The following is a 45,976-nucleotide window of genomic DNA, read 5'->3' on the forward strand; positions in this document are numbered from 1 at the left end:
AAATGTCCGCCACCGCCCAGTCGTTCCATGACAACCTGAACATTCATGCGCCCCAGCGATCTCGCGCTGATGCCAATGAGTCCATCCGGACGCTCGCTTATAACAAATGAAGCGACCACGTCAGTCATGTTCAGCAATGTGTCCGCCACCTGGGCGATCATCATCTGTGAAATCTTGCTGCCAGGGTCTGTGACCGCCAGCGCAATGTTTCCATATACCATTTTAGCATGCTTTATGATTTCTGCCTTAGCAATATATTCTGACAGATCCTCTTTCATCAACCGCTGGATCATAATGGTGTCCGCACCGCTACGGCGCAGGAAGCCTGCCGCTTCGAACGTTCTGGACCCCGTGTGCAGTGCAAAATGCTTCGTATCCACCGTAATCCCGGCAAGTAAAGCCGTAGCTTCCAGCGGAGTGAATTGTACCTTATCATGAATGTATTGCAAGAGTTCGGTTACTAATTCGGCAGCAGAAGACGCATAAGGTTCCAGATAGATCAACACTGCGTCATTGATGAACTCTTCGCCGCGGCGATGGTGATCCACAACGACGACACGGGTAGCAGACTGTACCAGTTTCGGCTCCATGGTCATGGATGCCTTATGGGTATCTACTACCACCAGCAACGTGTGCTCGGTCATCATCTGGGTTGCTTGTTCCGGTGATACAAATGCTTTGGACAACTTCTCGTCCTTATTCACTTGCTCCATCATGCGTTCAATCGATGGATTAATTCCATCCAGAACAATCCGTGCTTCCACATTATACAGACTGGCCGCTTTCCACACTCCGATGGATGCGCCGATCGCGTCCATATCCGGTATTTTGTGCCCCATGATGAGCACCCGATCGCTCTCCTGCATAAGATCACGCAGCGCGTGTGCAATAACGCGGGCTCTTACCCGTGTCCGTTTCTCCACTGCGTTAGACTTACCGCCATAGAAAGACAGGCGTTGTCCGGACTTCACGGCAGCCTGATCACCACCACGTCCAAGCGCCATGTCCAGACTGGACTGTGCCAGTTCTCCCATCTCGCTGATGCTATCCGATCCAAACGCCAGTCCAACACTGAGTGTCATTGGCACTTTGAGATCAGCAGTCATCTCCCGAACTTCATCCAAAATGACAAATCGGCTCTGCTCCAGTTCCTGCAAAGACTTATGATTCAGCATCAACAGATAACGATCAGAAGACAGACGGCGCAGGTACACTTCGTACCGCTTGGCCCAAGACGTAATTTCGCTGGTCACTCGGGCAATCAGTGCTGTACGCTGTTGATCGTCCATGCCTTGGGCAGCCTCGTCCAGATTATCCAGAACGAGAATTCCCAACGCAAGGCGTTCATTTTCATATTTATCACGAAGAATGGCTAGCTCCGTAATCTCGTATACATATACATACCGCTCCTGCGGGTTATGAATAACTCCATAATGTCGATCATCCAACTGGAATTCGTCATGCAACTCCTTGGATGAATGTTCCTTCGTCCCATCCTTCTTCTCTTTAGGCTGAGGAAGTTTAGGAAACATATTAAGTAGCGGATTACCCACCATTGTCTTCTCCTGGAACATCTCCGCGACAAAGCGGTTATGCCACTCTACCGTACGATCTTCGCTGTACAACACAATTCCGAATGGAAGCATGCTGACCGCTTCCCCCTCCATCCGTTTGATCCGAATAGATAGGCCATTAATGTAGTCGTTAAGCTCACGGCGGAACGCGAGCTCCGCCTTAATCATGACGATTCCCAGCGCCGAAGCCAGTATCAGACTAATCAAACCAAGCGTCCAGTTATAAATGGTAACGAACATAACGAGCAACAGCAGCAGTATGAACGCCCATACGGTATAGTAGCCGTGCCAGCGTTTCTTCAGAAATTTAGGCATGACTCATCACCCTATCGTTTTGATTTCGATATTGCCTCACGAAGCGGGAACGCCAGATCGATAATTCCGATAATCCGAAGCGGACCAATGAAGAAAACCGCAGCCGCCAGGAAATATGGTATAACCGGATTCCATTTCTTTGTATGTGAGAGAAAGAAGAAGAAACCGATCGCTTGAATCATGAAGCCCAGATTAATTAACGGGGACAGATTCATGGCAATCATGGTCCAGTATGTTCCATCACTTTGTCTGGAGATCACTTCAATCAACAGAGCAAGGAAATAATACCAGATCAACGCACGCGGCATACGCCATTCTCTCGCTGGTGGAAGCTTCGATACCACCACACCCATCACGTTCAGAATCGGACGAGCAATGGCGTGTGTAATAAAGGCCATTACCATCGATGTAACAACGAGAGCAAACGGAATCATAAGCTGTGTCTGTTTGGCAACATCCTCGGTCATCTCAGGTGTCCATGCAAACCCGTTGATCATCTGATTCGATGTATTGGTTAACGGTTCAATGGTCAATTTGACGACATCTTCAATATAACTGGACAGGTCGAATTGGAAAATGACACTGCCGACTAAGAGCAACAACAAGTATTCTGCCAACATCATGCCACTTCCCGCCATCAGAGCGAACAGGGCCGATTTGCGTGTTTTATACGCGTGACCCATCACGATCGCAGGCAGGGTGAAGATGAGCAATAGTAACAGATAGATGGGGTGGAATACGACCAAAATAACGGCTACGGGCACGAGATGCCATATAAATGATTTTAAAGATAATGAAGCATACAAAATAACTCCCGGAATCATCATAAAAAATATGGCAAGTACCGATAAAGGAGTTAACAGCGAAAGTAGCAAGAGCAGATAGACTGCGCTCCAAACAGCTGATTTAAAGCTAAATTTCAACAAATTCACCTCTTACGCATATGATCTTCTAGCGCGGAAATATCCTGGTACCAGTCTTCAAGCTGGTGACCTTCCTGTTTATGCTTTTTCAACTTCTCAACTAGCAGTGCATCCAGATCCTTGAAAGGAATACCGAGCCTGCGGCCCAATATGTAACTACTCATAATCAAACTGGCAAGACTGTCCCCGATTCGAGTTGTACTGCCTTCCCATAACGCCTTGAATAATCGGGATACCTGATCAAGTACTTCGGTTTTCAGCCATTCAATCACTTTAGCGCGTTTGGCTACATCCAGTTCTTTAGGCATTTGGCGAAAGTCACTCTCCCCCGAAAAAGCTTTATTCTCGATTATAGCATAAAAAGAGGGCCCGCAAAATTACCCCAAAAAGCGGAGAAGTTCTCCGAAACTGATGTCAGGTACTTATGCGGAGTCCTCCGTACATCCTAGCGACCTATATATTTGTAAAAAACTTCGAATGCGTCCCTAGTTCAGGACTTCTTAAGTTTAACATGATACCGGACGGCTGTGATTATCCCTAATGACACAATAATGTTTAAATTCGTAACCACCTTACTTAGCCTTGATCGATTCTTTGGCTACAATGCCCTCACAGTACTCAATAATCTGACTCCGTCTGACAATACCAATGAACCGATCCATATCATCGACCACAGGAACAAAGTTCTGAACTTTAGCCAGATTAATCAGGTCCTCCATGTTGGCGTCAATGGATACGGGTTTAATATCCAAGCGAAGTGGAACGTCCTTGAGCAAGAACTTTGAAGCGTTTTCAAATGAAATCTTTCCCTCGGCATTCTTCATATACCACAGTAAGTCGCCTTCGGTAACGGTACCAATATATTTGCCTTCTTTATTCAAAATGGGTACCGCCGTAAAACGATGATATTCCATCCGTTCCAACGTTTGCCGCAGCGTAGAATCCGACGTCACGCACGTAACCTCTTGTTTGGGTAGCAAAAAAAATGCGATGTTCATACCCTTGTATATCCTCCTTGTGAATTTCTTCGTTCAACTTATCTCGCTCAACTTATATTATACGGATCAGAACGCAGGATGTTCCAAAAGGATAATAGTTCTCACTATAAAGAAAAAAACAGCAGCCCGCGAATAAACGTACTGCTGATTGTGGTCTACAACACATCATTGGTATGGAATTGGTTATTCAATCTTTTGCCGGTCAGGGATCATTACTTCACCGGCTGGGGTCGATTGATCCATCCAGTTGTTAATCAGCTCTTTGGCATATTGGACATCTTTCTCGTCAGCCTGACCATAATAGATACCGTCTTTTTTCATCCCCTCACCCAGAATGGTGAAGCTCGAAATCTGCGGTTTCTCCTGAGTAAGCACTTGTTTAGCCAGATCAATAATGAAAGAAGCTCGCATATCCGTCTGGAAGCTGTCTCCCATGATCTGAATCAATTCCGGGATTTTGGCGATTTGATTCAAATTCAGCATTTCATTCGCCATCGCGTTGAGGAATATCTGCTGCCGCTTGGTACGATTAAAATCGCTATCCTCACGGTATCTTACATAGTACAGTGCTTCCTGCCCGTCATAGATCGGCTTACCGCCTTCAATCGTGAATTGCACATGATCCGGGTTTTTGTTCACAATGTCCTCATCAATTGGCAGTTTTACACCACCAAGCGCATCAACCACTTTTTTGATTCCGTCGAAGTTGATCGTTGCATAATAACCCACATCAGCATCAAGAAATTTCTCCACGGTATTGATGGACATATTCTCCCCACCAAAAGCATAGGCATGCGCCAGCTTATCATAATCATCTTCGCCGTCCTTGTTCGCGTCCCGTCCTACAATCTGCACATACGTATCACGTGGAATGGATACCAGAAGCACACGGGATTCCTTGGGACGTACTACAGCATAGATAACGGTATCCGAACGTCCACGCGTTTTTTCATAGGCGCGTTTGTCCGAACCGAGCAGTAATACGGAAAATGGTTCCTTACGGTATACCGTTGGATCAGGCGTGTTGTTGCCTTCTTGCGGCACATACGAGCGGGATAGCTGATCTTCTACCGAATCGGCGAGAAACAGATCAAATGCCGCTACAGCCAGCTGCTGACGGAACAAATAACCTCCGATTAACAAAACAACAAGTGAAACGAGCGTTATATATAGGCCTTTTCTTCTTTTCTTCTTCTTATCTTTAGTTCTGCTTTTCATCCATCGATTCCTTCTTCACTATCGAAATGATAATCCATAATACCAATTAAACGTCTGGGTTGCCTTGTGACTCGGTGTTCTCTGAAGTTTTCTCTCTCTGGAATCAAGACACCGCTTACGCTCGTTCTATTGTAATCATTGCAGGAGCAAGAAAAGTTACAATCCGGTTAAATTGAAAAGAACAGCGACTCCTTTTTAGCTACAAAAGGTACACTGTTCTCTTCATTTCTAACGTTATCAAATCAGCTTGTAGATACATCTTCCACATGATGACTCTTCTCTTTTTGACGCAGACGTCCCGTTATAAGCGCAGCTACCAGCGTAAGCACACTGAATACCACCGCAGACCAGAAAAGGCCATTATAACCCTGCCCTGTCGTTTGATGCACTGCCTGGAGCAACACATCACGGATACCTTCATCAGGAATCTGGGACAGGCCCTCTGTCAGACTGGAGATATCACTCCCTGATGACCCTCCCGAGGCATATTGCTCCAGCATCTCCGGAGGCACCCGAATTCCTTTGTCAGCGAATCCTGCCTGAATGTTGGACCCCAGATTAATGAAAGAACGTGCCAGGAATCCGGCGAAAATCGTAGGTGCAATAGCCATTGCCATCTGGCGGAATAACGAGCTGGTCGCTACTGCGATGCCTTTATTGTTCTCACCGGCCTGTTCCGTGACAAGTACATTAACTGGCGCACCAAGCATCATACCGAAGCCAATACCTACGAGTGTACTCGCAATGACAAATTGCCAGATATGCTCCACCCATAGCGGGAACAGCAGGAATCCAATCGCAGATAGCAGCCCCGCAACCGATAACGTCCAGATTGGCCCTTTGCGGTCTACGAGGTATCCACCTCCACCTGCCCCGATGCCGGATGCCAGCGCGAGCGGAGTAAACCAGTACCCGGAAGCTGTATTGGATACGCCGAGATATTGCTCAACAAATCCGGGAATAAAGATCACCGAGGCCAGAATGGCTCCGGAGAAAAAGGCAATCAACAGCGTCCAGCGAAATGACGCAATGCCCAGAAGATGTGTCGATACAACAGGTTCACGTTCAGATCCTTCCAGCCTTTTTTCCATGAAGTAAAAGAGCACCAGAATGATCACACCTGCCAAGAAGAAACCGTAGAACATGGGTGATCCCAGGCTTTGAAGCATGTTCACACCGTCCAGATTGCTGAAGCTATACATTAAACTGAGTACACCCAACGTTAGGACAGCAATACCACTCCAGTCCACTGCTGCACGATTCAGTTCCTGCTCTTCCTGAATAAATCGAATACCTGCAATGAATAGCAGAATGGCGATAGGTACATTGATCAGGAATAACCAATGCCAGTTGCCCGTAAGATCCAGTATAAAAGCACCGACATTAGGTCCCAAAATAGCGGCAACACCATTCATACCTCCGAGCAGACCCAAAGCTGTACCCTGACGCTCCGCCGGGAACTTGCTTAATACGTATGAGCTGGCGATGATAAATATCCCTCCACCGCCCAGAGCTTGAATGACACGAGCGATCAGGAAAAAGGTAAACGATGTGCTCAACGCAACGAGCAGGGACCCGATCCCAAACAACGCCACTTCAATCAAAAATAGTTTCTTGCGACCATAACGGTCCGACAGTTTGCCTGCAATAGGTACACTCACCGCAAGCCCAAGCGTGTAAAGCGTAATCGTCCATGCTCCCCATGTTGGCGACACACCAAATGATGCATTTAAGGTGGTCAGTGAAGAGGTGATGATCCCGTTATCCAGCGCAGCCATAAATACCCCTATGGCAAACAGGATTAGCGGCCATTTCATTTGTTTTTGCATCACATGTTACCTCCCGATCAGATCGTAAATTCAGTATCGTACAGTTGGTTTTGTAAATATATATTAAACTGAATTGAATAATAATGACTCACTGGTCATTTTAAAACAAAAGAAAACCATATGTCAATTTAATAATATGGTTATATGGATCAATTTACCTCCGATTCGATAAAATAGAGCTACCACATGTTCAGTCGAACCTGCGGACAGCCCTCATATCTTAACTAACGTACTAACGCTTGCGTAATGCTTCAATAATCTGGTCTGACTCGGTTTCCCGAAAATCCATAGTTGAATAACTTCCGAGTCTCCACAAAACGCCCTTCACGAGTATCTGTTCCAAATACAACTGATATCAGCCTTTTGCCATCACGTTCAGCTGTCCCCACAAAATGATACCCGGAATCTTCATCATACCCGGTCTTCAATCCGTCATTCCCATCATAAGCATACGGCCCACCGATAGAGGACAACATCCAGTTCGTGTTACTCATGTACATCCCTTTTTGGTGCATTGATACTTGCATTTGACTGGAGATTCTTAAAATCTCGGGATGGTTATTCAGCAGATATCGCGCAAGCTTGCATGCATCTATAGCCGTCATTAAGGTCTGCCCTTGTATTTCCATCGGACGGTTAGGACCAAGCAACTTTTCACTGAGGCCCGTTGAATTCGTGAATTGTGTTTCCTTAGAAAGTCCAATCTGAGTTGCCTTCTGATTCATCCGTTGCACGAACTTCTGCTCTGTACCACTGATATGTTCAGCCAGAGCAACCGCTGCATCATTGGCTGAATAGACAGCTACGATCTCGAACAACTCCTGAACGGTGAATTGTTCTCCCTGTTTCAGGGTCAGTTGACTGCCCCCCACGGAGCTGGCATACAGGCTTACATTAACAAGATCATTCCAGCCTATATCACCATTGATCACGGCCTCCATTACTAACAGTTCTGTCATCAACTTACTGACGCCTGCCGGAGCAATCTCTTCGGAGCCGTTAAAATCCATTAAGATCTGTTCAGAGTTCATATCCATTAATACCGCAGATTCAGCTTTAATTCCCGGTTTGCCTACCAGCAAGTCCGGTTTCACACCCAAATATATAATAAGCAAGAGAGCCAGCAGCATACCAGCCCGTTTCCACCATTTTCTCATAAGATGATCACCTCTTACCTATATAGACGAAGTAAAGAGGCATTTTGTCTGCACTTTTTTGAAAAAAAGTTAAATTTTTTTTATTTTTTGGTTACAAAAAAAACATGAACCCCATACACCCATGCCAGAGTGTACAGAATCCATGTTTTTAAAGACACTTTTTATTCATTTTACCAGGAGAATTCTTCTTTGATAATTTAGCAACCGACTTCTTAAAGGACCCCAATCCTAACAGCTGCTAATTTAAGAATGTGTTACTCAGCTACAACTGCTTTGTCTGCATTAACTTGCAGGTCGCTTAGGTAAACGCCTGTTCCATCACCAATCGCATAGTTCATTACACGTTTGTTAACGGGTGCTACAACTGCACGATACAGTGTAGGGAATACAGGAACTTCATCTACCATGTATTGCTGCCATTGATTGTAGATCTCTTTACGCTTGTCTACATCAAATGCTTCAGCAGAGATACCTTGTGCCAGCAATTTGTCATTCTCTTCGCTGGAGAATCTGGAGAAGTTGTAGAGTGCATCGCGGCCATATAGACCAGATGGATCTACGTCAATACCAACGCCCCATGCGGCTTGATACACATCAATGTTCGGATCATCTTTACCTGTGTTACCTACACGGTCATAGAAGCTGTTGAACTCAACCATTTCCAGGTTTACTTTCAAACCAATAGCTGCCCATGATTGAACATAATAACGAGCCAATGGTTCAGCTGTGTCGCCACCAGTCATGGATACAAAGTTGATTTCGAGTGGTGTTCCATCCGGATTCGTACGGAATTCACCATCCAGTTTGTAACCAGCTTCGTCGAGCAATGCTTTCGCTGCTTCTGGATCATATGCTACACCCGGATTGTTGGAATCATGGAATTCTGGGTGAGACGGTGGAATCAAGGTTGTTGCATTCCAACGCAGGCCATTATAGAAACGTTTACCTACTTGATCGTTATCTACAGCCATCCACATTGCTTTACGCAAGTTTTTGTCGCCCATTTTTGCTTCGGCATTGCTTACAACTTTTCCGTTCTCTTCATCCCACGTACCCAGTTTGAAACCGATGTACGTATAAGCACGATCGATTGCGCCCAGGAATTCTACGTTGGACAGGTTTGCATTGTCTTTATATTGATCTGTCGGGAATGCATCCACGAGGTCTACCCCGCCAGATTTCAGTTCTTGAACAACCGTTGTCGGGTTGATAACTTTCAGAGTCACTTTGTCCAGTTTTGGAGCTCCACGCCAGTAGTCTTCGTTCTTAACATAAGTTACAGACTCACCCGGAGTGATGACATCCACTTTAAATGGACCAAAACCAATTGGTTTTTCACGTACTTCTTTGGAAGAAGACATTTTGGCTACATCCATATCTCCGAAGATATGTTTAGCCAGTGGATACGTCCATACGCCACCTGTCAGCAGGGACGGAGTAGATTCTTTATACGTAATGCTGATTTGTTTGTCGCTCAGCACTTTAATACCAGAGATTGTTTTTGCTTTTCCAGCATGATACTCGTCCATACCTACGACACTAGTGAAGTTGGAGTCGTAGCGTGGACCATCATACGCTTTGTTACCGATCACTTCATAAGCAAGCTGCAGATCTTCAGCCGTTACCGGCTTGCCATCATGCCAGTTCACATTGTCACGAATGGTCAGTGTGAACGTTTTGCCATCTTCAGATGTCTCATATGTTGCTGCACCATCGTTGGTGTACACATAGTCTTTGTCCCATGTAAGCAATGCCTCATCAAACCATTGCAGTACCTGAACATCTGGGTTACCGGAATAGAAGTTGTAGTTCAGTGTACCTTCAAAAGCAGTATCCGATACAAGTCCGAATGTAATCGATCCACCCTCGATCGCAGTACCCTCATTCGTTTTGACATTGTTGAAGTCTTCAATGGAGTAAACGCCCTCTTCATTAGCAGGTTCTTCCTCCGTTTTTCCCTCTTCTGTGTTGGAAGCTGGAGCTGGAGTAGCTGCTTCTTTCTCAGAGCACGCTGCGAGCACCAATACAAAGACCAACATCATCGTGAAAAATAGTCCCCGTGAAAATAATCCCTTTTTCATGAACCTTTCCTCCCTTTTTTTAACCTCTTCTTTGTCTTGCATCAGTCGCACGCTTTAGGGCTTGACCGACATTATTTATACTCAACATCAATACCAGAATCAGTACCGATGCGGGTAGCCATATCCACCATCTGGATTCCAGGGTTTGCGGATTACGTGCATAACTTACGAGTGTTCCAAGACTAGGCGTACTTTCGGGAAAACCAAACCCTAGGAAAGACAGCCCGGATTCGAGGCCAATGTTGGCAGCGAGATTCAATGTCATCGTTACGATGATAATGGAGCTCAGATTCGGAAGAACCTGTGAGAGCATAATCTTCAGATGAGAAGAGCCCAATGTTTTTGAAGCTTTTACATAATCCAGTTCCCGTTCCTGTAATGCTTTGGAGCGAATCAATCTGGCGATACCCATCCAGAGAAATGCCGTCATGATAAGAGAGAACGAGATGATATTGTATTTCGGTACTGCCGTAACAAACGCGATAACAATCATCAACATCGGAAGGATCATGAAGAAATCAACAACACGCATAAACAGGTTGTCTATCATTCCACCGAAATAACCGGATAAAAGGCCAATTAAGATACCTATGAAGCCAGTCATTAACGTTACGATAATTCCAATGGTCAGGGAGTTACGTGTACCGATGACCAGTTGGCCAAATACATCACGACCTCCATAGTCCGTTCCAAGCCAATACTTAGCGGATGGTGGTTCATATAAGGCAAACAGATCCACGCGTACGATATCATCCTGATTCAGAATGAGAGACGTACCATATACCAGCAACATGACCAAGCCCAAGAAAATGAGCGAGATTAGTGCCACCTTATCTCTGACAAGCTCCCGCCATACAATACTCAAGCTGGAGGGGCTTTTATCAACCTTTTGTGAAGTTACAACTACCTCGTTGGCCTTGCTCATCTTGTTTTCACCCCGAAATCTTCAAGTTCTTACTTGATCCGTATACGTGGATCTACAATTCCCAGAATTATGTCAGACAGCAATGCCCCGAGAATGGAAGCTACGCCATACAACAATACGAGTGCAGTCACAACGCTGAAGTCACGCAATGAGATGGAACTCAGGAACAACTGCCCCATACCTGGATAACTGAATATACTTTCGATAAATACCGTACCTCCGATAAGCCCTGTAATCTCATATCCGAAGAACGCGGCGATAGGTAATAGTGAGTTCCTCAAGATATGCCTGTTGTAGATCCGGGATTCCGAGGCGCCTTTGGCTCTGGCAGTAATAACGAATTCCTTATGCTTGATATCAATGATTTCACTACGTAAATATTGAACCGTAGATACCGTTGTAATTAGTGCCATGGATAATGCCGGCAATAATAGATGATAGAACTTACTCATTATGTAGCTGAATGTGCCTGGTGTAAGTCCCGGCGCAACGCTACCTCCTGTCGGGAACCAGCCGAAGTGGAATCCGAAGATCCATACCATCACCAGTGCGAAGATGAACAATGGTGCGGCAAACCCCAGATAGGTGTATCCCGTGATCAACCGATCAGACCAGGTATCGTTGTAACGACCACTGATGATACCCAGTGGAATAGCGATCAGGTATGTCAGTACAAGTGTCGCCAGTGCGAGCCAGAATGTGTTTGCTACACGCTGACCGATCAAGTCGGTAACCGGCATTTTGAAACGGAAGGATTGCCCAAAATCACCTTGGACGGCGTTTTTGATCCAGTCCCAATATTGCACGTACCAGGGATTATTCAATCCCAGTCTCTCTCGCTGGGCTTCCAATGCTTTGGGATCAACGCTTGGATCAAGCAATCCCGTTAGTGCATCGCCAGGCATGGCCTTGGCCATCAGAAAGACCAAAAGACTAAGTAAAAAGATCTGAGGGATCATTATGATAATTCTGCGTACTATCGTTTTCCACATATGGCCTTCAACCTTTCTGAGGTAGAGCTACTCGGTGAGTATCGGAAATGGATTTGAGCGAGTATGCAAGCCCTTCCTCATCAAAGAAATTTCGGTATGAATGTTCATACTCGGATTTGACCTGTTGACGGAAGGCTACCATTTCCTCTCGTTTGGTTGGGTCCATATCCGGAATGGCTGCAATAAGACGTTTGGTATAGATGTGTTGCGGATTCTCAAAAATATCATTTGTTGTGCCCTGTTCCACATATCGACCTTTATACATAATTCCAATCTGATCACACATATGACGAATGATGCCCAGATCGTGACTGATGAACAGATAGGTCAGATTCAGTTCTTTTTGAATTTCCTGCATGAAGTTGAGTACCTGAGCCTGTACCGATACATCGAGTGCAGATACAGGTTCATCCGCGATAATTAGCTTCGGCTTCAGTGCAATAGCCCGTGCAATGCCGATCCGTTGGCGCTGCCCCCCTGAGAATTCATGCGGATATTTGTAGATTGATTCCGGACTTAGACCAACCCTTTCAAGTAATTCTCTTACTTGTCTTTTTTCCTCGGTAGCGGTCAGACGCTCATAGTTACGGAAAGGCTCAGCAATAATATCGATAACCCGCTTTTTTGGATTCAATGATGAATATGGGTCTTGAAAAATCATTTGTACATCCCGCTGGAGCTGCCTGTTCTTACGTCGCTCCGTAGCCAAATTTTTTCCATTAAACAGAATCTTTCCGTCAGTGACATGGTTTAGCCCAATAATGGCTCTGCCTGTTGTTGTCTTACCTGAACCTGATTCGCCAACCAGACCATAGGTCTGTCCTTCTTCAATGGAGAAGCTAACATCATCAACAGCCTTTACACTGCCAATTTCCCGTTTAAGCAATCCACCGCGAATCGGAAAGTGTATCTTGAGCCCTTCTACTTCGAGTAATGCCATTATGTTATTCCTCCTCAGCTTTGGTCAGGGAAATGAAAGTGCTGGTAACAGGTACACCGTACAAAGTGACCTGGTGCAATTTCATGCATCTGTGGGTTCTCTTCATGAGCCGAATCACTAATCCATGGAATTCGGGCTTTGAATCTGCACCCTTTGCGAGGAAGGTTTTTGAGTGATGGTACGATGCCTTGGATGACATGTAATTTGGATCTTTCTTCAGACAGGGTGGGAATAGAGTTCAACAGTGAGCGGGTATATGGATGCTTCGCATCGTTCATCAATGTGAAGATATCTGCGATTTCAACAATTTCGCCTGCATACATTACTGCAACGCGATCAGCCATCTCAGCTACGACACCCAGATCATGTGTAATCAGAATAATGCCTGCGTTAATTTCATTCTTCAGATCACGGATCAGCTCCAGGATCTGTAGTTGAATCGTAACGTCAAGCGCCGTCGTTGGTTCATCGGCTATGAGTAGTTCCGGTTTGTTGGCAATCGCAATGGCGATAACAATTCTCTGTCTCATACCACCAGATAGTTCGTGGGGATACTGCTTGTATATTTGTTCGGGACGTGGAATCCCTACCTGATTCAATAAGTGAATGACCTTTTCTCTCTTCTCTCTGGAAGACAGCTTGGACTGATGAAGTGTGAGAATCTCTTCAATCTGTTCACCAATAATCATTAGAGGATTTAGTGCGGACAATGGGTCCTGAAAAATCATGCCCATTTCTTTGCCTCGTAGCTTGTTTAACTTGCTTGGGGAGATATTGGCAATATCTTGTCCTTTATAGAGAATCTGGCCTTCAATTTTTGCTTTGTTATGCAAACCCATAAGAGAGAATGCAAAAGCACTTTTACCTGACCCGGATTCACCTACTATCGCCAACACTTCATTTTTCTTCACCGTAAGGTTAACGTGATCCACTGCTGCATAATAGTCATCTTCAATTCTGAATGATGTTGTTAGATTTCTGACTTCCAATAGCTCTGTATTCAAATCAATCACCCTAACCCCATAATTTCCGTAGATTGTATTCGTGTGTAGAGAAATGCATCCACTGTATATTTCCAAGTTCTTGAAGATAACGAACAATAGCTTATACAAAATACCAAATTGTTAGGAGAAACAAGTTTAAGAGACTCATATTTAGACCATTGGTCAATTAATGTTGATAATTCCTAGCGGAATTATATATCAAAATAATTAATGTAATCATACGTGTAATTTTAGCTAACGTCAATGCTTATTTTGAGATTTTTGGTATAAATGTTTTTTATAATACAGATTTGGATATTAGTAATACTATAAAGGTATATATCAGAGAATTTGAGTGGTATTATTTTGTTTTTTGGCTGTGAGGTGCACATAGGCAATTAGTCAAAATAACATATACATAACATAGTAGTTACATCTAGTGTATGTGTATGCTTTGACTTTAGTAGACATTCTTAATTTGGCGTGAGGTAAATGTTACATATATAAGTGATGATTATAACTCGATCTATAGCTGAATTTTATTTAATCGGAGCCGATATACTACAATCGAAATAATATATGCGATCAAAGTAAGAAATCTAGTTAATCTAGTATAGTTTTATTTATTTGCTAATGTAAAGACCAAATTGTCATCTTTTATCATTTATTTTACAAAAGAAAGAAAAAAGCCCTGCAAAATGCAGAGCTTATCTAATATTTATTCATTTAATTGTATATAAAACAACCTTTTACGGAGAATCAGGAGGTCTTTTACCACGTTTTAACTCATTAATACTCAAGCCAAAATCCATCTGCAAGTGAGGATAGTCCGGAAAGTTTGCCCAATCTCCACCCCAAGTGAAACCTAACTCTTTGGCAAGCTCCACAACTTCCATCCAGTCTGACTTGCCATTGCCGTTATCATCACGTTCCATATCCCACACCACATCACCGTCAGGCGTACTCAGTGCAAAATCAATTGCTAATCCGTAGTTATGATATGACTCACCACCACGCGCATTAGTAACGATATTACCTGCACTTGAGCGTCCTTGGTTGAATAGTGCATCTTGCTCCTCGGAACTTCGGTAGCCGTGGGTGATAACAATCACTATTCCACGTCTCGCTGCCTTACGTACCAATAATTCCTCATTCTCTGCTACCACAGGATGTAGGCCGGTGATTGGCATAGCTTCTTGAATTGTTGTCCCGGGCCACCTGTTATCTATATCACCTTTTTGCTGTAACCATACATATATAATGGAAAGTAAAAGAGTAGCTATAATCCAGGTTTTTAGACTGCTCTTTTTTCTCTGTTTGCCTTTACGTTTTGATGTATTCATATCCACTCCTGGTGTTTATTCTGAAATAAACAGCTATTCCTGCTGCCTGAACCTTTTCAGTAGATTAGACTCTATTATAATTCATTTGAGCCTTGAATGCTTCTATCACCACAGTTGAATTCTTCCATTTGTTAGAGTGGATCTGTTATTTCTATTACTTCTATTCATATATACAAAAAAGCAGCCGGCTATAAGCCGACTGCTTCGTATGCAAGCTGAGTAAAGACTACTCAGTTGTGTATGGCAATAATGCGATTTGACGGGAGCGTTTGATTGCAATCGTCAGCATGCGTTGATATTTAGCGCTAGTACCTGTTACACGGCGTGGCAAAATTTTTCCACGTTCGCTGATAAATTTACGAAGCAAGTCCGTATCTTTATAATCGATGTGAGTAATTTTGTTAGCTGTGAAGAAGCACACTTTACGACGTTTATTACGGCCGCCACGACGTGCCGGTCTTTTATCGTTGTCTCCGCCTTCTCTTTGCTTGAAGCCCATGCTTTTCAGTCCTTTCCTATCATGTAACCCATATCTCCTAAGAGTATCAGTTCATGTTAAAATGGCAAATCATCATCCGATATATCAATCGGTTTTCCGTCATCGGAAAAAGGATCCTGATTGTTGCTACGCGAATTATTGTTATTGTTCGCGCGTCCGCCGCCTCCATAAGAAGGCTCTTCACGCATTGGTTGCCCACCGCCGCCACCGCTATTATCACGGTTAGCTGACTCCAAGAAACGGACATTATCGGCAATGACTTCGGTCACGTATACACGTTTTCCTTCGTTATTCTCGTAGTTCCGTACTTGAATGCGTCCTTCGACTGCAGCCAGGCGTCCTTTGCGCAAGTAGTTCGCACAGGTCTCGGCAAGCTGTCTCCAGGTTACGACCGGAATGAAATCGGCTTCCTTTTCTCCCCCTTGGCTTGTAAACGGTCTGTCCACTGCCAAAGTAAATTGCGTAACTGCTACTCCTGCTGGAGTGTAACGCAACTCAGGATCCCGGGTTAACCGTCCGATCAGAATGACACGGTTCAACAATGTAATCCCCTCCTTCAGAGCGTATTGGTGCGTTAATCACGAGTAGTCTTAAGCAGACTTAACGTCGTTGGTAATGAGATAACGAATTACTTCGTCAGAAATCTTCATGAGACGCTCAAGTTCAGTTACAACTGCTGGTTCAGCAGTGAAATGTACCAGAACATAAAAACCATCACGGAATTTCTTGATCTCATACGCAAGACGGCGTTTACCCATAACGTCGTGAGCTGTAACTTCACCACCGCCGTTGGAGATGATGCCTTGGAATTTATCGACTGTAGCTTGAACAACTTCTTGCTCAATGTCAGGACGAATAATGTACATCACTTCATATTTGCGCATAATTTTCACCTCCTTATGGACTCTGGCCCTCAATCTAGGTTGAGAGCAAGGAACGAGCACAAACTCGAACTATATTAATATAACAAATACCGGGCCAAAGTGCAAGCAAACGTTCCCTGTACATATTGGCACATGATCAGCCTGGCTATGGAGCACACTACAGAAGCAACAAAGTAACATAATCTGCAGAGGAGGTTTTATCATGGGTGAAAAAACCGAGTTTGAACCAGGAGACAAAGCACCAAACGATGGAGAGTACACGGAAGTTGGGGAGAAAAGCTTTGTCACGGAAATTCAGAATCCAAAGCGGGTAACACTGAAAAAAGGTGAAGATTTTCCCGAAACAAGCAATCATAATCGCAAGTGGAAGAAGCTGACCAAGGCCCGCGTCCATTAATCGCAATACTTTTTTGACGATCCATGTATATAAAACGGAATAAAGCACATAATACAATCAGGCGGTGCACGAGAGAGGTGTGGTTCCGTTGGACAACGAAGCCGATCATTCGCTGTTGGAGATTCATCACGTAATTTAAGAAGCAAGTGGTTATGTGTAGTAAGGCCCTTCGTCTGAAGCACGCGTATTGCTACGTGCAGTACACCAAGTTTCTGATTGTTACGACCGATTGTTTCCTAACAAACAAATGCACCGCCGGATAAAGAGCCCTTCGGGGCTCTTTGTTTTTCGTTCGAGTCATTAATGATGCATCTGATATGGATACACGTTTCAATACATATTCAATAAAACGTTATACAAAAAAAGACTTTCCTAATGGAAAGTCTTCTTATCGATCTTTTTATTAAACTCAATGTGTATTGAGTAAGTTACAATTGAAGTGGCGGAAAGGGTGGGATTCGAACCCACGCACGCTGTGACACGCCTAACTGATTTCGAGTCAGCCCCCTTGGGCCTCTTGGGTACCTTTCCGCAGCAATATTGATTATAGCATGATCATTTACAGAACGCAACACTCATACGGAGCCTGCATGTAAACGTTATTACGCACACTGCATACCGAATTATTGCAAGATCAGGATTCATTGGAATCTTCGGCTGAACGCAGTACCTTCTTCATGTTTTTCTCGAATTTCGCTCTTGGAATCAACACGCTGTGTTTACATCCGACACACTTGATCCGAATATCCATACCCATACGAATGATCTCCATCTCATTGCTGCCACAGGGATGCTGCTTCTTCATCTGCACGATATCCCCAAGCTGGAAACTTTTACGCTCCACCTGTGCCATCCCCCTCATCTTTCTCCAAAGCTACTGCCTGTTCCAATATGGCTTGATTGCTCATCTCATGATACTCCAGTGTTTTCTTCACATCGCCCTGAATCTGACGTTCCACCGAAGCACGAGAGTTAGGCATACATTCAGCCACAATTCGCACCACATACTCAGATGTAGACATCGACTGTATACCGAGCACATCCGGCACCTTCACAATATTTAGGTCACGCTCTTCAATCCCAACCAAAGACTTTTTCACCAGATGTACTGACTCATCGAGACTTAAGTCCGCCTTCATCGGAATATCCACTACAGCCAGCGAATTCGACATGGAGTAGTTCGTTACACTTGCAATCGCCCCGTTTGGGATAATGTGCACCTCACCTTGCCAGCTGACCAGTTTGGTAGTTCTAAGTCCGATCACTTCAACCGTTCCCTTGTAGGTTCCCGTCTGAATAACATCCCCCACTGCGAACTGGTCCTCCAATATAATGAAGAAACCCGTAATAACATCCTTGACCAGACCCTGTGCACCAAAACCAATGGCAAGCCCGAGCACACCAGCACTCGCGAGTAGCGGTCCAACTTGGATATTGATCTCAGATAACAGTAGCAGAATCATAATAAAATTACATGTTATGGAGGTCGCATTTTTCAACAGTTCCCCTACGGTTACAAACCTGCGCGGATTCACGCGAATCTTGCCTTCCTGCTTGCGTTCCATGGAACGATCTATAATTCGATATACCACCTTAATGACAATACGGGTGATGATAAAAATAATGATGATCCGGATTGAGCTGAACATAATGTTAAGCCACATATCGGGATCTGCAATTTTGTTCCAGACTTTATCCGTCCAACGAAGGGCTTCATCCACGGCGGCTACCGAACCGCTAGCTGTAGTCCCTTGAGCAAACTGAAATGACAACATTCATCATGCCTCCTCTACATCGGTATGTTATCATAGCTTTCTTCTGTTTTGAAATAGAGGCCTCGGATCTCTACAAATTCGTTACGAATGATCTTTTGCACTCGCTCCAGATCCTCTTTTGGGAACTGAATACATAGCGCACACCCTGCTGTAATTTCTTTTGGTGTTGGGAACAAATCAATCTCTATCTCAGCAAACTCCAGCAGCATTTCAGCACGCAGTGCCTGCTGGGTTGAATCAAAAGCAATCAGCATCCAATCGTTAATCCATTCGTCCATGTCCGGCTCCTTTCGCCATACGTCCAGCCCTATAGAAAAAGCTTGTCCTCGTGAAGTATAAAACGCTCTACCTTTCCATATACTGTTACTACTATTCCAAGGGAAAGGATAGATCCTATGAATCCTACTTCGCGTTCCTTTTCATCACAAGACATGACCAGTTTGAAAATCCCCCATACCGATCCAGGTATTCACTCGGCCATTACCCATCGTTTAATGTTCCATCTCTATAAAGCCCATTCTCTGCAAAATGTAGTGATTGTCTGCATCGGCACAGATCGCTCAACAGGCGACTGCCTTGGTCCTCTGGTCGGATCAGCCCTTTCCAAGTGGGACAGCCCTTTATTCCATCTATATGGTACTTTGGATGAACCAGTCCATGCGATGAACCTGCAAGATACACTCCACAACATACAGAAAACACACCATAACCCTTATGTGATTGGCATTGACGCATGTCTCGGACAATCATCCAGTGTAGGATGCATTCAAGTTGTGAATGGTCCACTCAAGCCGGGGGCGGGGGTAAATAAAGAATTACCGCCGGTCGGCGATATCCATCTGACAGGTATCGTTAACGTCGGCGGCTTTATGGAATACTTTGTTCTACAGAACACAAGGCTCAGTCTTGTTATGCGCATGTCCGAGATTATCTCCAGCAGTCTATACTCGGCCATCCGGGAATGGCATACACGTTCTACTCTGCTTGCTGTGCCAGAGTAATAGCTTCCTTTTCCTCTGGGGACAGAGTATACGTGGACTCTCCCCCTTTAAGAGGTTTGGCATATACGTAAGAACCGTCACGGTTATATATCCCCGTAAGGATCATGCCATCCTGGCTATCGTTAATCATGGCCATTGAGAAACTCAGATCACTGCCACGCTCTCCATATGCATTGTACCTTTTCACGCCAACTTTACCTTGAATGCGGGTCAGCTTTTGCATGACAACTTGCAGCTGATTCGTTTGCAGTTTGTGTTCATCCTCAATGCTGTCCATCTGAAGTTTCAGATTAATCAGCAATGATTCCAGGTCCTCTACTCCACTGCCAGCCATCATGGCTTCATATTTACGTTTAAACTTTCGTAACTTTGCCCCTTGAACAATACTCACAATCAGCAAGATCACCGTAAGTAATGCCATTCCGCCAATAATCCATAACAGCTGTTCCAGAATCAGCTCGTTTAATTCAGCCATGTAATTGCAACTACCCCTCTATATTTTTGATCAGATTAACGTCTGTCCTGTAATACTATCATTTATTATAAATCAACCCGATATCCATAAGCTTAATCAAGCAACCCTGTATCAAATGAGTTCATCATTTCAACTCTAATCTAGTCTGCTCCAGTCAATTCCAACACTGCCTTAACGAGTGCTTCCACATGTTCTCTAGTTGAATTGTATCCCACACTGGCCCTTACTGCTCCGGTAGCGGTTGTACCAGCAGATTCGTGTGCAAGGGGTGTGCAATGAAAACCGGAGCGAACCGCAATCCCATAATTCCGATCTAAACGGAAGGCGAGTTGTGCTGAATCATACCCATCTACAGTAAAAGATACTAATCCAGTGCGCGGCTGTCCAATCTCTGGACCAAGCATTCGTATACCCTTAACGGATGACAGCCCATCCATTATATGTTGGGTCAGTTCCCACTCATGTTGGTAGATGAACGCGGGTGTCATCTCAAGTACATGTTTCACACCCGCATTCAGCCCTGCGATCCCGACTGTATTCGGCGTCCCCGCTTCATACCGATCAGGACGCACCTTTGGCTGCTCCAGAGCTTCTGACTGACTTCCTGTTCCTCCATGAAGTAAAGGCTCTATATCGAGCTCTGGAGCAATGTACAAGCCCCCTGTACCCTGAGGACCAAGCAGTCCCTTATGCCCTGGAAAAGCCAACATATCAATGCCCAATTGTTGTACATTCACAGGCATAACCCCAGCACTCTGAGCTGCATCTACCAATAAGATCGCCTGATGTTTACGACATAGGAGCGAAATTTCTCCAATAGGAAGAATACTGCCAAGCAGATTCGAACTATGTGTACATACCACCAATCTGGTATTGGAACGAAACATACGTTCCATATGCATCAGATCAATGGCTCCCGAAGCATCAACAGGTACATAATCAATCTCCACATTTCGGAGTCTGCGCATATACTCTAGTGGTCGTCTGACTGAGTTATGTTCAGCCATGGTGGCAATCACATGGTCGCCCTCTCTGAGCGAGCCTTGAATAGCTAGATTTAGCGCTTCAGTCGTATTTGATCCGAATGCAATATCATTCGCATTTTTGATTCCAAAGATATTAGATATGGATTTCCTCGCCTCGAACAACACACGACTTGCCTGAACAGCCATACGGTGACTTCCTCTGCCAGGATTAGCTCCGGCAATCTCCAATGCACTCAACATCGCATCACCGACAGCAGGTGGTTTGGGCCAAGATGTTGCTGCATGATCTAGATAGATAACTCCCTCCACCTCACAACCACCTCTGTCCCATAAATTAATAATTCCCCTGCACATATTGCACGTATAACCCTATAAACAAAGAATGACATATCGTATCTCCATGGTACAGAGGCGATATGTCATGACATGAGTAAGCCCCGCATGTTGTTAATGAATCATAGACCCGACTGTTATTGTAACAATTCCAATAGCCGTTCCAGATCCTGTTGACTGTAGTAGTTGAGCTCAATTTTACCTTTATCTTTATTGTGCTTGATTTTCACTGTTGTTTTGAAACGTTCACGCAGAGATTCTTCTAACGTATCAATGAATGGATCTTTCTTTTTCAACTTCGATTTGGCTTTAGCCTCACCTGTTTTGGAGCGATCCAGTTGTTGAACAGCTTCCTCCAACTCACGTACACTCCATTGCTGATCAATGGTTTGTTTGGCAAGTTGCTTCACCATAACCTCGTCTTTCACACCCACGATCGCACGTGCATGTCCCATAGATAATGTTCCACGTGAAACATGGTCTTTTACTTCTTCCGGCAACGATAACAGACGCAAGAAGTTAGCAATGTGAGAACGTGATTTACCTACTTTTACAGACAACTCTTCCTGAGTCAATGCGAATTGATCCATTAACCCCTGATAAGCAACTGCAACTTCCATGGCGTTCAGATTCTCCCGTTGCAGGTTTTCGATCAACGCAATCTCCATTACCTGCTGATCACTAAAGTTGCGGACTACAGCCGGTACCGTGGCATTACCACAATATTGCGAAGCTCTGAACCGTCGTTCTCCGGCAATAATCTCATAACCTCGTAATACAGGACGAACAATAATGGGTTGTATGACACCATGCTGACGAATGGACTCAGCCAGTTCATGTATTGCGCCCTCATCAAATACCTTACGTGGTTGATAGGGGTTAGCCCGCAGTTGACTAATCGGGATTTCTACGACTTTATCATCGTCATTAATTGAAAGCGAAGGAATGAGGGCATCAAGACCTTTTCCAAGCCGCTTACTCATAAGAAATCACTTCCTTTGCGAGCTCTAAATACACTTCCGCCCCTCTTGAACGAGGGTCATACGTGATAATGGATTGACCATGAGATGGTGCTTCACTAAGCCGTACATTACGCGGAATAATTGTTTGATATACTTTTTGTTGAAAATACTTTTTCACTTCTTCAATAACCTGAATCCCCAGATTGGTCCGTGCATCAAACATCGTCAACAATACCCCTTCAATCTGCAGGGATGTATTCAGATGTTTCTGTACCAGACGAACCGTATTGAGCAACTGACTTAATCCTTCAAGTGCATAATACTCACACTGAATCGGAATGATCACCGAATCGGAAGCAGTCAACGAATTAATCGTTAACATACCAAGGGATGGTGGACAATCGATCAGTATGTAATCATAGTTTTTCTTCACCATGGCGAGTGATTTTTTCAGGCGAACTTCCCGTGATATCGTGGACACCAATTCGATCTCGGCTCCGGCAAGCTGAATCGTTGCAGGTATGATATGAAGGCCTTCAATCTGAGTCTCCACAATCGCTTCTTGAGGAGGAACCTCATTAATAATGACATCATATATACAATTAGCCACATCTGCTTTATTGATTCCGACTCCGCTGGTTGTATTCCCCTGAGGGTCAATATCGACAAGCAATACTCTTTTCCCGAGTGAAGCCAGTCCTGCACCCAAGTTAACAGATGTCGTCGTTTTCCCCACACCGCCCTTTTGATTTGCTACGGCCATAATCTTAGACAATTACTTCACCTCAAATAAAATAGGAGTCTTTTCTGTAGGTTGTGAGATATTGTTAACAAAAAGCAGGCGGCTATCGTCCACACAAACAACAACTACCGTTCCATCAATACCGACCGTTCTTTATAAATGTCAGACCTAACTTGCTTTATAGACATAAAAAGCGGCCCATTGCCGCCATAAGCTTCAATTATTTGCGTTTTGGAATATGGATAACGATCTCATAATGATCCTCATGGTCTGCTTCTTTTGTTTTGATGTCCAGACCTGAGCCAGTTACCATATCAATGGATTGGCGAATTGTATTAAGTGCAAGTCTTACGTCCTTGGTAAAGGAAACACGTCTAGATTTCTTAATCTTGGAAGATTCCTTGTAAAAGGCAACACGTGCCTCTGTCTGTTTCACATTCAATTCTTTTTCGATAATCTCACCGAGCAACTTCATCTGCAGTTCTTCCGTATCGAGAGAAAGTAATGCTCTTGCATGCCGTTCAGAAATTTTGCGTTCCATCAATGCGGCCTTAATGCCTTCCGGGAGCTGTAACAATCGAATTTTGTTCGCGATAGTTGACTGGCTTTTGCCGAGTCGTTGTGCCAGACTTTCCTGTGTCAATTGATGCAAGTCGATCAGCTTCTGATAAGCGACAGCTTCCTCAATTGAAGTCAATCCTTCACGCTGCAAGTTCTCAATCAGTGCAATGGATGCGGCCTGAGAGTCGTTGAATTCACGCACAATAGCCGGAATCGTATCCAAACCCAATTTTCGAACTGCACGCCAGCGACGTTCCCCGGCAATAATCTCATATGATCCATTTCGCACGCGAACGACAATAGGCTGAATTACACCATGTGTTTTGATCGTCTGCAACAACTCATCAATTTTATCATCATCAAAAATAGTACGGGGTTGATATGGGCTGCTCACAATTTCATTAACCGGAATCTGTTTGATCTCATCTCCGTTATTGCGCTCCGCCAAACCAAACAACTTCGAAAATTGTTCTTTCATTCCGCAGATTACCACCTAGTTTCGTAATAGCTCCCACAGTCTTTGCAGGTGCTTCTTATTCAATAAGCGACCTTTCACATGCATCGTTCTTGGAATAAGTTTTGCCTTTCATAACGCTTTCTGTCATGCAACATCGAACGCATATCCATCTATCTATACATATAATCTATGATCGCTGTGACCCAGGATCGGATACTTCTATTCTATCATCTTTTCTATCATAATCCTATGCTTACCTATTCTTTAAACTCTGCTAATTTTCCTGCTTTTTCTTTGTGAATATTGGAAATATGACGACTTACACACATTCAAATAATGAAATTGTTCATGAGCTAATATGCGTGAGATTCATCATTACAGGTTCTTTAAGAGATATGTAATACGGAGTATCTGTAATGTTGATCCAGTCCTCCAATTCAGAAAACAAAAAAAAGAGGAATGTTTCACGTGAAACATCCTCTTTATCTATGTCTAAAATTCTATTCTGTTTTGACTGACTTCGTAAACATCACGCAACTATATCAGCGGAGTCTTCATTGGAGTACCTGGTTTGCGCGGATACTTATATGGTGTCTTATCAAATTTCTGAATCAGAATGATGTGACGCTCTGATTCTTCAACCGGCAGCTGGAAAGGATGAACGGCCTTAACCCGTCCTTTCAGCTGATTGAAGCTGAACTCCGCTTCCTTCATTTCATCACGTGGGTCTCCGCCCTTCATGGCAGCGAACATTCCACCTTTGCGAACAAAAGGAAGGCAGAATTCATTCAGCACAGCCAGCTTGGCTACTGCACGCGCCGTAACGAGATCGTAGCTATCACGATACCCTTCTTTACGTCCAATCTCTTCAGCACGTCCATGGACCAAATCCACATCAGTCAGGCCAAGGATATCTACCACATGCTGTAGAAAGCCAATACGTTTATTCAATGAATCAATGATCGTAAGCTTAATATGCGGGAAACAGATTTTCAGTGGCAATCCCGGAAAACCCGCTCCTGATCCAATGTCAGCAAGCTTAATCACTTTGGCCATGTCAGTATAAAAAGCCAGCGATACCGAATCATAGAAATGCTTGGTATACACTTGCTCCCGATCCGTTATGCCCGTCAGATTCATCTTTTCATTCCAGGATACCAGTTCCTGATAATACAGTTCGAATTGCTCCAACTGGAGTTCGCCCAGCTCTAATCCATGTTTCTTTAAGCGCCGCTGCAGTTGCTGTTGAATATCGTCCATTATTGTCCCCTTGCTGCGGTTACACGGTTATAATGCTCCAAGTAGACCAGCAGAATGGAGATGTCGGCAGGAGTAACTCCAGCAATACGAGAAGCCTGACCAATCGAGATTGGACGAATCGTAGCGAGCTTCTGTTTGGCTTCCATAGCAAGACCATGAATCTCATCATATACGATAGTGTCCGGAATTTTCTTTTTCTCCATCTTTTGTAAACGTTCCACGTGGATCAATTGTTTCTCAATATAACCCGCATATTTAATTTGTATTTCCACTTGTTCTTTCATATCTGCTGTCAGTTCTACCTCAGATGGTGAGAGCTGTTCAATCAGTTCATACCCCAGCTCCGGGCGACGCAGCAAGGTAAGCAACGTACTGCCATCCTGAATAGGTGTAGATCCGTACTCTTCCAGCTTGGCATTCACTTCAACCGGGCGAGCTTTAGCCACTTTCAGACGTGCGACTTCCTGCTCGACTTTCGCCTTTTTATCCAGGAATTTCGCATAACGCTCTTCAGGGATCAGTCCAATGTCATGTCCGATTTCCGTCAAACGCATATCTGCATTATCATGGCGAAGCAACAGACGATACTCAGCGCGTGAAGTCAACAGACGATACGGTTCATTTGTACCCTTTGTCACCAGATCATCAATCAGCACGCCAATATAACCTTGGGAACGATCCAGTATTACCGGCTCTTTCCCCTGTACTTTGAGTGCAGCGTTGATTCCAGCCATAACACCTTGTCCTGCTGCTTCTTCATAACCGGAGGTACCATTAATCTGACCCGCCGTAAACAGACCTGGTAGACGTTTAGTTTCCAGTGAAGGCCACAATTGTGTAGGCACCATCGCATCGTATTCAATCGCATAACCATTACGCATCATTTCCACTTTTTCCATACCTGGAATTGAACGCAGCATAGCCAGTTGGACGTCTTCTGGCATACTCGTAGACAACCCCTGTACGTAATACTCGGATGTGTTCTTGCCTTCCGGCTCAAGGAATATCTGATGTTTCGGCTTGTCGCTGAAACGAACAATTTTATCTTCAATGGAAGGGCAATAACGTGGTCCGGTTCCTTCAATAAGCCCCGAGAACATCGGAGCACGATGCAGATTATCATTAATAATCTGATGTGTATCCACAGATGTATACGTCAACCAGCAAGGCAACTGCTCATTATCGGAAGATTCTGTTTCATAGGAAAAGAACTTCGGCTTGTCATCACCAGGCTGAATTTCGGTTTTGCTAAAATCAATCGTATCCTTATGCACACGTGGTGGTGTCCCCGTTTTGAAACGAACCAGATCAAAGCCCAGTTCACGCAGATTCTCTGACAATTTAAGAGAGGGTTGTTGATTGTTCGGTCCACTCTCATACATCAACTCGCCCATAATTACTTTACCGCGCAAGTATGTGCCTGTTGTCAGAACGACCGCTTTAGCCCGATACTCTGTTCCGGTCTGAGTCACAACGCCTACACATTTTCCGTCTTCAACGATCAGTGAATCAACCATACCCTGACGCATCGTCAGATTACGTTCATTCTCCATCGTTTCCTTCATTTTATGCTGGTAGGAGAATTTATCTGCCTGAGCACGAAGCGCGTGAACAGCAGGCCCTTTACCCGTGTTAAGCATCCGCATCTGAATAAAGGTTTTATCGATATTCCGTCCCATTTCCCCACCAAGTGCATCAATCTCGCGTACAACATGTCCTTTGGCCGGTCCCCCAATAGATGGGTTACAAGGCATAAAGGCCACCATATCCAGATTGATCGTAATCATTAGTGTTTTGGACCCCATACGAGCTGCGGCCAGCGCGGATTCTACACCAGCATGTCCTGCACCAACGACGATAACATCATATATATTTATCATAAATAAACCGCCTTTATTTAATTGAATTATCTCCTCCATCATAGCATTATTCTATCTTAAATCAATTAGCACTGATTTTGAACTAATTATTTGTTGTAAGCAGATAGTTGTAAGTTATATAAGCCCATATACTTACCTTCTAAGTCCATTAATTCAGAGTGTTTACCTTCCTCCAATATTTTTCCTTCCTCTACATAGTAGATGTAAGAAGCATGTTTAATTGAGGAAAACCGATGTGTAATGTAAAGTCCAATCTTATCGTCCATAATACTTCTAAAATGATTAAATACTTCTTCTTCAGATTCAGCATCTAATGCGGAGGAAGGTTCATCCATAACGTAAAAATCTGCGTCTTTCATATATGCTCTAGCTAAAGCGATTTTTTGCCACTGACCGCCAGAAAGCTGATGTCCTTCAGGGAACCATTTTCCAAGTTGAGTTTCTACTCCAATAGGCAACTTATCCACCAATGGTTCTAAGTCTGCCTTTTTTATACTACTTCGAAGTAATTCATTGTTATTAATCTGTTCCAAGTTACCGAAACCAATATTTTCACGCATAGTCAGTTCATAATGTACAAAATCCTGAAAAACAACCCCCACTTTTTTGCGTAGAGAATCAATATCATACCGATTAATATCGATTCCATTAATTAATATACTTCCCTCAAAGTTCAAATATAACCGTGTTATCAGTTTAACAATCGTTGATTTTCCTGATCCGTTTTTTCCAACTAAAGCAACAATCTCTCCCTTTTTAAGTTCTAAGTTGAGCTTGTTTAATACATACTTACTTTGCCCTGGATACTTAAATGAGACATTATCAAACTTAATAGATTCCAATTCTCCAAGACTGATTTGTTTAATATTGGCATCAATTTCTTGTTTTTCAATAGGTTCCTTATTCAAAAACTGAAACAATTGTGATAAGTACATCGTATCTTGCATAAGCACTGTATACTCACTAATAATCATTTGAGAGGTGTTTGTTGTATTAACTATTCCCTGTAAATAACTAAAAAAACTTCCCGCCAGTATGACTCCAGCCAAAGTATCTGTTAGTGCCACATACATAGTTAGTCCGATAATTGTCATATTAAACATTAATATTGATAAATTAACCGATAATTTTCTTTTGTTTATGAATTTATCTTTTTTATAAAACTCTTTATATATATTGCGAAAATTATCAATTAAGTAAGAACCAATGTTAAATAATTTAACTTCTTTAACTACTCTATCATTCGTTAAGAGATAATTTAAGTACCATGATTTCCTTGTCACTGTTGTTCGATTTATAATTATTTCATATTCTTGCTTAGTAACTTTCATTAATGCGATAATTGATCCTAAAGGTAGCACTATTAGCAGCAAAGCAACCCACCATTTCCAAGACATTAAAAATGCTGCAATAGAGAGTAAAGAAATGACACTCTGGAATAAAGAAAGCAATTGAATATAAATTTGAAAAGGTCGATAAGAACCTTCATCATTTGCTCTTCGAAGCAAATCTAAAGAATCAGAATCCTCAAAATCAGCAAGACCCAATTTTTGACACTTTTCCATTATTATTATATTTATACTATTAGATAGTGCTATTTGATATAAGGCTTGATAATACTGTGACGCCGCCTGTAACATTTCTTTAATCGTAAGGATAGACACATATACAACTAAAAAATACAAAGAATACTTTAAAATAGGGTTACTTATTACTAACGAGTTTACTAACAACTCAGTGGAATATAGTAATGCTGCAGGAATAAATGCAGACAACATACTAATTAGCAGTAGTATCCAGAAATAGTATTTGTTCGCCTTATAAACAAGCTTAATGAAGTTTTTAAATATTCCTTTAATTACTGGAGCCGCTTCTGTTTCTTCATTGCTAATCATAAAATCCTCCTACTCACCTAACTTAGTAATAATCCTTTATGCCAAATATTGTCTTTTTTATCACTCAGAATGGAAATCCAAACCAAAAAGACTCCAATTTTTCCGTTTAATAAACTATGATCTAAATAAAGTTGTGTGAAGTTATCTTTATAATTTTGAATTAAATTTTTTGATAATTTTTCACAGTATTCATGTAATCCCTCTATACTGATACTATTTTTTAATAGGTTCATTTGATATAAAATCCCTGCATCACCATGACATAAGCCAATATCTTCATTTCTCAACTGTAAGGAAGATTTAATTAACCCGGTAACAGTATCTAAAATTAGTTGATCACAAGATGTGTCTTTATCTAATTTGTGAAAATTAATTAAACTCTCAATAAAGCTAGGTTCGCCATAGCACCAAGAATCTAACCTAGTCGGTATGTTCTTTATAACTCCTTGAATATATTCGCTAGTTCCAATCATCTTAGGCCATATCATGCCTAGTTCATCTCTATAACTAAATTGTTCAAATAACTTTCTAACTTTATCAATAGCTTCTTTTTGCCCTTCTACTTCGATATTATTATTTAAACTATGAACCAATATACGAAATGGGCCCAGAATTCCATGTGATAAACTGAAATTCAAGTAACCATCAGGATACATCTCTCTATCAATATCATGAAATAAATTCTTAGGCGTAATGTGCCAAGTAGGTAACTCGTGACCATTATATAATTTTGAACTATTAATTAGTTTAACAAAATATCTATTTATTAAAGAGATAAAATAGGAATTACTCTCACCCCTAGGGGAAGAAAGAAGATACATAGATACTCCAGCCAGTCCCAGAATCACATCATAATCACTCATTACAACATTAGAATATTCTAAGTTTGACATCGCTTGATCCCAAACAATAGGGATTTGTTCATAGATAAGTTCTTGCAAGTGTTCATGATCTTCCGTATATTCATTAAAATTTGGGGAACAGACATAACTAAAAGCCACACCACATAATCCATTCCATAATGATAATAAATCCATACTATTATTGTTAACTATTTCATATATTTTATTTAAGTATCTTCTTTCAACTATTTCCCATTCTCCACTAGGATCAAATTTTGACAGTTGTCCAAAAAATATAGCTAGTGAGGGTAGACCCTCTACTAAACTCAATTCCGTTCCATCTTCTTTAGAAAGAGATATGTTATTTGGATTTGAATAGTGTAATGCATGTTTTAAGATTTCTTCTTTTATGAATTCTCTATCCATTATATTTATCAATTTAGAAACTTCCTTTTCTAAAATTTAAACATCTTGTAAATATCACAAGATGTTTAAATTTAAAAGTATGATTTTATTTTGATACTTCAATTTTCTTGATGATTTCGTAATTATTTAAAAGATGTCTAGCCAAAGTCATCACTTTTCTCTCTTCATTGCGGTCAGTTCCACATAAACGATTAATGTGCATATGAAGGATACTAAATACGATATCTTCATAGTCTTCTACTTTAAATTCCTTTAACTTTGTATAATACTCCTTTATCGCTAAATTTCTTAATTTGAGTACGTTACTAAGCTCCTTTTCTGAATCAGAAATATCTATGACATCTCTATTTTTATGATATGACCAAAAACGTATAAGATTTTTTCTACGCACTCTAAACTCTTTTATATAATTTTTATAATTCACAATATTACTCAATGCTTCTATAGGGTTATTAGTCTCAGCAAACATTGATTCATATAAATCACAAAAAGATATAATTGCCAAATCTAACGGATCCACGGAACTAGTAGCCATATTTCTAAGTTTACCTGCTGTTAAAGAGTCAACCATAAAAAATGACTCAGCATATTGAATTAGTTGATCTCCACCATATCTATGTGATTCAGGCAAATAAGTATCATATATTACATTTTGTATTATTCCTTCATCTTGTAGATAACTTGTCCAATCCATAATCATTTGTATATTTGAAAGTAGCCTATTTTTTTTGTCCTTTAACCTGAAACGCACATGATTTCTGGGATCAACATAATTGACATAATAACCAACCTCTATATAATCAATATCGATTAACTTATTAATTAGTAAACATACTTCATCTATTAGTTGTGGAGACTGGTCTAAAGAACAGTACAGTTTTAAATAAAGCCATTCTTGACCCGGTAAGTGTACTAATTGTTTGTTATCAGATAAATGAAATTTTTTCGCTTCTAAATGAGCTGATTTTAAATACATTGGAAAAACAAATTCAGCATTGTAGTTATTCTTATTGTTATCGTTAATCCAACTACCATCTAGATTCCCATAAGCCTCTGTTATGAATATGCAAGTGTAGTCATCTAATTTAGTAAATTCTTTATACATATCTTCCAAAAAAAGGGGATTGTCAAGATCGAAGAGAATTCTAGCATCTTGCTCAGTTAAATAAACGAATCTGGGAACAAGATTTGAAATTCTCCAATTCTGAAATGCTTGGTCAAACTCTTTTATATCTTTCACAAGTCTAAAGTCAATACTATTTAATCCAATTTTCCAAGTAGCAGAATTTAAAATCACATTTTTATATCTAATTCTTGGAACAAAACTGAATTTATCTAGTTCTGGCAAATCAAATAGCGGATATGGACCCAGTCGATTAATGCCCATTTCGCAAAGAAATCTGTACAGGTTTGGCGTCCCAGCAAGACTCGAATACATGTGACTTGTAAAAGGAATAACTTCTTTGTTGTGTTTTTTTGATTTTAAGTATAACCTTTTCTCATCTGCTACTACTACAATATCCGAAACTGGAATAACAGCGTCATTACTAAATGATGCATTGGTTCCTATGGGTATTTCATAGTTGAATATAGACTGATTAGATACAATATTTGCATGTCGTGCCATTTTAGGAAGATATGTTACTTCAGCGAATATGGCTTCATCATTGAAACTAGTATAAATGTCTTGAATTTCAGCAGCTAATGGTTCGTAACTATCTTGTAATAAGTGGCTAAAACGACCAAAGATTTTGCCCATACCATACGAACCTTGATTAGCTCCAATAACTAACTCATATTCCCCTCGATTGACCGATTCTATATTATTTGCACTTATTGAAAAGCACATTTCTACTGAATTCGGGGGTGTGACTTCATGTTCGATTTCTTTATAATCTTTAGTGAAAATTTCAATTTCTTCATCTTTTAAATTAATTTCAATTTCTTGATTCCTCAAACATTGCTCATACAATTGATAAAACAAGGGATGCATTTTATTCATCTCACCAAAACCACTTTCAGGAAGTATGCTAGGCGGATTCTCATATGAATATGGTGCTCCTAAACCTAAGTCTACTTCTAAAAGCTCAAGTACAGATACTTCATTTCCAATTCCGTATCTATCCATAAACTCAACATGATAATTGTTAATATACTGAAAGTTTCTCTTATTAGATAACATCCAAATGATTTCTGTAGCTTTTGAAATATCTTCTCTAACCTTAGATGACAAATTATTATGGAGCATAGCAATAGACATATCTATTTGGAGTGGTGATTTGCAATTATGTACATCTTTCATTTTCTTTATAATTTTACAAACCATTTCCTCTCCTTCTCCAAAGTTCTCCCTTTCATAGTTTTTTATATCACAATCAATATCCATAAGTATTGATAACAGAGTTGCCTCCGGTGCATTTTCCTCTAACCATTCTATTAAATACTCCAAGGGTGATGAGATTAATAGAGGAGTCCTCAGATTTGTAAAAACATACTCATTTCTAATTAGTTCTTTTATAAAATTGAATAACGTGTCTATATCCACTGTATTGTATGCCTCTTGCATTTTCTCAAGTAATCCTTCAAATGTGATTGCTTCATTCGTAAGTACATCCCTTATAAACAACACTGCTTCGGTACTGCGAATAGTACTATGCTGCAACAAGTGGGAAGTATTTTCATTTTTTTGTTCAACATCTTTATTCTCATTATAAATAGACAAATTAGGAATCTTAATTCGAGATTTGTAATCTATCACTGTAGAGTTGATTGATAACACTGTTTTTAGCAGTATTTTATCCTCACTCTCTAATGTTTTAATAATAGATACAATCCACTCCATATCAGGTTTTACTTTTTTTTGATTATGAGAATCACTATTAATGACAATTGAACTTTCATCACTCCAGTTCCCAATAGACACACCAGAAAATAAACCAAATGGAGTGGTACGAGAAGTCATTCTGATCAGGTATCTTATTAATCCTCTTAAAGTACTTTCTCTTCGTTTATTGTCTTCACTCCACAATAATGGTATTGATTCATAAAGAGAGAAACTTGCAACCGCAAGCGCTTCGCGGAAGTATGAATCTCCTACAATATCCTTCATAACATCCGTTGCTTCATTTATTGAATCATAGCGCTTATTTACAAAATATTGAGCATATTTATTTAATGAAAAGAAAGAAGTACGAATCATATAATAATTTAAAGGAACAAAATCTAAAGTATGCATTCCAACCTCCAAAGGCAATTTAATAGTAAAGAAGAGGGCACTACCAATTTTAATTAAATAACTTTTTAATTAAGTGACGAATCGCAACTATATGTGGCATAAAGGTGTCACATTACAAGTTTTGGTTGGACAGAATGGAGTGCAAACAATCGGCTTTGTCCAAAGAGTCTTTACAGTAGTGACAATCCCTGCTGGTTGAGCGTCCAATTGAGAGTATGTGCTAACCTTTGAATCAAGATTAAAAATATCGTTATTCATTTCTATTCAGCCTCCGATAAGTTGATTTTTATTAGTGCCCTCTATGTTAATATTAAATACTATTTACTTAAAATTATGTAATCATACAAAGATACAAAAAAAGATGTATAGATAACTATTATGTATAATTATAATTAATTTTAGAATTTTATAACAATATTTAGGATAATATTTACTATATATATTGTCAATATGTATAAATAAACATGAAAATATTTGATTATTGTAAATATTTATAACTTTATACCTACTATAAATTCGATTTTTTTATATTTTGTCGATATATGTATGCTGATATATGAAAAATCGGATAAATTCGACATCCGTCCCCCTTACTATTATTAATAGTGGTTGTAATTTGCATTATAACGAAATAAAAATTAACTATTAATTCAATAGAATAAAAAATGCTTTTTGGAGAAATTTTTATATCAAGTACGAAAGTTCTTTTATAAAGAATTTATAGGCAGTTCTCTAACCGGAGCATTTTGTGGTATGTTACTGAACAAATGCAGAGCAGTCTCTAAGTCCATACCCGTCTTAATCAGTCCTTTTTGGAGATAACTTTCGCTAGCGACTAGCGGCATTCTTATAGTGAATTCCTGGCTGGCATAAGAGGAAAAATTCCCTTCCACTGTCTGCAGTAGCGGTTTGAAATGCACGATTTCTAGCTTGGTTTAATTATTGTAAGGTGTGAGTAACTCATAGTGGAATCTTCTTTTCTGAATGGTTGTTGTGGTGACTAAGCTTACATGTTTATTTTTTTTCAGTAGTTTTCGTGCTTCATATTACAATCCGTTTGATAGATTCAGCTCTTCATACGCAAAAAAAAGGAAAAATTCCCATACTTTAAGCTGGAAATTTCGCCTTTTTATTTTTATAGTCTGATACAAGTAAATGTAACACTTTCTTTCTATTTATGAGAACCCTATGTACCCTATAAGATGGACACTTTGAAAAAAGTCCAACTTATAGGGTGTTTTGTTTATAATGAAAAAAAAGAGGTTGGAGCGGAAATGTTATGACGAAAAGATTACTGACAAAGAAAGAACAAGAACTGCTAAAACGGAATCCAAATGTAATTGCTGTTAGTGAAAAGGCCATTACGTACACAGATGAATTTAAGTGCCATTTCATTGCACAAAATGAACAGGGGAAACTGCCACGTGATATTTTTGAAGCAGCGGGCTTAGATGTTGAATGTATTGGTTTGGAGCGTGTTCGTTCTTCTGGGAAACGTTGGCGCGCTTCGTATCGTGGAGCAGGTTTAGAAGGCTTACAGGATACACGTAAAACAAATTCAGGTCGCCCATCGGAACGTGAACTAACATTAGAACAAAAGATTGAACGATTAGAAGCAAAAAATCAATTGTTACGAGCGGAAAATGAACTGCTAAAAAAACTCGATCTACTCGAAAGGCAGATGTTGAAGAAGAAATAAAAGTGGCACCAGAGCTGAAGTTTGAACTCATTTATCGGACGATCAGAACATATAAAATGAAACGGTTAATCAGCTATCTATGCGATGTTATGGAAGTATCACGTTCTGGATACTACAATTACTTCTCTGAAAAATCGATGCAGAAGCGTGTAGCTAAAGCCAAAACAGATGAGATTGTAAAGGGAATTATTTTAAAGGCGTATCTTTTTCATGGACGAAAAAAGGAGCACGCCAAATCAAAATGACGTTAGAAAATCAGTACAAAATGACGTACAACTTGAAGCGGATTCGCTGTATTATGAAGAAATTTGAGATCATCTGTCCCATTCGAAAGGCTAATCCAGCCCGTAGAATGGCAAAAGCAACGAAAGAACATCGCACATGTCCAAACGAATTACAGCGCAATTTTAAGCCAGGCGAGGCGGGAAAGGTGTTATTAACCGATATCACATATTTAACGTACAAAGGCAATAAACGTGCGTATTTATCGACGATTAAAGACGCACAGACGAATGAAATTTTAGCGTATGAAGTTTCTTCTTCGTTAAGTATAGGAATTGCGCTAAACACGCTTCGTAAATTACAGAAGCATCGCCATTTAACCAAAGATGCGTTGATCCATTCCGATCAAGGCTTTCATTATACGAATCCACAATTCCAATCCGTAGTGAAGAAAATAGGATTAAGACAATCCATGTCACGTCGAGGCATTTGTTGGGATAATGCTCCCCAAGAATCATTCTTTGGGCCTTTTAAGGATGAAACGAATATCAAAGAATGCAAAACATTAGAAGAAGTAAAACGAGAAATTAAGAGTTATATGACGTACTACAATCATTATCGAGGGCAATGGAATTTGAAAAAGCTGCCGCCTGTAAAATACAGACAGCAGCTTCAACAAGTTGCCTAGTTTTTTTCAAAATGTCCTTTACAAAGGGTACACTTTAAACTCCCTTCAGACTTTATTTACTTTCCTAGACAGAACTGGGAAAAAATCTGATCAATCAATGCATCATGCGCTGTATCTCCTACAATTTCACCTAGGTGCTCCCAAGCAAGTCGTACATCAATCTGTATCATATCGATAGGTATGAACTGTTCTGCTGCCTCATATGCGTCTACAAGAGATTGCTTGGCCTTTTTGAGCAATGCAATATGACGCACATTACTAACATACGTGAGATCCGCCGACTCCAGTTTACCGCTGAAGAACAATGTTGAGATTGCTTCTTCCAAGCGATCCACACCCAGATCATCTTTCACCGACATCGGCACAAGCCGTTCTTCCGGAATGTAACGAAGCAGCACGTCACGTTCTACCTGTGGCGTTAAGTCCATTTTATTCATAATGATTATCGATTGTCTACCGCGGATTTGTTCTAACAATTCAATCTCATCTGGATGAAGCGGCTCTGCAGCATTCACAACGACCAAGATCAGATCGGCTTCATTAACAGCAGAACGAGAGCGCTCTACGCCAATCTTCTCTACAACGTCCATCGTTTCCCGTATTCCTGCCGTATCCAGCAACTTAAGCGGGATATTATTAATTGTAATGAACTCCTCAATCACATCACGAGTTGTACCAGGAATGTCCGTTACAATGGCACGATTGTCCTGGGCGAGTGTATTCAACAATGAGGATTTACCAACGTTAGGTCGTCCAACGATAGCTGTAGTGATCCCTTCTCGCAGTATCTTTCCTTGCTCTGCTGTAGTCAGCAATTTATCAATTTCAGTCATGACCTGACTGGACTTCTCTTTAATGAAATCAGACGTTAACGACTCCACATCATGTTCGGGGTAATCGATATTCACTTCAATGTGAGCCAGTGTCTCCACCAAGGTATATCGCAGATCACGCAGTTTGGAGGATAGCTTACCTTCTACTTGTTTCAGGGCAACCGAGAAAGCTCGGTCCGATTTGGAACGGATGAGGTCCATGACGCCTTCGGCCTGGGACAGGTCAATTCGCCCATTGAGGAAAGCACGCTTCGTGAACTCACCGGGTTCAGCCAGACGAATATCGAGCTGTAACAGCAGATCCATGACTCGTTTGACCGATACCACACCACCATGCGCACTGATCTCTACAACATCCTCTGTTGTGAACGAGCGCGGTGCTCTCATTACCGTAACCAGCACTTCCTCAATCTTCTCACCGTTCGTAGGATCTACAACATGACCATAATGAACCGTGTGAGATGCTGCCTGAGTTAAAGGGGTTTTGCTGCGAAAAATCTTTTCCGTCTCCGACACTGCATCCGGGCCGCTGACCCGGATAACGGCGATACCCGCCTCTCCGACAGCCGTTGATATCGCTGTGATCGTATCACTGATCATGGTTATCTCTCCTTGCTCTATTTTAAATTGCCGTCCCTCGGGGAACGCCATATCCATTTTCATATCTATTAATGTTATAACATATGACATGTCACTTATCGTATTAAGTTCACTCTTCACTTGTTCTACGTACCTTACCAAATTGCTTCTGTACGAAAAAAGCAATGGCTTCTGCACCGGGCAGGAAGCCATTGCGTATCCAATTTCGTGTTATTTCGTCGTAATAACCACACGCCGATTAGGCTCCTCGCCCTTGCTTAATGTCTTAATCTGCGGGTGATTTTGCAGTTTTGCATGAATGACTTTTCGTTCGAGCGGAGGCATTGGCTCCAGTACAACTTCCTTGCCAGTACGGATGGCTTGTCCGGCCAACCGTTCAGCCAGATCCTCCAGCGTCTTCCGCCGACGTTGACGGAAATTCTCCGCGTCAAGCACAATTCGAACGAAGCTTTCCGAGTATCGGTTCGCTACAATGTTCGTTAGATACTGAAGCGCATCCAGCGTCTGTCCACGTCTGCCAATAATCATTCCCAGATCTTCACCGGCAATATTGAAGATATGTCCATCCCGCTGTTTTTTGATATGCACTTCAACATCCAGTCCCATACCTGCTGCGACCTCTTTCAAGAAAGCAGCCGCTTCTTCATAGGGATTTTTAGCTGCGACATCCTCAAGTAATGCATCTACTTCAGGCTTGTATGCAGCTGGCTTGATCGGCTGTGGAACAACTTCCGGTACAGGCAATAATGTCACTTCAACTTTGGCCGCCCTCACCCCGATCAAACCCAGGAATCCTTTTGACGGCTGCTCTAACACTTGTATCTCGACCTTGTCCCGACTCACGCCAAGCTCGGTCAATCCTTGGTTTACAGCATCTTCAACGGTTTTTCCTGACGTAATGACTTTGGTCATTTCGATTTTTTGGCCCCTTTCGACCCTTTTCCAGAGATGGTCGCTTTGCCACCGTTTTTGCGTTTAGCTCCATTTTTGGAAGAGCTATTCTGCTTCACGTTGACCTCAGCCACGACTTTGGCTTTATTCCGGTATAGGAAATAGTTTTGAATGATTGTATAGACGTTGCTATAAAACCAGTAAAGCGGCAATGCTGAAGGGAATTGATACGACATTACGAAAATCAAGATTGGGTACACCCAAAGCATTAACTGCATTGGACCGATCTGCTGTGCTGGGTTCATACGCATCATCATCCATGTTTGAATGAATGTAGTGATTGCAGCAAGCAACGGCAAAATAAACAAGTGGTCCGGTGATCCAAGTTGAAGCCACAAGAAATCATGGGTTCTTAGACTGGAATTTCCGTAAATTGAATTGTAGAGTGCAATATAAATTGGCATTTGAAGCAGTACTGGAAGACAGCCCATAGCAGGATTCACTTTATTTTCTTGGAACAGCTTCATCGTTTCTTGCTGAACTTTCTCAGGCGTATCTTTATACTTAGCCTGAATCTCCTTCAACTGTGGCTGAATAGCCTGCATTGCTTGAGTACTACGAATCGACTTAATTGTTAATGGTAAAATCAATGTCCGTACAATAAGCACCATCACGAGGACGGCCAGTCCATATTCACCGTTAAACCAGTTGGCGAATGTATCCAGCGCCAGTGAGAACCAGTACACAACATTGCTTTGCCAGAATGAGCCACTATTCTTCAGATCTTCCGTAGTAACCCCGGCTCCTTGTGGAGTACATCCGGCGAGCACAGTGACCATTGCAATGACTGCAATGAGGAGAATCCACTTCCCCTTTGATGTCTTCAATCGCGACACTTCATAACCCCTCTCTTAACCATTCCATTCCATCGTAAAATCATACCATAATTAGGAGGACAAATAAACCGAAGCTTACCGCTTGCTCGACTTCAAAAGAGAGCCCTTTCGCATCGCATGTAGCAGGCTTTTTTCCATTTCCTTATAGGGCATGTCCAGTGCACCTTTTCTGACGATAAAAATCAGATCCATCTGCGTGACGATCTCATGCTCATGATGACGAACAATTTCCTTGATCATGCGTCTCATCCGGTTGCGTACGACAGCGTTTCCGATTTTCTTGCTGCATGATACGCCGACCCGAAATTGTTCCGTATCTTTACGGCGACAGCCATACACCACGAATTGATGATTGGCAAACGATTTCCCATACCGGTATACGCGACTAAAGTCCGCCCGGTTTCGTAGACGCAGTCTTTTATACACGGCGCTTCTCCTTGCTCTTCTCCACCAATGTTATTGACGGAGGCCTCATTACTGATTTAGTATAGGCTTTCTTGAATGACGGTAAACCGCCTTGGCGACAACTTCATTTGGGATGATTGTTAATCAGCTACTTGAACTGATCAGCATTCATCCGGATGAATGTTGATTGGCCATTTAAACCTATCAACGATTCATCATTATATAAGGTAAGTTTTCGAAAAATGGAAAACTCACTCAACATACATCATGTGTGTTCAGCACTTTTTCGCAGACCATTCAGACCTGATCTGTAGCAGCATCCAGTCTGATTTGAGCTAATTAAGAAAAAAAGACCACCTCGGTGGTCTTCAATGCTTAAGCACTCAGGTTTTTACGGCCTTTAAGGCGACGTGCGGCCAAAATTTTACGGCCGTTGCTCGTGCTCATTCTTTTCCGGAAACCATGAACTTTTTTACGTTTGCTAACGTTCGGTTTGAATGTAGGTCTCAATGTATTGCACCTCCTCACAAGGAAATACTTATGTGATGAATCACTTTCATCTTCACAGAAAACACCTTTATATATTTAACCATGATCACCTGGAAAAGTCAACTGCATGGCTCAAGGCTTCTCCCTCTTTTATATACACTCTTCATCCCACCCAAAGTAATGACCACAGTTCGTCCACTTCAATACCAGCACCAAGCCCCGAAGAGAGACCTGAAAGTTATCCCCAGGCCCTGATCAGATCACCCTATTTCAGCATTTATAGTTATCCACAACCTCCAATACCTGTTATCTCCTTCATTTCATCCTGTTTAAACTTATTCACATGTGGATAATGATTATAGACTATTAATATCGTCGAATTCTAATTCAGTTGTATCCGCTTTAATTAAGGTTTACAAGCTTTTGAGAAAGGTGTAGGATAAAAATCACATCTTGTATACAAGTATATGGATGAAGCTGATTTACTTGCCTGCCTTTAGTAGTCCTTTGAAAAAATATTAGCCGTTAGCTTGTAGCTACAGACTATGGATTGAACTGAATGTCCAGTCCGCAAAATAGTTATGCTATGATCAGTAATGAACTGATTACTTATTAATAGGAGCGTTAGCATATGTTATTTCCTTCTTCCTGGCTTCAAGGGGCTTCCCGTGGTGAAGCCATTGCCTGCGAATTAAGGCTGCGGATCATCAGCGGTACCCTTCGACCTGGAGAGATTTTGTCGGAAAATCGAATTGCGGCTGATTTTGACAGCAGTCGTTCACCTGTCCGTGAAGCGTTACGGACATTGTCCAATGAAGGACTTATTCGGCTTGAACGTATGGGTGTCGTTGTCATTGGACTACGAATCAAGGATGTCGAAGAATTGTATGATGTCCGTTTCTTGATTGAAAGTTTTGTGCAGCAGCGACTCGCGGGTGATGTCCCGGAATCATTAATCACCCAGCTGCGTAACGTGATCGACAAAATGCAACTTGCTGGACGACATCAGGACGCTGTCGAATTTGCCTATCAGGATCTCGTTTTCCACGAGACCATCATTGAAGCTGCTCAGCATTCCCGTATTTCACATCTATGGAAGAGTATTCGATATGTTGTGATGACCGTTATGCTGCTCACGACGCGCAGAGTATTTGTTCAAGGCGAGCAGAAAGTAAGCGCTGTAATTGAGAAACACCGTTTGCTCGTTGAAGCACTTGAATCAGGTGACAAGATGCTCATTCAGGCTGGAGTTCGCACGTATTTCCAAGATTCTGGCAAAACCCTGCACGAAAGCTTTGATTCTTAATCGATGCAAGGCGTTTGCAATCATATCCGTCGTGATTGATTGCGACTTAACTTGTCGACAAGTATACAAAATGCGATTTTGTTTCAAATTTGGACATGATAAAACTACATTTTTCGCCAACACCTTCTGCGATACTGGTACACATTTAATTGTTGACGATAATTTCACTTGTAAGCGTTCTATATCAGAAATAAAGGAGCACACAACATCATGAGCACTCTTTTTGGACTATCCCACAACGCAACATTATTGGTTTGGACGTTAATTGCAATCGTTTTTCTGATCGTTTTGATCTCCAAGTATAAATGGAATCCCTTTATTACCCTGCTGTTGTCCGCATTAATGCTCGGTTTGCTTACAGGCATGAAACCTGCTGATGTGATCTCTTCCATTACCGGGGGACTTGGCGGCACACTTGGAACCATCGCAATTGTTATTGCTCTCGGTACAATGCTTGGTAAGATGATGGCCGAATCTGGCGGTGCCGAGCGCATTGCAACTACATTAGTTGATCGGTTTGGTGTGAAACGTGTGCACTGGGCGATGATGATTGTTGGATTTATCGTTGGTATTCCTGTTTTCTTCGAAGTCGGTGTAATTTTGATGATCCCTATCATTTTCACCGTTGCACGTAAAACCAACATGTCTTTGCTGCAGATTGGTATTCCCATTTTGGCGGGTCTGTCGACTGTACACGGTTTGGTCCCACCCCATCCAGCGCCAATGATTGCGATTGAAGCCTTCAGCGCGGATCTGGGTAAAACCATTCTGTACTCCCTTATTGTTGGTATTCCTACAGCGATTATTGCAGGTCCTTTGTTTGGTAAATTTATTGGAAAAAGAATACACACCGAACCGCCAGCAGAACTGGCTGAACAATTCGCAACCAAAACAAACAGCAACATGCCTGGGTTTGGTATTACCCTGTTTACCATATTGCTGCCGGTCATTTTGATGCTGATTGGTTCCATTGCAAGCATTATTGACCCAAATGCCACGAGCGGCTTCACCGTTTTTAGTGAATTTATCGGTCATGAGATCATTGCTCTGCTCATTTCAGTTGTATTTGCCCTCTTTTCACTCGGCTTTGCACGTGGATTCACCAAACACGATATTTCTCGCTTCACCAGTGAATGTCTGGCGCCTACGGCGACCATCATTCTCATCATTGGCGGAGGCGGTGCCTTCAAACAGGTATTGATCAATAGTGGTGTAGGTAACGCCATTGCTGATGTCGCTACCCATGCCAACATCAACGTGATCCTGTTTGCATGGCTTGTCGCTGCGCTCATTCGTGTAGCTACCGGTTCAGCCACCGTAGCCATGACAACAGCTGCCGGCATTGTCGCTCCAGTGCTTGCACTCACACCAGGGGCTAATATTGAGTTGGTTGTACTCGCCACAGGTGCAGGGTCACTCATCTTGTCCCATGTGAACGATGCGGGATTCTGGATGATCAAAGAATTCTTTAATATGAGCGTCGCCCAAACTTTGAAAACGTGGACCGTTATGGAAACACTATTATCCGTGGTGGGACTGATCTTTATTTTGCTCCTGAGTACAGTGGTATAAATGGTCTCTATATAGTAGAAAGAAATTAAAATCTCATCGCTTTCTGGAGAAAGAAGGATTAAATATATGAACAACTACATGATTGGGATCGATATTGGTACCACCAGTACCAAATCCGTGTTATTTACCGAGCAAGGCTCCGTCGTCAGTACCTCAACGCAGGAATACCCTTTGTACACCCCTGCACCCAATGTTGCCGAGCAGGATCCTGAAGAGATTGTGCAAGCAGCCCTACGCTCTGTGCGAGGAGTCATGGATCAGAGTGGTGTTGCTGCCGAGAAGATCCTGTTTGTATCCTGCAGCTCGGCTATGCATAGTGTCATTGCCATGGGACAGGATAACAAACCCTTAACTCGTTGCATCACTTGGGCGGATAATCGAAGTGCAGCTTGGTCTGCCGAGCTGCAAGAGAATGGATTGGGCCATCGCATCTACCTGCGCACAGGTACACCGATCCATCCCATGTCACCGCTGACCAAATTAATGTGGCTGCGCCACGATGAACCTGAACTTTTTGAGAGTACCGCCAAATTTATTTCGATTAAAGAATATCTGTTCTTCCGTCTATTCGGACAATATGTCGTCGACCATTCCATCGCTTCCTGCACAGGTTTGCTCAATCTGGAACAACTGGACTGGGACGCAGAGGCCCTTGAGGTTGCAGGCATTACACCCAACCATCTCTCGAAGCTTGTACCTACAACATATATATTAGAAGGAATGAATCATGAATCGGCTGAAAAAATGGCTCTCTCCCCCTCTACGCCCTTTGTTATTGGCGCAAGTGATGGGGTTTTATCCAATCTCGGCGTAAACGCCATTGAACCTGGTGTTGTCGCAGCAACCATCGGAACCAGCGGGGCCATTCGCACTGTCGTGGACCGTCCGGTTACCGATCCCAAAGGTCGAACCTTCTGTTATGCCCTCACAGAGAATCTTTGGGTCATTGGTGGACCTGTGAATAACGGTGGCATGCTGTTTCGTTGGGTGCGGGATGAATTCGCCGCGTCTGAAGTGGAGACAGCGAAACGACTTGGCATCAATTCCTATGATGTGCTGACCAAAATTGCCGAACGTGTCCGGCCGGGATCGGAAGGACTTCTGTTTCATCCGTACCTTTCGGGCGAACGTGCCCCTTTATGGAATCCGGATGCCCGTGGTTCCTTTTTTGGCTTAACACTCCATCACCAAAAAGAGCATATGATCCGTGCTGTCCTGGAAGGGGTTATTTTCAACCTATATACGGTACTGCTCGCCATGGAAGAACAGATTGGGCAACCTACCTCCATTCAAGCCACAGGTGGGTTTGCGCGTTCTCCTCTCTGGCGCCAGATGATGTCTGATATCTTCAATCAGGAAGTGGTTGTACCCGAGAGCTTCGAAAGTTCCTGTCTGGGTGCCGTCGTGCTTGGTTTGTACGCTACAGGGCGGATCCAATCGCTCCATGCCGTTTCTTCCATGGTAGGTACAACGCATCGGCATACCCCTGTCAAAGAGAATGCTGCACTCTACCAAGAGCTGCTGCCCATCTTTATTCGGATCTCTCGCAAACTGGAAGAGGAATACGCAGATATCGCTGAATTCCAGCGTAAGATGTCCCTTCCCCGCCTCTAAATCATCAATCCATACTTCGTCGCTGCACCAAAAAAAGAGGGTGTCCTCTAAAAACCAAAAATCGGTTTTAGAGGACACCCTCTTTTGCTATACACGCATAATCTATCCTTTGAATTCATATTATACATTCATACACTTCAACCTCCATATCAGAGCATCAGCTTACCTCGTGATCCTGATAATTCACATTACATATGTCTTAAAATGAAGTCCTCTTGATCCATTATTCTTATCATTCACTGATGACAGAATTACCATCTGCCCAGAAAATATACCACTCATCATGTTCAATTAAAGGCATGAGTTTACTCCCCTCTCCGTCGCCCACCAAGACACTTAAATTCATGGGTTTTACCCTAGCCACATTGGAAAGAAAACACGAGGGTCAGAGGTCACTCTTTTTCCGATCTCAATCATGCTTCATTTTCACTTCACGGTTATCCACAGAAAGGTTATTCACAAACGAAGAATACTTTTACACACAATTTGGCATCATTTGACGGATAACCTGTGTATAAAACATTTTTGGTTTTTGGGTCATTCTGTCGAAAATTAAACAGTTTATAAACAATATATTGTGTTGTGACTAAAAATTATACACAAGTTATTGAATTTGTGGATAAAATCACGCGATACGTTGAAATGCGGGGTTTCTTTTGCTATGATTGTATTACTTTTGGATGTGAATATGTGATCTGACCCATAATATTATCAACAGCCTGTGGATAAAGTTGTGAACAATTTTCCGTTGTTCATACTTTTTTTGTTTTCGACCTGCGGGGGTTTGGGGATAAATTCAACAATATATCTCGTATTTCGACACTGCATCATGGCTTAAGCCACACTTGGAACATGTAAAAGGAGTGACAGTCT

At 42.1% G+C, this 45,976-nt stretch carries 39 protein-coding genes, 1 tRNA gene and 1 pseudogene (1 of these 41 running past the window's edge); 6 read left to right on the forward strand and 35 right to left on the reverse strand.

The window, feature by feature from the left end:
- The 16 genes from MKZ13_RS31110 to rpsF form a co-directional block, all read right to left on the reverse strand.
- Positions 1-1,889, reverse strand: partial view of a DHH family phosphoesterase gene (locus MKZ13_RS31110; protein ID WP_076216655.1) — the 5' portion only. Its footprint begins 103 nt before the window's first position; the window shows 1,889 of its 1,992 coding nt (coding positions 1-1,889); it begins with the start codon at positions 1,887-1,889; its stop codon lies off the left edge, out of view.
- 11 nt (positions 1,890-1,900) lie between these two features.
- A complete protein-coding gene (locus MKZ13_RS31115; RefSeq protein ID WP_036612044.1) occupies positions 1,901-2,812 on the reverse strand; it encodes a DUF2232 domain-containing protein in 912 nt (303 codons plus the stop codon).
- Positions 2,813-2,817: 5 nt separating this feature from the next.
- Positions 2,818-3,120 (reverse strand): MazG-like family protein, encoded by a 303-nt coding sequence (locus MKZ13_RS31120; RefSeq protein ID WP_017691445.1) that lies wholly within the window; start codon positions 3,118-3,120, stop codon positions 2,818-2,820.
- Between the two features lie 264 nt (positions 3,121-3,384).
- The gene (locus MKZ13_RS31125) at positions 3,385-3,810 is read right to left on the reverse strand and encodes a CBS domain-containing protein (protein ID WP_091035263.1); all 426 of its coding nucleotides are present in this window, start codon (positions 3,808-3,810) and stop codon (positions 3,385-3,387) included.
- 183 nt (positions 3,811-3,993) lie between these two features.
- Entirely contained in the window at positions 3,994-5,028 is a 1,035-nt protein-coding gene (locus MKZ13_RS31130) for an LCP family protein (RefSeq protein ID WP_339180889.1), read from the reverse strand.
- Positions 5,029-5,270: 242 nt separating this feature from the next.
- Positions 5,271-6,857, reverse strand: a complete 1,587-nt coding sequence (locus tag MKZ13_RS31135) for an MFS transporter (protein WP_339180892.1) — start codon at positions 6,855-6,857, stop codon at positions 5,271-5,273.
- Positions 6,858-7,108: 251 nt separating this feature from the next.
- Positions 7,109-8,014, reverse strand: a complete 906-nt coding sequence (locus tag MKZ13_RS31140; protein WP_339180896.1) for a D-alanyl-D-alanine carboxypeptidase family protein — start codon at positions 8,012-8,014, stop codon at positions 7,109-7,111.
- Positions 8,015-8,268: 254 nt separating this feature from the next.
- On the reverse strand, positions 8,269-10,095 hold the full coding sequence (locus MKZ13_RS31145; RefSeq protein WP_339180899.1) for an oligopeptide ABC transporter substrate-binding protein: 1,827 nt from the start codon (positions 10,093-10,095) through the stop codon (positions 8,269-8,271).
- A 19-nt stretch (positions 10,096-10,114) separates the two neighbouring features.
- Positions 10,115-11,020 carry an ABC transporter permease gene (locus MKZ13_RS31150; RefSeq protein ID WP_221820229.1) on the reverse strand — a complete coding sequence of 302 codons (906 nt, stop codon included), beginning with the start codon at positions 11,018-11,020 and terminating at the stop codon, positions 10,115-10,117.
- 29 nt (positions 11,021-11,049) lie between these two features.
- The gene (gene opp4B / locus MKZ13_RS31155) at positions 11,050-12,012 is read right to left on the reverse strand and encodes an oligopeptide ABC transporter permease (RefSeq protein WP_221820232.1); all 963 of its coding nucleotides are present in this window, start codon (positions 12,010-12,012) and stop codon (positions 11,050-11,052) included.
- A gap of 7 nt (positions 12,013-12,019) precedes the next feature.
- Positions 12,020-12,952 (reverse strand): ATP-binding cassette domain-containing protein, encoded by a 933-nt coding sequence (locus MKZ13_RS31160; RefSeq protein WP_260632670.1) that lies wholly within the window; start codon positions 12,950-12,952, stop codon positions 12,020-12,022.
- A 14-nt stretch (positions 12,953-12,966) separates the two neighbouring features.
- Complete coding sequence (locus MKZ13_RS31165; RefSeq protein WP_339180906.1) at positions 12,967-13,956, reverse strand: ABC transporter ATP-binding protein; 990 nt, start codon at positions 13,954-13,956, stop codon at positions 12,967-12,969.
- 728 nt (positions 13,957-14,684) lie between these two features.
- Complete coding sequence (locus MKZ13_RS31170) at positions 14,685-15,278, reverse strand: M15 family metallopeptidase (protein ID WP_339180908.1); 594 nt, start codon at positions 15,276-15,278, stop codon at positions 14,685-14,687.
- Between the two features lie 226 nt (positions 15,279-15,504).
- On the reverse strand, positions 15,505-15,777 hold the full coding sequence (gene rpsR / locus MKZ13_RS31175) for a 30S ribosomal protein S18 (protein ID WP_017691433.1): 273 nt from the start codon (positions 15,775-15,777) through the stop codon (positions 15,505-15,507).
- A gap of 56 nt (positions 15,778-15,833) precedes the next feature.
- Positions 15,834-16,319 (reverse strand): single-stranded DNA-binding protein, encoded by a 486-nt coding sequence (gene ssb, locus MKZ13_RS31180; protein ID WP_017691432.1) that lies wholly within the window; start codon positions 16,317-16,319, stop codon positions 15,834-15,836.
- A gap of 48 nt (positions 16,320-16,367) precedes the next feature.
- Positions 16,368-16,661 carry a 30S ribosomal protein S6 gene (gene rpsF / locus MKZ13_RS31185; protein ID WP_036611944.1) on the reverse strand — a complete coding sequence of 98 codons (294 nt, stop codon included), beginning with the start codon at positions 16,659-16,661 and terminating at the stop codon, positions 16,368-16,370.
- Between the two features lie 202 nt (positions 16,662-16,863).
- On the opposite strand from rpsF, the gene MKZ13_RS31190 reads away from it, so the two are divergent.
- Complete coding sequence (locus MKZ13_RS31190) at positions 16,864-17,058, forward strand: YjzC family protein (protein WP_221820238.1); 195 nt, start codon at positions 16,864-16,866, stop codon at positions 17,056-17,058.
- Between the two features lie 440 nt (positions 17,059-17,498).
- Here the strand turns inward: MKZ13_RS31190 and MKZ13_RS31195 are convergent.
- The 4 genes from MKZ13_RS31195 to MKZ13_RS31210 form a co-directional block, all read right to left on the reverse strand.
- Positions 17,499-17,589 (reverse strand) — tRNA-Ser (locus MKZ13_RS31195).
- A gap of 103 nt (positions 17,590-17,692) precedes the next feature.
- Entirely contained in the window at positions 17,693-17,902 is a 210-nt protein-coding gene (locus tag MKZ13_RS31200; protein ID WP_339180911.1) for a DUF951 domain-containing protein, read from the reverse strand.
- Entirely contained in the window at positions 17,892-18,833 is a 942-nt protein-coding gene (locus MKZ13_RS31205) for a mechanosensitive ion channel family protein (protein WP_339180914.1), read from the reverse strand. The genes MKZ13_RS31200 and MKZ13_RS31205 overlap by 11 nt, the downstream gene beginning before the upstream one ends.
- A gap of 14 nt (positions 18,834-18,847) precedes the next feature.
- Positions 18,848-19,111 (reverse strand): DUF3343 domain-containing protein, encoded by a 264-nt coding sequence (locus MKZ13_RS31210; protein WP_211082864.1) that lies wholly within the window; start codon positions 19,109-19,111, stop codon positions 18,848-18,850.
- A gap of 117 nt (positions 19,112-19,228) precedes the next feature.
- Between MKZ13_RS31210 and yyaC the strand changes: the two genes are divergently transcribed.
- Positions 19,229-19,834, forward strand: coding sequence for a spore protease YyaC (gene yyaC, locus MKZ13_RS31215; protein WP_036611957.1), 606 nt, complete (start codon positions 19,229-19,231; stop codon positions 19,832-19,834).
- On the opposite strand, the gene MKZ13_RS31220 is transcribed toward yyaC, so the two are convergent.
- From MKZ13_RS31220 to MKZ13_RS31265, 10 genes are all read right to left on the reverse strand, one after another.
- A complete protein-coding gene (locus tag MKZ13_RS31220) occupies positions 19,809-20,309 on the reverse strand; it encodes a DUF4446 family protein (protein WP_047841029.1) in 501 nt (166 codons plus the stop codon). The genes yyaC and MKZ13_RS31220 overlap by 26 nt on opposite strands.
- A gap of 140 nt (positions 20,310-20,449) precedes the next feature.
- A complete protein-coding gene (locus MKZ13_RS31225; RefSeq protein WP_339180920.1) occupies positions 20,450-21,604 on the reverse strand; it encodes an aminotransferase class V-fold PLP-dependent enzyme in 1,155 nt (384 codons plus the stop codon).
- A 161-nt stretch (positions 21,605-21,765) separates the two neighbouring features.
- Positions 21,766-22,611: a ParB/RepB/Spo0J family partition protein gene (locus MKZ13_RS31230; RefSeq protein ID WP_062836525.1), complete on the reverse strand. Its 846-nt coding sequence runs from the start codon at positions 22,609-22,611 to the stop codon at positions 21,766-21,768.
- The gene (locus MKZ13_RS31235) at positions 22,604-23,365 is read right to left on the reverse strand and encodes an AAA family ATPase (protein ID WP_024629525.1); all 762 of its coding nucleotides are present in this window, start codon (positions 23,363-23,365) and stop codon (positions 22,604-22,606) included. Before MKZ13_RS31235 ends, MKZ13_RS31230 begins: the two co-directional genes overlap by 8 nt.
- Positions 23,366-23,552: 187 nt before the next feature.
- Positions 23,553-24,371 carry a nucleoid occlusion protein gene (gene noc, locus MKZ13_RS31240; protein ID WP_091012196.1) on the reverse strand — a complete coding sequence of 273 codons (819 nt, stop codon included), beginning with the start codon at positions 24,369-24,371 and terminating at the stop codon, positions 23,553-23,555.
- 516 nt (positions 24,372-24,887) lie between these two features.
- Positions 24,888-25,610 carry a 16S rRNA (guanine(527)-N(7))-methyltransferase RsmG gene (rsmG, locus tag MKZ13_RS31245; RefSeq protein ID WP_339180923.1) on the reverse strand — a complete coding sequence of 241 codons (723 nt, stop codon included), beginning with the start codon at positions 25,608-25,610 and terminating at the stop codon, positions 24,888-24,890.
- Positions 25,610-27,490: a tRNA uridine-5-carboxymethylaminomethyl(34) synthesis enzyme MnmG gene (gene mnmG / locus MKZ13_RS31250; protein WP_339180926.1), complete on the reverse strand. Its 1,881-nt coding sequence runs from the start codon at positions 27,488-27,490 to the stop codon at positions 25,610-25,612. Before mnmG ends, rsmG begins: the two co-directional genes overlap by 1 nt.
- Positions 27,491-27,576: 86 nt before the next feature.
- A complete protein-coding gene (locus tag MKZ13_RS31255; protein ID WP_339180928.1) occupies positions 27,577-29,385 on the reverse strand; it encodes an ABC transporter ATP-binding protein in 1,809 nt (602 codons plus the stop codon).
- 17 nt (positions 29,386-29,402) lie between these two features.
- The gene (locus tag MKZ13_RS31260; protein ID WP_339180930.1) at positions 29,403-30,653 is read right to left on the reverse strand and encodes a lanthionine synthetase C family protein; all 1,251 of its coding nucleotides are present in this window, start codon (positions 30,651-30,653) and stop codon (positions 29,403-29,405) included.
- An 85-nt stretch (positions 30,654-30,738) separates the two neighbouring features.
- Entirely contained in the window at positions 30,739-33,888 is a 3,150-nt protein-coding gene (locus tag MKZ13_RS31265) for a lantibiotic dehydratase (RefSeq protein ID WP_339180932.1), read from the reverse strand.
- Between the two features lie 1,279 nt (positions 33,889-35,167).
- Here MKZ13_RS31265 and MKZ13_RS31270 point away from each other — a divergent pair.
- Positions 35,168-36,497, forward strand: a pseudogene (locus tag MKZ13_RS31270) (IS3 family transposase).
- Positions 36,498-36,553: 56 nt separating this feature from the next.
- Here the strand turns inward: MKZ13_RS31270 and mnmE are convergent.
- The 5 genes from mnmE to rpmH form a co-directional block, all read right to left on the reverse strand.
- The gene (mnmE, locus tag MKZ13_RS31275) at positions 36,554-37,930 is read right to left on the reverse strand and encodes a tRNA uridine-5-carboxymethylaminomethyl(34) synthesis GTPase MnmE (RefSeq protein ID WP_339180935.1); all 1,377 of its coding nucleotides are present in this window, start codon (positions 37,928-37,930) and stop codon (positions 36,554-36,556) included.
- 210 nt (positions 37,931-38,140) lie between these two features.
- On the reverse strand, positions 38,141-38,842 hold the full coding sequence (gene jag / locus MKZ13_RS31280; RefSeq protein ID WP_339180937.1) for an RNA-binding cell elongation regulator Jag/EloR: 702 nt from the start codon (positions 38,840-38,842) through the stop codon (positions 38,141-38,143).
- Positions 38,839-39,717 (reverse strand): YidC/Oxa1 family membrane protein insertase, encoded by an 879-nt coding sequence (locus tag MKZ13_RS31285; RefSeq protein WP_339180940.1) that lies wholly within the window; start codon positions 39,715-39,717, stop codon positions 38,839-38,841. Before MKZ13_RS31285 ends, jag begins: the two co-directional genes overlap by 4 nt.
- A gap of 75 nt (positions 39,718-39,792) precedes the next feature.
- Positions 39,793-40,143 (reverse strand): ribonuclease P protein component, encoded by a 351-nt coding sequence (rnpA, locus tag MKZ13_RS31290; protein WP_036611981.1) that lies wholly within the window; start codon positions 40,141-40,143, stop codon positions 39,793-39,795.
- A 354-nt stretch (positions 40,144-40,497) separates the two neighbouring features.
- Positions 40,498-40,632: a 50S ribosomal protein L34 gene (rpmH, locus tag MKZ13_RS31295; RefSeq protein WP_017691413.1), complete on the reverse strand. Its 135-nt coding sequence runs from the start codon at positions 40,630-40,632 to the stop codon at positions 40,498-40,500.
- A gap of 610 nt (positions 40,633-41,242) precedes the next feature.
- Between rpmH and MKZ13_RS31300 the strand changes: the two genes are divergently transcribed.
- From MKZ13_RS31300 to gntK, 3 genes are all read left to right on the forward strand, one after another.
- On the forward strand, positions 41,243-41,917 hold the full coding sequence (locus tag MKZ13_RS31300; protein WP_017691412.1) for a GntR family transcriptional regulator: 675 nt from the start codon (positions 41,243-41,245) through the stop codon (positions 41,915-41,917).
- A gap of 210 nt (positions 41,918-42,127) precedes the next feature.
- Positions 42,128-43,489 carry a gluconate:H+ symporter gene (locus MKZ13_RS31305; protein ID WP_221820254.1) on the forward strand — a complete coding sequence of 454 codons (1,362 nt, stop codon included), beginning with the start codon at positions 42,128-42,130 and terminating at the stop codon, positions 43,487-43,489.
- 66 nt (positions 43,490-43,555) lie between these two features.
- On the forward strand, positions 43,556-45,103 hold the full coding sequence (gene gntK, locus MKZ13_RS31310; RefSeq protein ID WP_339180943.1) for a gluconokinase: 1,548 nt from the start codon (positions 43,556-43,558) through the stop codon (positions 45,101-45,103).
- Positions 45,104-45,976: the final 873 nt, after the last annotated feature.

This window comes from Paenibacillus sp. FSL R5-0701, from assembly GCF_037973995.1.
Taxonomy (GTDB): domain Bacteria; phylum Bacillota; class Bacilli; order Paenibacillales; family Paenibacillaceae; genus Paenibacillus.

Bases quoted from the DNA above. Each gene is read 5' to 3' on its own strand.
- MKZ13_RS31120 (WP_017691445.1), bottom strand. From the start codon at position 3,120: ATGCCTAAAGAACTGGATGTAGCCAAACGCGCTAAAGTGATTGAATGG.
- MKZ13_RS31125 (WP_091035263.1), bottom strand. From the start codon at position 3,810: ATGAACATCGCATTTTTTTTGCTACCCAAACAAGAGGTTACGTGCGTG.
- MKZ13_RS31130 (WP_339180889.1), bottom strand. From the start codon at position 5,028: ATGAAAAGCAGAACTAAAGATAAGAAGAAGAAAAGAAGAAAAGGCCTA.
- MKZ13_RS31135 (WP_339180892.1), bottom strand. From the start codon at position 6,857: ATGCAAAAACAAATGAAATGGCCGCTAATCCTGTTTGCCATAGGGGTA.
- MKZ13_RS31140 (WP_339180896.1), bottom strand. From the start codon at position 8,014: ATGAGAAAATGGTGGAAACGGGCTGGTATGCTGCTGGCTCTCTTGCTT.
- MKZ13_RS31145 (WP_339180899.1), bottom strand. From the start codon at position 10,095: ATGAAAAAGGGATTATTTTCACGGGGACTATTTTTCACGATGATGTTG.
- MKZ13_RS31150 (WP_221820229.1), bottom strand. From the start codon at position 11,020: ATGAGCAAGGCCAACGAGGTAGTTGTAACTTCACAAAAGGTTGATAAA.
- opp4B (WP_221820232.1), bottom strand. From the start codon at position 12,012: ATGTGGAAAACGATAGTACGCAGAATTATCATAATGATCCCTCAGATC.
- MKZ13_RS31160 (WP_260632670.1), bottom strand. From the start codon at position 12,952: ATGGCATTACTCGAAGTAGAAGGGCTCAAGATACACTTTCCGATTCGC.
- MKZ13_RS31170 (WP_339180908.1), bottom strand. From the start codon at position 15,278: ATGAATACATCAAAACGTAAAGGCAAACAGAGAAAAAAGAGCAGTCTA.
- rpsR (WP_017691433.1), bottom strand. From the start codon at position 15,777: ATGGGCTTCAAGCAAAGAGAAGGCGGAGACAACGATAAAAGACCGGCA.
- rpsF (WP_036611944.1), bottom strand. From the start codon at position 16,661: ATGCGCAAATATGAAGTGATGTACATTATTCGTCCTGACATTGAGCAA.
- MKZ13_RS31190 (WP_221820238.1), top strand. From the start codon at position 16,864: ATGGGTGAAAAAACCGAGTTTGAACCAGGAGACAAAGCACCAAACGAT.
- MKZ13_RS31205 (WP_339180914.1), bottom strand. From the start codon at position 18,833: ATGTTGTCATTTCAGTTTGCTCAAGGGACTACAGCTAGCGGTTCGGTA.
- MKZ13_RS31210 (WP_211082864.1), bottom strand. From the start codon at position 19,111: ATGGACGAATGGATTAACGATTGGATGCTGATTGCTTTTGATTCAACC.
- yyaC (WP_036611957.1), top strand. From the start codon at position 19,229: ATGAATCCTACTTCGCGTTCCTTTTCATCACAAGACATGACCAGTTTG.
- MKZ13_RS31220 (WP_047841029.1), bottom strand. From the start codon at position 20,309: ATGGCTGAATTAAACGAGCTGATTCTGGAACAGCTGTTATGGATTATT.
- MKZ13_RS31230 (WP_062836525.1), bottom strand. From the start codon at position 22,611: ATGAGTAAGCGGCTTGGAAAAGGTCTTGATGCCCTCATTCCTTCGCTT.
- noc (WP_091012196.1), bottom strand. From the start codon at position 24,371: ATGAAAGAACAATTTTCGAAGTTGTTTGGTTTGGCGGAGCGCAATAAC.
- rsmG (WP_339180923.1), bottom strand. From the start codon at position 25,610: ATGGACGATATTCAACAGCAACTGCAGCGGCGCTTAAAGAAACATGGA.
- mnmG (WP_339180926.1), bottom strand. From the start codon at position 27,490: ATGATAAATATATATGATGTTATCGTCGTTGGTGCAGGACATGCTGGT.
- MKZ13_RS31255 (WP_339180928.1), bottom strand. From the start codon at position 29,385: ATGATTAGCAATGAAGAAACAGAAGCGGCTCCAGTAATTAAAGGAATA.
- MKZ13_RS31260 (WP_339180930.1), bottom strand. From the start codon at position 30,653: ATGGATAGAGAATTCATAAAAGAAGAAATCTTAAAACATGCATTACAC.
- MKZ13_RS31265 (WP_339180932.1), bottom strand. From the start codon at position 33,888: ATGCATACTTTAGATTTTGTTCCTTTAAATTATTATATGATTCGTACT.
- mnmE (WP_339180935.1), bottom strand. From the start codon at position 37,930: ATGATCAGTGATACGATCACAGCGATATCAACGGCTGTCGGAGAGGCG.
- jag (WP_339180937.1), bottom strand. From the start codon at position 38,842: ATGACCAAAGTCATTACGTCAGGAAAAACCGTTGAAGATGCTGTAAAC.
- MKZ13_RS31300 (WP_017691412.1), top strand. From the start codon at position 41,243: ATGTTATTTCCTTCTTCCTGGCTTCAAGGGGCTTCCCGTGGTGAAGCC.
- MKZ13_RS31305 (WP_221820254.1), top strand. From the start codon at position 42,128: ATGAGCACTCTTTTTGGACTATCCCACAACGCAACATTATTGGTTTGG.
- gntK (WP_339180943.1), top strand. From the start codon at position 43,556: ATGAACAACTACATGATTGGGATCGATATTGGTACCACCAGTACCAAA.